This is a genomic window from Psychrobacillus sp. BL-248-WT-3 (genome assembly GCF_012843435.1).
In the GTDB taxonomy this organism is placed as follows: Bacteria; Bacillota; Bacilli; order Bacillales_A; family Planococcaceae; genus Psychrobacillus.
Window position 1 is genome coordinate 1 of the sequence record NZ_JABAFC010000005.1, and the last position, 57671, is coordinate 57671.

The 57671-nt window shown below is 35.3% G+C and carries 57 protein-coding genes (1 of these 57 running past the window's edge); 42 read left to right on the plus strand and 15 right to left on the minus strand.

What is annotated here, in order from left to right:
- Window positions 1–762: 762 nt before the first annotated feature.
- The 4 genes from HF876_RS04420 to HF876_RS04435 all read right to left on the minus strand — a co-directional run bounded on the left by HF876_RS04420 (window position 763) and on the right by HF876_RS04435 (window position 3313).
- Window positions 763–1581 (minus strand): ClpXP adapter SpxH family protein, encoded by an 819-nt coding sequence (locus tag HF876_RS04420; RefSeq protein WP_251556055.1) that lies wholly within the window; start codon window positions 1579–1581, stop codon window positions 763–765.
- Complete coding sequence (locus tag HF876_RS04425) at window positions 1578–1976, minus strand: globin domain-containing protein (protein ID WP_169358857.1); 399 nt, start codon at window positions 1974–1976, stop codon at window positions 1578–1580. The genes HF876_RS04420 and HF876_RS04425 overlap by 4 nt, the downstream gene beginning before the upstream one ends.
- A 125-nt stretch (window positions 1977–2101) precedes the next feature.
- Window positions 2102–2689, minus strand: coding sequence for a lytic transglycosylase domain-containing protein (locus tag HF876_RS04430; protein ID WP_240949626.1), 588 nt, complete (start codon window positions 2687–2689; stop codon window positions 2102–2104).
- Between the two features lie 48 nt (window positions 2690–2737).
- Window positions 2738–3313, minus strand: a complete 576-nt coding sequence (locus tag HF876_RS04435) for a CYTH domain-containing protein (RefSeq protein ID WP_169358859.1) — start codon at window positions 3311–3313, stop codon at window positions 2738–2740.
- 97 nt (window positions 3314–3410) lie between these two features.
- Between HF876_RS04435 and HF876_RS04440 the strand changes: the two genes are divergently transcribed.
- From HF876_RS04440 to HF876_RS04465, 6 genes are all read left to right on the plus strand, one after another.
- The gene (locus HF876_RS04440; protein ID WP_169358860.1) at window positions 3411–3794 is read left to right on the plus strand and encodes a UPF0738 family protein; all 384 of its coding nucleotides are present in this window, start codon (window positions 3411–3413) and stop codon (window positions 3792–3794) included.
- A 28-nt stretch (window positions 3795–3822) separates the two neighbouring features.
- Window positions 3823–4482 carry a GTP diphosphokinase gene (gene yjbM, locus HF876_RS04445; protein ID WP_169358861.1) on the plus strand — a complete coding sequence of 220 codons (660 nt, stop codon included), beginning with the start codon at window positions 3823–3825 and terminating at the stop codon, window positions 4480–4482.
- An 18-nt stretch (window positions 4483–4500) separates the two neighbouring features.
- Complete coding sequence (locus HF876_RS04450) at window positions 4501–5304, plus strand: NAD kinase (protein WP_169358862.1); 804 nt, start codon at window positions 4501–4503, stop codon at window positions 5302–5304.
- Window positions 5304–6218: an RluA family pseudouridine synthase gene (locus HF876_RS04455; protein ID WP_346764029.1), complete on the plus strand. Its 915-nt coding sequence runs from the start codon at window positions 5304–5306 to the stop codon at window positions 6216–6218. The genes HF876_RS04450 and HF876_RS04455 overlap by 1 nt, the downstream gene beginning before the upstream one ends.
- A gap of 220 nt (window positions 6219–6438) precedes the next feature.
- Window positions 6439–7806, plus strand: a complete 1368-nt coding sequence (mgtE, locus tag HF876_RS04460; protein ID WP_169358863.1) for a magnesium transporter — start codon at window positions 6439–6441, stop codon at window positions 7804–7806.
- Between the two features lie 52 nt (window positions 7807–7858).
- A complete protein-coding gene (locus HF876_RS04465) occupies window positions 7859–8245 on the plus strand; it encodes a hypothetical protein (RefSeq protein ID WP_169358864.1) in 387 nt (128 codons plus the stop codon).
- Between the two features lie 247 nt (window positions 8246–8492).
- On the opposite strand, the gene HF876_RS04470 is transcribed toward HF876_RS04465, so the two are convergent.
- The gene (locus HF876_RS04470) at window positions 8493–9014 is read right to left on the minus strand and encodes a CotY/CotZ family spore coat protein (protein ID WP_169358865.1); all 522 of its coding nucleotides are present in this window, start codon (window positions 9012–9014) and stop codon (window positions 8493–8495) included.
- Window positions 9015–9155: 141 nt separating this feature from the next.
- On the opposite strand from HF876_RS04470, the gene HF876_RS04475 reads away from it, so the two are divergent.
- The 7 genes from HF876_RS04475 to HF876_RS04505 all read left to right on the plus strand — a co-directional run bounded on the left by HF876_RS04475 (window position 9156) and on the right by HF876_RS04505 (window position 12273).
- Window positions 9156–9545: a YhcN/YlaJ family sporulation lipoprotein gene (locus HF876_RS04475; RefSeq protein WP_169358866.1), complete on the plus strand. Its 390-nt coding sequence runs from the start codon at window positions 9156–9158 to the stop codon at window positions 9543–9545.
- On the plus strand, window positions 9545–10000 hold the full coding sequence (gene spoVAC, locus HF876_RS04480; RefSeq protein WP_169358867.1) for a stage V sporulation protein AC: 456 nt from the start codon (window positions 9545–9547) through the stop codon (window positions 9998–10000). Before HF876_RS04475 ends, spoVAC begins: the two co-directional genes overlap by 1 nt.
- Window positions 9994–11001, plus strand: coding sequence for a stage V sporulation protein AD (locus tag HF876_RS04485; protein ID WP_346764030.1), 1008 nt, complete (start codon window positions 9994–9996; stop codon window positions 10999–11001). The genes spoVAC and HF876_RS04485 overlap by 7 nt, the downstream gene beginning before the upstream one ends.
- Window position 11002: 1 nt before the next feature.
- Window positions 11003–11368 carry a stage V sporulation protein AE gene (gene spoVAE / locus HF876_RS04490; RefSeq protein WP_169358868.1) on the plus strand — a complete coding sequence of 122 codons (366 nt, stop codon included), beginning with the start codon at window positions 11003–11005 and terminating at the stop codon, window positions 11366–11368.
- Between the two features lie 64 nt (window positions 11369–11432).
- Window positions 11433–11606 carry a YjcZ family sporulation protein gene (locus HF876_RS04495; protein ID WP_169358869.1) on the plus strand — a complete coding sequence of 58 codons (174 nt, stop codon included), beginning with the start codon at window positions 11433–11435 and terminating at the stop codon, window positions 11604–11606.
- Window positions 11607–11640: 34 nt separating this feature from the next.
- Complete coding sequence (locus tag HF876_RS04500) at window positions 11641–11886, plus strand: stage VI sporulation protein F (protein ID WP_169358870.1); 246 nt, start codon at window positions 11641–11643, stop codon at window positions 11884–11886.
- Window positions 11887–11961: 75 nt separating this feature from the next.
- A complete protein-coding gene (locus tag HF876_RS04505) occupies window positions 11962–12273 on the plus strand; it encodes a hypothetical protein (RefSeq protein ID WP_169358871.1) in 312 nt (103 codons plus the stop codon).
- A 52-nt stretch (window positions 12274–12325) separates the two neighbouring features.
- Here the strand turns inward: HF876_RS04505 and HF876_RS04510 are convergent, their stop codons facing one another.
- The 3 genes from HF876_RS04510 to HF876_RS04520 are packed head-to-tail and all read right to left on the minus strand — an operon-like array spanning window position 12326 to window position 14051.
- Entirely contained in the window at window positions 12326–12754 is a 429-nt protein-coding gene (locus HF876_RS04510) for a GNAT family N-acetyltransferase (protein WP_169358872.1), read from the minus strand.
- Between the two features lie 2 nt (window positions 12755–12756).
- The gene (locus HF876_RS04515) at window positions 12757–13272 is read right to left on the minus strand and encodes a YjcG family protein (RefSeq protein ID WP_169358873.1); all 516 of its coding nucleotides are present in this window, start codon (window positions 13270–13272) and stop codon (window positions 12757–12759) included.
- A gap of 56 nt (window positions 13273–13328) precedes the next feature.
- Complete coding sequence (locus HF876_RS04520; protein WP_169358874.1) at window positions 13329–14051, minus strand: alpha/beta hydrolase; 723 nt, start codon at window positions 14049–14051, stop codon at window positions 13329–13331.
- 116 nt (window positions 14052–14167) lie between these two features.
- On the opposite strand from HF876_RS04520, the gene HF876_RS04525 reads away from it, so the two are divergent.
- Window positions 14168–14752: a phosphatidylglycerophosphatase A family protein gene (locus HF876_RS04525; protein ID WP_169358875.1), complete on the plus strand. Its 585-nt coding sequence runs from the start codon at window positions 14168–14170 to the stop codon at window positions 14750–14752.
- A 353-nt stretch (window positions 14753–15105) separates the two neighbouring features.
- Here the strand turns inward: HF876_RS04525 and HF876_RS04530 are convergent, their stop codons facing one another.
- Window positions 15106–15261: a hypothetical protein gene (locus HF876_RS04530; protein WP_169358876.1), complete on the minus strand. Its 156-nt coding sequence runs from the start codon at window positions 15259–15261 to the stop codon at window positions 15106–15108.
- Between the two features lie 313 nt (window positions 15262–15574).
- On the opposite strand from HF876_RS04530, the gene HF876_RS04535 reads away from it, so the two are divergent.
- Together HF876_RS04535 and HF876_RS04540 are read left to right on the plus strand one after the other, a co-directional pair.
- Window positions 15575–16963: an aldehyde dehydrogenase family protein gene (locus HF876_RS04535; RefSeq protein WP_169358877.1), complete on the plus strand. Its 1389-nt coding sequence runs from the start codon at window positions 15575–15577 to the stop codon at window positions 16961–16963.
- Window positions 16964–17153: 190 nt separating this feature from the next.
- The gene (locus HF876_RS04540) at window positions 17154–19331 is read left to right on the plus strand and encodes a sensor domain-containing protein (RefSeq protein WP_169358878.1); all 2178 of its coding nucleotides are present in this window, start codon (window positions 17154–17156) and stop codon (window positions 19329–19331) included.
- Window positions 19332–19501: 170 nt separating this feature from the next.
- On the opposite strand, the gene HF876_RS04545 is transcribed toward HF876_RS04540, so the two are convergent.
- Window positions 19502–21091 carry a two-component system sensor histidine kinase NtrB gene (locus HF876_RS04545; protein WP_169358879.1) on the minus strand — a complete coding sequence of 530 codons (1590 nt, stop codon included), beginning with the start codon at window positions 21089–21091 and terminating at the stop codon, window positions 19502–19504.
- Window positions 21092–21198: 107 nt separating this feature from the next.
- Here HF876_RS04545 and HF876_RS04550 point away from each other — a divergent pair, with 107 nt between their 5' ends.
- The 6 genes from HF876_RS04550 (at window position 21199) to HF876_RS04575 (ending at window position 31534) form a co-directional block, all read left to right on the plus strand.
- Window positions 21199–22248 (plus strand): M42 family metallopeptidase, encoded by a 1050-nt coding sequence (locus HF876_RS04550; protein WP_169358880.1) that lies wholly within the window; start codon window positions 21199–21201, stop codon window positions 22246–22248.
- Between the two features lie 121 nt (window positions 22249–22369).
- Window positions 22370–23944: a peptide chain release factor 3 gene (locus HF876_RS04555; protein WP_169358881.1), complete on the plus strand. Its 1575-nt coding sequence runs from the start codon at window positions 22370–22372 to the stop codon at window positions 23942–23944.
- A 786-nt stretch (window positions 23945–24730) separates the two neighbouring features.
- Window positions 24731–27790, plus strand: a complete 3060-nt coding sequence (locus tag HF876_RS04560; protein ID WP_169358882.1) for an efflux RND transporter permease subunit — start codon at window positions 24731–24733, stop codon at window positions 27788–27790.
- A 180-nt stretch (window positions 27791–27970) separates the two neighbouring features.
- Window positions 27971–29059, plus strand: a complete 1089-nt coding sequence (locus HF876_RS04565; RefSeq protein ID WP_169358883.1) for an SDR family oxidoreductase — start codon at window positions 27971–27973, stop codon at window positions 29057–29059.
- Between the two features lie 225 nt (window positions 29060–29284).
- Window positions 29285–30055 carry a TerC family protein gene (locus tag HF876_RS04570; protein WP_169358884.1) on the plus strand — a complete coding sequence of 257 codons (771 nt, stop codon included), beginning with the start codon at window positions 29285–29287 and terminating at the stop codon, window positions 30053–30055.
- Between the two features lie 126 nt (window positions 30056–30181).
- The gene (locus tag HF876_RS04575) at window positions 30182–31534 is read left to right on the plus strand and encodes a TrkH family potassium uptake protein (protein ID WP_169358885.1); all 1353 of its coding nucleotides are present in this window, start codon (window positions 30182–30184) and stop codon (window positions 31532–31534) included.
- A 231-nt stretch (window positions 31535–31765) separates the two neighbouring features.
- On the opposite strand, the gene HF876_RS04580 is transcribed toward HF876_RS04575, so the two are convergent.
- Window positions 31766–33526 carry a B12-binding domain-containing radical SAM protein gene (locus HF876_RS04580; RefSeq protein WP_169358886.1) on the minus strand — a complete coding sequence of 587 codons (1761 nt, stop codon included), beginning with the start codon at window positions 33524–33526 and terminating at the stop codon, window positions 31766–31768.
- Window positions 33527–33700: 174 nt separating this feature from the next.
- Here HF876_RS04580 and HF876_RS04585 point away from each other — a divergent pair, with 174 nt between their 5' ends.
- Together HF876_RS04585 and HF876_RS04590 are read left to right on the plus strand one after the other, a co-directional pair.
- On the plus strand, window positions 33701–34756 hold the full coding sequence (locus HF876_RS04585) for an ATP-binding protein (protein ID WP_169358887.1): 1056 nt from the start codon (window positions 33701–33703) through the stop codon (window positions 34754–34756).
- Between the two features lie 75 nt (window positions 34757–34831).
- Complete coding sequence (locus HF876_RS04590) at window positions 34832–35275, plus strand: MarR family winged helix-turn-helix transcriptional regulator (RefSeq protein ID WP_169358888.1); 444 nt, start codon at window positions 34832–34834, stop codon at window positions 35273–35275.
- Window positions 35276–35311: 36 nt separating this feature from the next.
- Here HF876_RS04590 and HF876_RS04595 read toward each other — a convergent pair whose 3' ends face one another.
- The 3 genes from HF876_RS04595 to HF876_RS04605 all read right to left on the minus strand — a co-directional run bounded on the left by HF876_RS04595 (window position 35312) and on the right by HF876_RS04605 (window position 36875).
- Window positions 35312–35905 (minus strand): hypothetical protein, encoded by a 594-nt coding sequence (locus HF876_RS04595; RefSeq protein ID WP_169358889.1) that lies wholly within the window; start codon window positions 35903–35905, stop codon window positions 35312–35314.
- A 43-nt stretch (window positions 35906–35948) separates the two neighbouring features.
- A complete protein-coding gene (locus HF876_RS04600; protein ID WP_169358890.1) occupies window positions 35949–36560 on the minus strand; it encodes a CPBP family intramembrane glutamic endopeptidase in 612 nt (203 codons plus the stop codon).
- A 126-nt stretch (window positions 36561–36686) separates the two neighbouring features.
- The gene (locus HF876_RS04605; protein WP_144537802.1) at window positions 36687–36875 is read right to left on the minus strand and encodes a YkvS family protein; all 189 of its coding nucleotides are present in this window, start codon (window positions 36873–36875) and stop codon (window positions 36687–36689) included.
- Window positions 36876–37101: 226 nt separating this feature from the next.
- On the opposite strand from HF876_RS04605, the gene HF876_RS04610 reads away from it, so the two are divergent.
- From HF876_RS04610 to HF876_RS04640, 7 genes are all read left to right on the plus strand, one after another.
- Complete coding sequence (locus HF876_RS04610) at window positions 37102–37290, plus strand: hypothetical protein (RefSeq protein ID WP_169358891.1); 189 nt, start codon at window positions 37102–37104, stop codon at window positions 37288–37290.
- A 113-nt stretch (window positions 37291–37403) separates the two neighbouring features.
- Complete coding sequence (locus HF876_RS04615) at window positions 37404–37580, plus strand: aspartyl-phosphate phosphatase Spo0E family protein (RefSeq protein WP_169358892.1); 177 nt, start codon at window positions 37404–37406, stop codon at window positions 37578–37580.
- A 19-nt stretch (window positions 37581–37599) separates the two neighbouring features.
- Window positions 37600–38538 carry an AAA family ATPase gene (locus tag HF876_RS04620; protein WP_169358893.1) on the plus strand — a complete coding sequence of 313 codons (939 nt, stop codon included), beginning with the start codon at window positions 37600–37602 and terminating at the stop codon, window positions 38536–38538.
- On the plus strand, window positions 38538–39695 hold the full coding sequence (locus HF876_RS04625; RefSeq protein WP_169358894.1) for a DUF58 domain-containing protein: 1158 nt from the start codon (window positions 38538–38540) through the stop codon (window positions 39693–39695). Before HF876_RS04620 ends, HF876_RS04625 begins: the two co-directional genes overlap by 1 nt.
- Window positions 39696–39765: 70 nt before the next feature.
- Window positions 39766–40926 carry a DUF4129 domain-containing protein gene (locus HF876_RS04630; RefSeq protein ID WP_205964007.1) on the plus strand — a complete coding sequence of 387 codons (1161 nt, stop codon included), beginning with the start codon at window positions 39766–39768 and terminating at the stop codon, window positions 40924–40926.
- Window positions 40927–41331: 405 nt separating this feature from the next.
- Window positions 41332–42201 carry an NAD(P)-dependent oxidoreductase gene (locus HF876_RS04635; protein WP_169358896.1) on the plus strand — a complete coding sequence of 290 codons (870 nt, stop codon included), beginning with the start codon at window positions 41332–41334 and terminating at the stop codon, window positions 42199–42201.
- 67 nt (window positions 42202–42268) lie between these two features.
- Window positions 42269–43174, plus strand: a complete 906-nt coding sequence (locus tag HF876_RS04640) for a chemotaxis protein CheW (protein WP_169358897.1) — start codon at window positions 42269–42271, stop codon at window positions 43172–43174.
- Between the two features lie 180 nt (window positions 43175–43354).
- Here HF876_RS04640 and HF876_RS04645 read toward each other — a convergent pair whose 3' ends face one another.
- Window positions 43355–43822, minus strand: coding sequence for a YkyB family protein (locus HF876_RS04645; protein WP_169358898.1), 468 nt, complete (start codon window positions 43820–43822; stop codon window positions 43355–43357).
- Between the two features lie 203 nt (window positions 43823–44025).
- Between HF876_RS04645 and HF876_RS04650 the strand changes: the two genes are divergently transcribed.
- From HF876_RS04650 to HF876_RS04700, 11 genes are all read left to right on the plus strand, one after another.
- Window positions 44026–46059 carry a putative bifunctional diguanylate cyclase/phosphodiesterase gene (locus HF876_RS04650; protein ID WP_169358899.1) on the plus strand — a complete coding sequence of 678 codons (2034 nt, stop codon included), beginning with the start codon at window positions 44026–44028 and terminating at the stop codon, window positions 46057–46059.
- A 149-nt stretch (window positions 46060–46208) separates the two neighbouring features.
- Complete coding sequence (gene fadH / locus HF876_RS04655) at window positions 46209–46979, plus strand: 2,4-dienoyl-CoA reductase (RefSeq protein WP_169358900.1); 771 nt, start codon at window positions 46209–46211, stop codon at window positions 46977–46979.
- Window positions 46980–47228: 249 nt separating this feature from the next.
- Window positions 47229–47681 (plus strand): cyclic-di-AMP-binding protein CbpB, encoded by a 453-nt coding sequence (cbpB, locus tag HF876_RS04660; RefSeq protein WP_169358901.1) that lies wholly within the window; start codon window positions 47229–47231, stop codon window positions 47679–47681.
- Between the two features lie 445 nt (window positions 47682–48126).
- On the plus strand, window positions 48127–49002 hold the full coding sequence (locus HF876_RS04665; protein ID WP_169358902.1) for a LysR family transcriptional regulator: 876 nt from the start codon (window positions 48127–48129) through the stop codon (window positions 49000–49002).
- Window positions 49003–49060: 58 nt separating this feature from the next.
- On the plus strand, window positions 49061–51457 hold the full coding sequence (locus HF876_RS04670) for a hypothetical protein (protein WP_169358903.1): 2397 nt from the start codon (window positions 49061–49063) through the stop codon (window positions 51455–51457).
- Window positions 51457–52386, plus strand: a complete 930-nt coding sequence (locus tag HF876_RS04675; RefSeq protein WP_169358904.1) for an ABC transporter ATP-binding protein — start codon at window positions 51457–51459, stop codon at window positions 52384–52386. Before HF876_RS04670 ends, HF876_RS04675 begins: the two co-directional genes overlap by 1 nt.
- A 1-nt stretch (window position 52387) precedes the next feature.
- Window positions 52388–53236, plus strand: coding sequence for an ABC transporter permease (locus HF876_RS04680; protein WP_240949629.1), 849 nt, complete (start codon window positions 52388–52390; stop codon window positions 53234–53236).
- Window positions 53237–53248: 12 nt separating this feature from the next.
- Window positions 53249–54649: a PCRF domain-containing protein gene (locus tag HF876_RS04685; protein ID WP_169358906.1), complete on the plus strand. Its 1401-nt coding sequence runs from the start codon at window positions 53249–53251 to the stop codon at window positions 54647–54649.
- 11 nt (window positions 54650–54660) lie between these two features.
- Window positions 54661–55653 (plus strand): AAA family ATPase, encoded by a 993-nt coding sequence (locus HF876_RS04690; RefSeq protein ID WP_169358907.1) that lies wholly within the window; start codon window positions 54661–54663, stop codon window positions 55651–55653.
- On the plus strand, window positions 55650–56525 hold the full coding sequence (locus HF876_RS04695; RefSeq protein ID WP_169358908.1) for a DUF58 domain-containing protein: 876 nt from the start codon (window positions 55650–55652) through the stop codon (window positions 56523–56525). Before HF876_RS04690 ends, HF876_RS04695 begins: the two co-directional genes overlap by 4 nt.
- Before the next feature lie 11 nt (window positions 56526–56536).
- Window positions 56537–57671, plus strand: partial view of a vWA domain-containing protein gene (locus HF876_RS04700; protein WP_169358909.1) — the 5' portion only. It continues 626 nt past the right edge of the window; only the first 1135 of its 1761 coding nucleotides appear in the window; it begins with the start codon at window positions 56537–56539; its stop codon lies beyond the right edge, outside the window.

Genomic DNA, 57671 nt, shown 5'->3' on the forward strand with positions numbered 1-57671 from the left:
AAAATAAGGAAAAAGAGAAATTGAGTGAGCTCAATTTCTCTTTTTCCAATATTAGAAGCTAGTTTTGTCCCAGCCTCTTTTACTTTAGAATAGAAATTATAAATTCTGGGATAATGTTTGACGAATTTGTGAAAGTGAAGTACAAGGAGTTGTTTTTATTACTGGAGCATGCTAAAGTAAGAGTGTGAAATAAATCACAAGATAACATACACCCCTTTGTTTGAACGTGAACATTTCTCCCATCCCCTTTGTAAAAAACCCTTTCCTAATTGAGGAAAGGGTTTTTTCTTTTGGCTATGGTAAAGTTATCGGTCAATTTTGACTAAACTTTTCTTTTTTATACCGACTGTAAATTAAACGACTATTAAAAATATAAATTGATTATGAAGTGTGGCTGGAGTGATTTTTTCGGCTTTATTTATGCAAGTAATTTATTAAATAGGGCTTTTTTAACTGGAGTGCCAGATGCCGACTCCTACGTGTTGGGTGATGGCTTATCGCTCACCCTGAGGAAAGCGTCCGGCTGGGGCGGAAATCAATTCTATCTCTTATTTAAGATTTCTTAGCATCATAAATCTCCCTTACCCTTTAACATAGCCTTTTATAGAATCTAAAAAGTAGATAACACAGCAAAGTTGTTATGGTAGTAGCTATCACTCATTTCAACGGGAACTCAGCCCTAATGCAGAAAACGAGGGGAAAAGCCCTTTCTTACATAATAAAAGGCTGTAAACAAGTGTTTACAGCCGATGAATAATCTATTTATCTATTTTTTAAACGCCAAACTACTAGATTTGGAAGTACAACTCTTTCAACCTCTTGACGCAATAAAAGCTTTTTTAATTCATAATCAGCTTGTTGCATCGTTAAACCGTAGTAATCAGCTATTTCCTTAGTAGTCAATGAATGAAATCGATTTAATAATTTATCAAGTCCGGGTGGATCTTGTCTTTTGGGAGAAGTATTTAACATCTCCTGTAAAATTTGTACATATATATCATAAGGATAAGTGCCAGAAATTTTGATGCCTTCATCTTCAATATTTTCATTAAAAAATACAACCGTTGGGAACGTATCAACTTCCATTTCACAAGTGATGGATAAATCACTTTGGAAGGAGCGTAAACATTCCTGAGACTGGAAGTCACGTGTAAATTCCTCTACATCAATTTTCGCTTCATATGCAAGCTCTTGTAATACCGAAAAAGAAGTTACATTTTTTGTTTGAAGGAATAGATATTCCTGTATTTTATTAAAAAAACGAAGTCCAGCTTTTTTTCCTTGAAATTCAGCTGCTTTTACTGCAATAGAAGGCAATACAGAATGCTGAATATATGGATAGTTGATATCATCTTCAACTGTTCCTTTGGATAAAACGCAGGCAGTATTTAAATTGTTTAGTCTTGTACTAAGCACTGTTCGAATAGTAAAGTACTGCCCATACTCCACTTGTAATTTTCTAATAATCGGTTGCAAATCCCAACAAGCAGAACAAAGCGGATCTAAAAACATATACATTTCAAGTGGCTTGTTTGTAATAGGAGCATTGATCGGCTCAACAGGAATTTGTATTCTTGTCACATCTTTTCCTCCTCATGACTCATTTGATTGACCATGTGGTTGGCAGTAAGTACAAGTCTTCTATATAAATCATGACGCACCTTTCCATCAAGTTCGACTTCGTCCATTGCATCTGACATACAGCTGAGCCAAGCTTCTGCACGTTCTGGTGTGATAGAGAAAGGGTTATGGCGCATCTTTAGCATGGGATGGCCATGTTCTTCCGAATATATGTTTGGTCCCCCAAGGTATTGGGTTAAAAATTGTTTTTGTTTACGCGCTGTTTCCGTTAAATCTTCAGGAAATATTGGCTTTAGCTTTGGATGTTTTGCTACTTTGCTATAAAACGTATCAACAAGGAGTGATAATTTATCTGCACCTATCTCGTCATATGGTAAAATCGGCTTCTGGGTCATAGTTGTTTACTCCTTTGCTTTAGCACTAAATACATTTTAGCAATCAAATACGAATATCTCAAACAATTAGACTGTAATCAGAAACAATATAGAAAAAACGACCAATTTTGGCGGTCGTTTATACGTCAAGCTAAGAAATTATTTAGAACTTTTTTCACATAATTTTCTGTTTCCTTATAGGGAGGAATTCCGTCGAATTTTTTAACTGATCCTGGTCCGGCATTATAAGCGGCCAGCGCTTTTTCTATATTACCATCAAATTGCTCTAACATCTGTTTCAGGTATTTTGTTCCACCCATGATGTTTTGCTCTGGATCCAGAATGTTTTGTACACCTAAATACTTAGCTGTGCCTGGCATAAGTTGCATTAAGCCAGATGCCCCAGCAGAGCTAATTGCACTAGGATTAAAATTCGACTCTTGTTTGATGACAGAAGAAATTAATTTTGCTGGCACATTATATGCGTCAGAAGCTTTGTTTATGATTTCTTCTATTGATGAGGGGTTACCCACAGAAACTTTCATAGACTGGTAGGAATTATTTATACCGTTTTCGGGTATATAAACAGGTGAGTCACCACTATAGAAAAGGGAATCGAAAGTAGTTGTGGGACCCCCAATAGATGTTTCTTGTAGAACCTGTCCAAGCATTTCTGAAAAAAGGGAAGAAGCGTTGTTAGTTTGAGAACTTTGGACACTTCCCAATGTTTGCATGGCATTAATATCCATTAACGTTTTTAGTGACTTTATATCTATAAAGCATCAACCTTTCAAAGAATTCATAGCCTTTACAAGACGTGCAATCTTTTTATCGGTCGAACGAAGGGGGATTTGATGTTTTTTCAATAATTCATAAAAGAATTTTTGCCCTTTTTCGACATCTTTACTTTCATATTCTACCTCATAATCTTCAGTATGACTATATGAGGAGTGGTCTAAGAAAAGTATGCCTTCCTCCAGCTTCAATTGAGCACGATTAGTCTCTATACTACCAAAGCAAGAAAGGGATTTAGAAGCAATCAGCTCATCAATGAAAGCGATAGAAGGAAAAATTGCTTGGTTAATGATTAAATCTCTTTGCTCATCCGTTACTAAAATTGTTTGCTCATTCATCACGTGCTTTTTTACTGGTGATTTTAGGGTAAGTTCATTTCGATCTTCCAACACTCTTAAGCGAAAGCCCATATGATTATTTTTAAAATATTGGTCAGGTGTATCAAAATAATAGTTTATTTGACTTTGAAAATGCTTAGGCTCGATATGGAAAAAGTCTGTCAAACTCATGAATTCTTCTTTCGTTAATAAGTTTTTAAATTCAATCTCTTGTTCAGATAACATAGTCTCACACCTTTCATATTATTTCATTATAGACGGTTTCCAATGAGTTTCAATATGTTAAAATAGTTACAGAATAGACAGAAGGGAACGATGTGTTTTGCCTATTACATTTCAAGTACAAAGTGGCGTGCAACTAGAAAATGATATTCGGTTTACTTTAGAGGATGTGCCTAAAGGGTTAAATATAAAAGCTGGCGGACAAATGATCACAGATTCTGATTCTTTAGCTTTCGTATATTTATTAGAAGGAGATAGCGAATATCACTATCTTAAATTTGGTCAGGATGTATGGCCATTACTAGTTAATACTTTAAAAGCTACCGAGGATCCTACTTTACAAATTGGCGACCAAAGAATCGTTTTAGTGAAGTTTAAAGAAGAGTTAGAAATGCTAATTTTCAATATAGAAGGAAATGATAACTACGGACTAGAGTTTGCTCAAGCCGTTGAAAATGCTTTTAAAGAAATTTTAAACGTATAATAAGTGTTCAAAGTGGAGGTTTAGTAGTATGGGCCAATGGGAACGTTTTTTAGAGCCGTATAAGCAGGCAGTTGATGAGTTAAAAGTTAAAATGAAAGGTATGCGGACTCAATTTGATATTGAGAATACTAACTCTCCTATTGAATTTGTAACTGGTCGGGTTAAACCACTGGCTAGTATATATGATAAGTCATTAGAAAAGGGAATCGTTTTTGAACCTTCTGCAACACTTGCAAGAGAAATTCCGGACATTGCTGGACTTCGCATGATGTGTCAATTCGTAGATGATATAGAAACCGTCATACAATTACTTCGTAGTAGAAAAGATATGACTATTATTGAAGAAAGAGATTATGTTAGTCATAAAAAGCAAAGTGGCTATCGATCCTTTCATGTCATCATTGAATACCCTGTACAGACAATTCACGGTGAGGTTAATATATTAGCGGAAATTCAAATTCGTACATTAGCAATGAATTTTTGGGCCTCCATAGAGCATTCGTTAAATTATAAATATAAAGGCGTGTTTCCAGAAGAAATTAAAACCAGGCTGCAGTACGCTGCAGAAGCAGCATTTCGTTTAGATGAAGAAATGTCACTAATTCGAGGTGAAATTCAGGAAGCACAAAAATATTTTAGCGAGAACAAAGAACAATCCTCACCTCACATAAAAGAAGAAAAAATATAAAAGAGAGGCCGTGGTACAATGAATTTCTTTATACAGTCTCGAAATGATGAACTATCCAATGAATTAATGGAAACTGCTAAAATGTATCTTACAGATTTCGGATTAAAGTTGAACGAAGAAAATCCTGACATAGTTCTTTCCATCGGTGGTGACGGAACATTATTGCATGCTTTTCATAAGTACAAGCATATGACTGATTCTGTTGCATTTGTTGGTATTCACACAGGGCATCTTGGTTTTTATGCGGATTGGAAACCGTCAGAAATAGAAAAACTAGTTATTAGTATTGCCAAGAAAGAATTTAAAGTTATCGAATATCCATTACTTGAAGTAACGATTAACTATAAGCATGGAGAGGATAGCTCTGTTTATTTGGCGTTAAACGAATCTACTGTGAAATCTCCAGACGTTACCCTTGTGATGGATGTGGAGCTAAATGGGAGCTTGTTTGAGAGGTTTAGAGGAGATGGTTTATGTATGTCGACCCCATCCGGAAGTACTGCGTACAATAAAGCGCTAGGGGGAGCAATAGTACATCCTTCTTTAGAGGCTATGCAGCTAGCTGAAATTGCTTCGATTAATAATCGTGTGTTCCGTACGGTTGGTTCTTCTTTAGTGTTGCCTAAGCATCATACTTGTTTGCTGAGACCAGTTAACGGTCCAGATTTTATGGTTACTGTCGATCATCTACACTTGCTACATAAGGATGTTGCATCCATTGAATATAAGGTTGCAGAAGAAAAAGTTCGTTTTGCTAGATTCCGTGCCTTTCCTTTTTGGACTAGAGTGCATGACAGCTTTATAGATAGTGACTTAAAATAATGATGGAAAATAGAATACAGCTTTCTTTCACTGTGGATAAATCACTTCTATTAAGAGAAGCGATTAGCCAATATGGCATATCCAAAAAAGCCCTTACTAGTATTAAGTTTGAAGGCGGTCAAATTATAGTAAATGGGGAAGAAAAAACGGTGAGACATATACTTGAAAAGGGTGACATTGTTACGATTGTGTTTCCTAAGGAGAAGAAAAGTGAAGGATTAATAGCCGAGGAAATGTGCTTTCCTATTTTATTTGAAGATGAACACTTACTTGTTATCTCAAAAAAATCTGGAATGAGTACAATTCCTTCCCGTGAGCATCCGAATGGTACATTAGCAAACGGAATAGCTGGTTATCTTGAAAAAAACTCATCTGTCTCTACCGTACATATTGTTACTAGGCTAGACAAGGATACGTCGGGCATAGTCTGTATTGCAAAGCATCGTCATGCTCATCACTTAATGAGTGAAATGCAAAAGGCCGGATCTATTTTTAGAACCTATGAGGCAATTGTTCATGGCAGTGTAGAACAAGATTCTTTCCTTATCGATGCTCCCATAGGTCGAAAGGATACCAGTATAATTGAGAGAAGAATTGACCCAGAAGGTAAGCAAGCTAAAACGTCTGTAGAAGTAATCAAGAGATTTACTGTTAATGGTGAAAATTTAACGCATGTTAGGTTAAAGCTTTTCACCGGTAGAACTCACCAAATAAGAGTACATATGATGTCAGTGGGGCATCCGCTAATTGGTGATGATCTTTATGGAGGAAGTTTGGCTATAATGCCTCGCCAGGCGTTACATGCTAAGCAACTAAAATTGGTGCATCCATTTACAAAGCAAGCTTTAACGATAGAAGATGAATATCCAATGGATATAGCAGCGGTTTTAGAAAAAGCTACGATAGATAAATGAATGAAATAATCTAAAATGAATAACTAACGAAAACAAGGGAGTGGATTAAATCGCTGCCCTTGTTTCATTTTGATAAGAATTCTTTTACATTTAGTTTTAGTATGATTTCCCGGGGAATAATATATTGATGTAACTTTTTTACCAAATAAAGAAAGCAGTTGCTTAATAAAAATAGTGGTCTTACAATAGTAAAGGATAAATGCCGAGGGGAGGGAAAGATATGAGAGAAGAAAAGATGGATTTATTAGAATTAGAGGAATCAAATTTAATTCATTTTTTACTTGCAGATTCTATGGATGAATTTAGAGAAATTTTTATGGAGCTACATCCATATGATCAATCATTATTTTTTGAGAAGGTAGAGCCAGAGCTGCGACAGAAAATCTTTCATTATCTTTCTCCAAAAGAGATGGCAGAGCTTTTTGAAGCAAACAAGTTTGATGAAGAGCTTTATGAATTTTACTTAAAAGAAATGGATACGACATACGCAGCTGATATGCTTTCCTATATGTTTGCTGATAACGCAGTAGACGTCTTAAACGAACTTGAGGATGCCCAGGTTGCTAGCTACTTAAATATTATGGATAAGGAATCTGCTCAGGAAATAAAAGATTTGCTACATTACGAGGAATATACTGCTGGGTCTATCATGACTACAGAATATGTAGCAATTCCAGAAAACTCAACCTGTCGTTCTGCAATGACCATTTTAAGAAATGCAGCTCCTGATGCAGAGACCATTTATTATTTATTTGTAGTAGACGAAGCTCATCGACTTTCTGGAGTAATATCCTTAAGGGATTTAATAGTAGCGGATGAAGATACCCTGATAAAAGATATTATGAATGAACGTGTTGTTAGTGTACTAGTAAATGAGGACCAAGAAGAGGTTGCTCGAATGATCAAAGATTACAATTTTTTAGCGGTTCCTGTTCTAGACTTTGAGAACCATTTACTCGGAATTGTAACAGTAGATGATATTATCGATGTATTGGATGAAGAAGCTTCTGATGATTATTCTAAGCTTGCTGCGGTTTCTGACATGGATACTTTCGATAAAGGGCCATTTTCTGCTGCAAGAAAAAGATTGCCATGGCTAGTTATACTTCTTTTCTTAGGTATGATGACAGCAAATCTTATGAGTATTTTCGAACAAACACTAGATAAGGTAGCTCTGCTTGCTGTGTTTATTCCTTTAATTGCGGGGATGGCTGGTAACAGTGGAACTCAGGCTCTCGCTGTAGCAGTTCGAGGAATTGCAACAGGTGATATTGAGGAACAAAGTAAAACGAAGCTATTATTTCGTGAAGCAGGAACAGGTCTAATAACAGGGTTAATATGTGGCTTACTAGTTATAGGGGTCATTTACTTCTGGAAACAGGATCTGTTAATTGGAATGCTTGTAGGAGCAGCAATTTTTGGCTCTATCTTTTTTGCAACGCTTGGCGGATCTTTTATACCCTTACTTATTCATCGGTTGAAAATCGATCCTGCGGTAGCTTCAGGGCCATTTATAACGACTATTAATGACCTAGTTAGTATTTTAATTTATTTGGGCTTAGCAACACTGTTTATATCTTCTTTATAGATTCACCAATCCAAACTTTTTGGCATAAAGTAAAGGAAAAAAGGATGTGCCCATGAGCTCTTTAAATGATCCTATACTTTATATATCCGGTCCCCCTGTTTTCCATCTTCCTCCACAGATACGCTCCAAGGAGGAAGTAGAAATAGTAGTAGATGAGACAATTATAGAAGAGGAAAGTACTTCTATTTATGAGATAAAAAATACAATGTCAGCAAAAAATAATGCTATTTTTGAAAAACTGAAATTTTTATCTAAGCCATTTCAACGGAAAGTTTATCGTCCATTAAGCTTTCATATGGCCGATGGGAGTATTATTCAAGGTGAAGTGCAAGAAGTGACCGATGAACAGGTAATATTTAGTATCAATGGCGAGAGCATAGAGACGTATCCCGTGCATCAAGTAAAGAAAATATTTTGGCGTGGAAGTATATTGAAATAGTTTAAGGCTACCTTATATAGGTAGCTTTTTTTTGTAGCCTACCGTAAAAGTAAACGATAAATGTTGTATTTCTGTTTTTCTTTGGGAGCAATTCGCTGACGAGTGCGTTTGCTGCCGCTTTCTCAGAGGGGTGTTTCGAATAACCTTTTAGTATTTGCTTATGTAGTAAAAGTAAGATTTTCTAAACATAAAAAAACCGTTCGGTGAGTTAGCCGAACGGAAAAGACACTACAATATTGAAAGACGATCAGTCACAAATATCTAAGAATACATCCGCTACACATTGAATCGCACAGAAGCAGCTTAAGTCCACAGTCACACAGTTTGTTGTTGCATCCCAATCATTAACAGCACAGAAGCTTCCTATATCAAGTGTAGTACCATCTAAGAAATCAACGATAGTAGTTCCACCAACTGTAGATAATGGTGCTAAAACACGTAAAGTGGCACAGCAATTATCAAATACTTCTTCAACTCTGAAGAATATTGAAACGCCACATTGCGGTGTAGTAGTTCCAGGAGCTGTATATCTAAATAAAGAAGAGAATGGCGTGCCATCCTTATTCAAAAGCATAAATACACGAGTATCTGCACGGTTATTTACTGGACTAACTAGACCTCCTAGTGGCTCTAAAAAACAGCTAGTCGGGCAAGATCCACAATCAGTTACAGCTTGTGCTTGAATATCTGCTATTGCTTGCACAACATCACATACACAGTTTCCAGTCGAAGGACTTGGAGCAGGGTGATTATTTTTTCCACAACCCATTTTGTTTCACCTCCTTTGCTTCTTTCTTTAGTAATTTATGTAAAGGGTTCTAATTGAACAAGGGCAAATAGCTCAGTTCCATTTGTATATTTAAAAAGTCTGCGTACATACTAACCTAAAAAAAGAGGAGCAAAAAGCCTAATGCGCAAAATAGTGTATATTCTACTGTTGTCTTTATTATTGACGGCTTGTTCTAGCCCTAAAGATCAGGTGTATTCGGACAGAGATACCTCAAAACTTGAGCAAGTCCTTAAGGTGCAGGATAAGATTGCCGGATATCAAAGTGTAATTGATAACAATGATGTTGTTGTTGCAATAGATATTCCGAGGTTCAAACGTTTCCAAAAAGTTAAAATAGAAGATGAAGTAAAAAAAGCAATTGAAAAAGAGTTTCCAGATAAAGAAGTAATCGTTACAGGAGATATAAAAATTAAATGGGAAATAGAAAAAATAGTAGAAAAGAAGAAGAAAAATGACGAATTAAAAAAGTCAATTAATGACATTAAATCCCTATCGAAGGAAGAGACATGATGGATCAAAAACAATTTCAAAAAATCGTCGATAAGCAAACCCCTAAGGCCCCATTATTTATGAGCTGTCTTAAAGCATTTCTAGTTGGAGGAATATTTTGTACGGTTGGACAGCTAATTACTTTTTTTTATATACGTTTTTTTCCTTTTACTGAAAAGACTGCTGGTAATCCGACCGTAGCAACGATGATCTTTATCGCCATGATCTTAACAGGGACAGGTTTATATAAAAAAATCTCTCAGTTTGGAGGAGCGGGATCAGCGGTCCCTGTTACTGGATTTGGTAATGCTGTAATTTCAGCGTCAATCGAGCATAAGACAGAGGGGTATGTATTAGGTGTAGGTGGTAATATGTTTAAGCTTGCAGGATCTGTTATTGTATTTGGTGTACTTTCCGCCTTTTTAGTAGCGTTAGTTAAAACTATTTTAGTTAAATTAGGAGTGGTTTCGTGGTAAATACCGGTGGAACGATTTCATTTACACAACGACCTAGTATTGCAAGTGCCGGAATAATAGCTGGTCCGGTCGAAAAATCAAGTCCATTTGCCGAGGGTTTTGATGAAATACTGGAAACTGAAAAAGAAACAAATGAAACATATGAGCAGGCAGCAAGTCGGTTTATTGAAAAGGCCTGTTCTACGGCAGTAAAAAAAGCACATGAAAAAATGGATAATATTGACTTGCTAATCGGAGGGGACTTAGTAAATCAAATGTCGCCTTCTAACTTTGCTGCAAGAAAGCTTGCTATTCCTTATTTTGGTGTTTTTTCTGCATGTGCGAGTTCAATGGAGGCAGTTATCATTGGATCTCTTATGCTAGAGTCTGGAAATGCTAAGAATGTTCTTGCCGGCGCCTCCAGTCATCACCCTTCAGTAGAAAGACAGTTTAGATATCCATTAGAATACGGAGCACAGAAACCAAAAACAGCTCAATGGACAGTAACCGCAGCTGCTTATGCATTATTACAAAGTAAGGCTAAAAATGCTCCTTATATTACTCATGCTACTATGGGCAGAGTTGTGGATGGCCAGCAATCGAACCCGCTTCATATGGGAGCTGCAATGGCTCCTGCTGCGAGAGATACAATTGAAAGGCATCTGAAAAATACGAATAGCAAAATGACTGACTATGATCTAATTATGACGGGCGATCTTGGAAAAATAGGTCTTTCTATATTAAAAGAAATGTTCCAAGACGAGAATAGTGGAGTTATTTTACAGGATGCCGGTGCCCAATTTTATGGAGACAATCAATTCTTTAATGCAGGTGCGAGCGGTCCAGGTTGCTCCGCCTCCGTATTCTTTAGCCATATTTATAGTCAACTTAAAAAAGGAACGTTTAACCGAGTATTGTTAGTAGCTACAGGGGCTCTATTGTCCCCTTTAACTTATCAACAAGGGGAAACAATCCCTTGTATAGCACATGCCATAGAATGTCGAATGGAGAAGAAGGGATAATATGATATCATCATTAATTACAGCTTTTGTAGTAGGTGGATTAATATGTGTAGTTGGGCAAATCTTAATGGATGCATTTAAGCTTACGCCGGCCCATACGTTAAGTGGATTAGTTGTTTCAGGATCGATTCTAGATGGATTTGGTTTATATGAGCCTCTAATCGATTTTGCAGGAGCTGGTGCAACTATACCAATTACCTCTTTTGGAAACTCATTAACTCATGGAGCGTTGGCCGAAGCCGAGAAGCACGGATTAGTTGGAGTAATAACAGGAATGTTTGAAGTCACTAGTTCAGGTATTAGCGCAGCAATCTTATTTGGTATCATTGGAGCCTTTATATTTCAGAAACGGAAAACCACGTACTAATTAAAATGCCCTACTTCCTCTTACCCCTTTGCATACTATAAGTTGAAAGGAAGGGGGGAAAGATATGTACGGCTATTGTGGTGGCGAAAGTTTTTGCTATGGTGGTGGTTACGGCTATGGCTATGGCGGAGGTTATGATGGTGGAGGATACGGTGGTTTTCAAGGTTCTAACGCATTTGTTCTGCTTGTAGTGTTATTCATTCTTTTAATAATAGTAGGAAGCACCTTTCTCCCTTAACACCTGGATATAAATAATGCGAGGGGGAAAATACATGCAAAATTCTTTTTTTAGAGCGATTGAGAATAAAACTGGCGTATCAATGGATCAGCTTTTTACATTAGCTAACGCTATTTCAAATGCGGATTTTACTGATGAACATCAAGTTAGAAAAATCGTAAGAAAAGTAGGCAGGGTAGCTAACAAACCTGTTTCTAAAGAATTAGAAGATCAGCTGACGAACTCTATCCTCCAAAAAGGAAGTTCCATCAGTTTAACTGATATTGAAAAAATGTTGTAATTTTTTTAAAAAAGAGGTTTAAGGTAATTTCAAATGGGGTAAAGAGCATAGAGTTTATAATGGAGGTGGATAAGAATGGGGTATATTATTCCAGTTCAACCTTTGCAGTCACAAATTTATGCTAATCGAATGCAAATGGAAGAATATAATTTTGCTCAAATCAGCAATGTTCAATCAGTTAAAATGAAATCACTTTTTGATAATCACTTAACAAACCTTCAACAAAATGAAGACGTAGAACAAAAAGAAGAGAAGCAATTATCGGGTAATAAGGAACTTTCTAGCTTGCCATTATACAAAGGCTTTATCCAACCTAACCCCGTCAATTTATCACCTATTATTGCAGAAATATCAGGTAAAGGTCATTTTGTAAATACCTATATTTAAGCAAAAAGTAAAACCCGCTAACGGTATGTTAGCGGGTTTTGCTTATGTAGGATTATAATTCTTTTTCCATAGCTCGGTGAGGAATATTAGCCTCCAGAAATTCTGGGGACGTAATAGTATACCCTCTTTTTTCATAAAAAGGTAGTGCCTGACTTTGAGCATTAAGCTTTAGCTTTTTAAATTGATGATCCAATGCATATTTCTCCATACAATCCATCATCAAGTTACCTAAATGCTTCCCTCTGTACTCTGGTAAGATACATACTCTCTCTACTTTACCGACATGGGGCTCTGCAATACGGATGCGGCCAGCTCCAAAAGGAGTGTCTCCATCATAGGCTACAAAATGCGTCGATTTCATATCATATTCGTCTAACTCTAAATGTAGAGGAACATCTTGTTCCTCTACGAATACTTTTCTTCTTATATGAATAGCATCCTCATATTCTTTCTCTGTTTCAACAATTTTTGCAAATACCAAGTTTACTCAGCTCCAGACAATCTAAATGTTTCATATACGGTCCATGAACCGTCTTCTAATTGGTACAACAGGTGAATTCGGTCAATTTCTTCCTCAAACTGTGCACCAATCATTTTTAATTGAGGTAAAATATCGTCGTGTTCACTTCCACTAAGTTTTTGTGCAATAGTAATATGAGGAACAAATGAATACGTTTCGTCATCATGAAATTCAATAGAATTTAAATCCTCATGAAGCTTCTCTAGCTCTGGAGTAGATTGAACATTAAAATAGATGGCATTTGTTACAGGTGCAAAAGAACTTACCTTTGTAGTTTTCATAGTAAAAGGCTTATGTTTTTTAGCTATATCATTAATATGGTCAGCTATTGTTTTAATTTGGGCTTCATCTGCCTCAAAAACTCCCTTCAATGTCATATGAGGAGTAATTAGGGCATAATGGGGATCATAACGCTTTCTATAAGAGTTTGCAAAATCTTGTACCTTTTTTGATGGAAAAGCAACAATACCGTATTTCATAATCATGACCTCCTTATAATTATCTTACAATATATTTCTATTATATCAAAAATACCCTACAGACTGAAATTGTTTAGCAGAGATCTTTTAATATCTGGCTGCCAAAGCTTCCATGTATGGTCTCCATTTAATTCGTCGTAAAAGGTAGAAACTCCTTTATTTTTTAGCATATCATGCAGTTGTCGATTAGGTGTAAGGAAATCGGTGAGTAGTCCGTCTCCCGTTTTAACTGCTGTTTCTTCATTTCCTATTACTTGATAAATGGAAAAAGCACTTACTTCTTTATGATTTTCCACTTTTTCTAATATTTCTTCATTAACCAAAGGGGAGTGAAGGATGACCTTGCCAAAGGTGTTTGGATATCTTAGAGCAGTAAGTAAAGAAATTGTTCCTGCCAGTGAATCACCTATTAGAGCTCTCCCCATTCCAATTTGATAAGTGGGATAATTTTCATCAATATAAGGAACTAGCTCTTGTGCTATAAACCGTGAATACGCAAGCTGCTGCTCTCCCTCTGGATGATATTTACTTCGGCGATCTTTTACATTTTTATAAGGCACGCCCACAATTATTAAGTTTTCTATTTCCCGGTTTTCGTATAACTCATCTGCAATCCGGGATATTCTGCCAAGCTGAAAGTAGTCTTTTCCGTCTGATGCGATTAAAACACTATATTTGTATAATGGTGAATAATTGGGAGGTAAATAAATTAATAACTGGATCTCTTCATCTAACGCTTTACTGTAAATTGTTGTATCTTGTAATGTGCCTCGATTCATATTTACACCTCGTTGTCATGTTATATAGAAATTGTATCATATACTGGTAAAGAGGTATAATAAGAGGAGTTCACAAGGATTGTTTTACATTGTTAGATTATAAGGAGGTTATTTTTTTGGAAAATGAATCATTAAGAGTGCATTCGAGAACAGTAGAGCAAGCCACGTTAGATGCCTTAAAACGTAGAGGGGTTACCATCGAAGAGGTTGCTAAAATCGTGTATGAAATGCAGTTTCCTTATAATAAAGGATTAACAATTGAACATTGTATTGAGTCGATCAAGAGTGTCATGAAAAAAAGAGAAATGCAGCATGCCATCTTAGTTGGTATTGAATTAGATGAGCTTGCTGAGAAGAAAATGCTTTCTGCTCCTCTTCAGCAAATTGTAGAAGCAGATGAAGGTTTGTTCGGAGTAGATGAAACAATCGCATTAGGCGCTGTATTTACATACGGAAGTATAGCCGTCACCACGTTTGGGCATCTAGACAAGAATAAAATAGGTATTATATCTAAACTAGATACAAAGAAGGGTGGAAGTATTCATACCTTTTTAGATGATTTAGTTGCAAGTATCGCTGCTAGCGCAGCATCTCGTCTCGCTCACCGAACAAGAGACTTAGAAGAAGCAAATGAAACCTTTGAAGATATAGCACCAGAAGAAACAGCTCCAGAGACTAAAATTAAAGGTACAACAACATAATATAGTCGTATGAAAGTCTGTGGACAAACTGAAATTGAAGTTTGTCCACAGACTTTTTAGTTAAATAATTATTAGTACAATTTATTTCTCCTATTAACTGGTAAATTTACTTGATTGTAAGCGAAGTTATTATCCCTCTTTTCCATTCATATAAATAGAATGATTTTGAGTTTATATGTTATCAATTAAATGATTAAATACATTATTTCTAAAGTATTGTAAAGAATATAATTTATAAGAGCGTTGATCTGCATATAAAAAGGAGGAGAATCATTGGACTCTCCTCCTACATGTTCTAAGTAACTACGATATATTACTATTTCAAAATAAAAAATTGACTTTTAGAAAATAATCTATTCGATTGTAGTTGTCTCGGTTATAGTAGAGTCACTTTGTTGGAAATATAAAAAAGTTTCCTCTTCTAGTTCATTTTGTAAACGTTCCTTGTTTAAGCCTATGGACATTGGTCCTTGAAAAATAGGTTCCCACCATGTTTGAGTTTCAGTCATTATATTTCCTCTCCTTTTTAAAAGCTTTTAAATAATTCATTTGATTTTTATATACCCCAATTTGTTGCACCATCAAACACTAATTACGAAATTAAAACTTTTCATAAGACAGGATTGGTTAAAGAACGGTTAAAAAGATTACTTTATAACTCATCCTTTAAAAGTAGTATGCCATTTTTGCATCATTTAATGTACTAGGTAGAAAATCCAATTTCTTTCGTCTACTTGAAAAAAATAGTATGCTTTAGCAAGAAGGTCTTTTAGCACTAAAGAAGTTTTACTACAAAACAAAGTCGATGAGGAGATGATTTATGTGAAATTTACTTCACAGCAGTTGGATATTATGTTAGAGGAGCACCACGCTTTTTACTACTCAGGCATAACAAAATCCGCGAAGTTTCGAATCGAACAATTAGAAGTATTGAAAAAAACGATTAAGAAGTATGAAGCTGAAGTAATTGAAGCTCTTTATAAGGACTTAAGAAAAAGTGAGTTTGAGTCATATACGACAGAAATAGGCTTAATATATGAAAGTATTTCAAATATGAATAAAAACCTGGAGCACTGGATGCAGCCTAAACAGGTGAAGACTCCAATGGCCTTAATGCCATCTAAAAGTCAGATTATTAGTGAACCCTATGGAACTGTATTAATTATTGCCCCATTTAACTATCCTTTTCAATTAGTAATGGAACCGTTGATTGGTGCAATTGCTGGCGGTAATTGTGCCATGATTAAACCTTCGGAAACTACTCCTCACACTACTAATATAGTGAAAAAGATTGTTGCAGAGGCATTTCATCCGCATTATATAAGAGTCGTGGAAGGAGAAAAAGAAGAAACTTCCCTTTTAATCCATGCTCCATTTGATTTTATTTTCTTTACAGGTAGTGTAAATGTAGGGAAGGTAGTAATGGAAGCAGCTTCTAAAAGACTCACTCCTATTGCTTTAGAATTAGGTGGGAAAAGCCCGGCTATTGTCGATCATACAGCTAACTTAGATTTAGCCGCTAAACGTATTATTTGGGGTAAATTAGTGAACGCCGGACAAACTTGTATTGCACCTGATTATTTATTAGTAGAGGAGCCTGTAAAAGACAAGCTAATTGAAAAATTACAGGAAGCCATTCATCATTTTTATGGAGAAAATGTACAAGAAAGTACAGACTACGGCAGGATAGTTAATACCAACCACTTTAAACGACTACAAAAAATGATTGTACAAGAAAAGGACCAGATTATTTTTGGTGGAAAATCAGACAAGGAAGATTTATATATAGAGCCTACAATTCTAGATGGTGTACAATTTTCTAGTCCATCTATGCAGGAGGAAATTTTCGGACCAATTTTACCTGTAATAACTTACAAAGAGTTACCTGATATTATTCGTCAGATTAGAAAATTCCCTAAACCTTTAGCTGCCTATATGTTTAGTGAGCATGAGGGAGCTCAAAACTATTTCCTAGAAGAGCTTTCATTTGGTGGCGGTTGTATAAATGATACTATCATGCATGCAGGTAGTGCACATTTACCTTTTGGTGGGGTTGGAAACTCTGGAATGGGTGCATATCATGGACTAGCGAGCTTTGAATTATTTACTCATCAGAAATCTATTGTGAAGAAGAGCACGACTATACCTCTTAATGTAGCATTCCCGCCTTATAAGAACAAAATAAAGCTAGTAAGAAGTTTATTAAAATAATAGTATTTTTTGGAGGTGCGATGATATAAAATTGTCGCACCTTTAGTGCGTTATAATTATTTTATGGACAAATCGTGACATTACATAATCCAATTATATCAATGCTATATTGACAATTTATATCTTTTTTACTACTATTTGAATTGAGGGAGTTGTGTTTTTACGATAAATTTAAAATGGAGGACAAGTAATGGAGTCCATATTTGGAACAGGGTCCAAAGATTTATTGCTCACAGTAAAAGATGCTTTACATAAAGAATCGTTGTCAAATATTAACCTACTGGAAGAAAAACTTGAAGATACATTTTATAAAATGAATCTGATGAGCTATGCAGTAAATGAAACCATGATAATTGCTTTAACTGATCATGCTGGAAAAATATTATATGTAAATGACAAATTTACGGAGATCTCTGGTTACTCTCGTGAAGAATTAATCGGAAAAACTCATCGAGTTATTAATTCCTTCACTCACCCGTCTGAATTTTTTGAAGAATTGTGGGAAACGATTCTTAATGGACAAACTTGGGAAGGTGAAATATGTAACAAACGTAAAAATGGACAATTGTATTGGGTGAAGACTTATATTTTACCTATTAATACAATTGAACAAGGTACATACTTTTTAAGTATTCGGACAGATATAACACATGAAAAAGAAAATGAGCTACGTTTAAAGAATAATATCATTAATTCATTTGATACTGTAGTGAGACATGTAAACAACTTAATTTTTAGATTAGATAAAGAGTTGAATTTTACCCTACTAACCGGAAAGATAGCAACAGAGTACTTTTTGGAAAGAGGAATTCCGATGATTCATCCTTCCAATGAACTGTTTGCGGAACAAACATCTCTATCCTTTAATCGGACGATGGATTATTTTCCTAAGGAAATATCTGATAGACTTAAGCAGAATATTTCAAAGGTCTTTTTAGGAAAGGAAGTTTCTTATAAAGAGTGGTTTGGGCCTAAATGTATTCATATCACGATCTCACCTATTGAAAAAGAAGGTGAGATAATGGGCGCTATAGGAATAGGAAATGATATTACGGAAATAGAAAAGACTAGAAGGAAGTTATCAGAGCTAGCGTACGAGGATCACTTAACAAATACATACAATACTGCAGCATTAAATAGGGATATCCAGCTTAAGATAAAATTAAAGGAAAAGTTTAGCTTTCTATATATTGATTTAGACCGATTTAAAAATATTAATGACTCATTAGGTCATGTTACAGGAGACCTGCTATTACAAAAGGTTTCTAAAAGAATGAAAAAATTCTATAACGAAGGCGCCAAGATTTATAGGATGGGTGGGGATGAGTTTGTTATTCTTTTGGAGGATAACTATTTTTCTTGTAGGGACTCATTAAGTAATGCCCAACTGTTATTAAAAGAAATTGAAAAGCCTTTTAGCATTCATGAAATGGAGCTATACATTTCATGCTCTATTGGAATTTCCTGCTTTCCGGAACACGGAGATAGTTATAATGCTTTACATAGAGCTGCAGACTTAGCGTTAAATGAATCGAAAGATAAAGGGAAGAGAACAGCAGTCTTGTACACATCTGAATATGAAAAAGGATATATAGATAAGTTGTCTTTAGAGAGTGATATTCGGATGGGACTTAAAAAGAACGAATTCTTTCTAGTCTACCAACCGAAATTAAACCTAATTACCAACAAGGTTCAAGGCTATGAAGCGCTTATTAGATGGAATAGAAAGGGAAAAAATATTATTCCGCCGAATGAGTATATTCCATTTGCAGAAGAGACAGGGCTAATTATTCCGATTGGTAGGTATGTTCTTAAGGAAGCATGTAAGCAAGCTACACAATGGTTAAAAGAGGGATTGTCTTTTAGTACAATATCTGTGAATATAAGTCCAGTTGAGTTAGATCAAAATGACTTTACAGCCAATGTAAAATATATTCTTCATGAGACTGGGCTTCCAGCACATTATCTAGAACTGGAAATTACGGAAAACATTCTAATGAAAAATCTAAGCAAGCTGTCTAGTATATTGGAGGATTTAAAACAACACGGTGTTCGAATTGCAATGGATGATTTTGGTTCCGGCTTTTCAAATTTCCGTTATTTAAAGGAACTCCCTATTCACACTTTAAAAATAGATCAAGTCTTTATGAATCAGATCATAGAAAAAAGAGACGAAGTAATAGTGTCCTCTATTATAAAAATAGGCAAAAGTCTTGGTTTAGAAGTAGTAGCGGAAGGGGTGGAAACAGAGGAAGTCATCCAGTTTTTAAAGCTACATAATTGTGAAATTGTCCAAGGTTTCTATTATTCCAAGCCTCTTCGTGTGGAGGATGTTCCTGGCTTTAAGCTTGTGGCCTCACAAACATAGATGACATGAGAATCTTTTAACCTTATAAATTGGATGATAACCCTTTCAATTTTGAGGATTAGCGAGTTCCAACTAAAGCAAAAATACCTTGAGATCCCATTCTCAAGGTATTTTTACTTTAGTAAATGTGGGATGTAAGTCTTTGATGCAACGGATATAAAAAGAAGAGACTAATCCGTTGCCTCTATGTTTGAAGTGTAAGGTAACTGAATAGTTACCGTAGTTCCTTGTCCTTTTTGGCTTTCAATGGCAATCGTTCCACCATGTTCAGCAATAATTTTTTCGGAAATCATCATTCCAAGGCCTGTCCCGTTAATCTTAGTAGAAAAAAATGGATCGAAGATTTTCTCAACAACCTGTTTGTCCATCCCTACTCCATTGTCTCTAATTTTAATAAGGATGATATCCTGGGGCTCGATGGAACAGCTAATATGGATTTTACCATTGTCAGACATTGCCTCTATCGCATTTTTAACCAGGTTAATAAGTACTTGCTTCATCTGACCTTCCTCACCGTAAAGGTGTATCGGACCTTTTATAATATCAGTAGTCAAAAATATCCCATTCAAGTTAATTTCGGGTTGAAATAAAACGAGAAGATCATCTAATGTTTGAGTTAAATCATACTTCTTTGGCAATTTTGCGTGTGGCTTTGCTAAAACTAGGAATTCACTAATAATGTAATTGATTCTTTCAATTTCGTTTTCAATTACTTTAGTGTAACGGTAATAGGGCTGGGTAGGGTCCCCATTCATAATCTGCATAAAGCCAGATATAACTGTTATAGGATTTCGAATCTCATGAGCTACTCCAGCTGCCATTTCCCCAGCAACCTTTAGCTTTTCTGATTGTAGTAATAAATTCTCTGTTTCTTTTTTAAAGCTAACGTCCCTACTAATTATAGAAAGGGCAATCAGCTCGTTTTGGTAATCATAAATTGGAGAAACAGTAATTTGGGCATCAAAATAAGTTCCATCTTTTTTTCGATCAGTAGTTTCGAGAAAATGATAGCTGGCCCCTTTTAATACCTCTTGTTTTCTTGTTTCATCTAGCTGATATTGTGGAGACAAAATAGAAACACTTTTTCCTATTACTTCTTCCCTTTTCCAACCATATAAATCTTCAAAAGCAGGATTTACCTCTATTATTTTATTGTCTTTATCAAATACAGTAATACTATCCTTCGCATTATCAAAAAAAAGCTGTAAATAACTTTCTCTCGAATATTGCTCTTTTCTCATAGAAGTATTTAGTTCAAAAATCTTATTCCAATATTTACGGTCAAAGTATGTATTTAAGATGGAAGTGAAAATAAGTATAGCTAAAAGTAGTATAAAAGCAATTAAATCTTCTGAGGACAAAATATATGTATAGTCATCATTTTTATAATAGATGAGTCCAAGAATTTCAATGATAGTTATAAAGAATAATAATATTCTAGGACCTATATTGGAATAGATGACTGCGATGTATATTGGGTAAATAAAAAATACAATCATAACTACGCTGTCACTGTATATATTCAAGATTAAAAGATAAAGATTGAGTGTTATAAACAAAATGTATTGGATAATTGGGTTCTCTGAGTTTACCCAGCATAACAACGTTAAGATGAGTAGGTATACAATCCCAGCGTATAGATAAATTAATAGGTCCTTGTTATGTAAAAATATTGCCAGAATAATATGACAAACAGTAAAACAGGAAAAAATAATGAAAAACAATTTATTTTTATCTTTCGTAGTATTAATATATTCCATTTTTCCCACCTCCTATCAGATTAGATACTTCTTATATTAGCCTATTTAAAGGTATCTGAAAATACAAGATTTTGATAAGATGGAGTAAGAACAAAGGAGGAGTCATTATGTCATACAAATTTCAAGAGCAAGAGACTGTCTCTTTGCTAAAACAATTAGTGGAAATTCCTAGTCCTTCCGGTTATACAAAGGACATCATGGATTTTATGGAGCAGTTTTTAAAGGATATTGATGTTAATTATATTAGAACTAACAAGGGAGCGCTTATTGCCACCATTCTAGGAGAAAATGATACTAAACATCGTTTACTGACAGCACACACCGATACTTTGGGAGCTATGGTAAAGGAAGTGAAGTCTTCTGGCAGATTGAAGCTTGCAATGGTAGGTGGCTTTAATTGGAACGCTGTAGAAGGTGAGTATTGTACAATCCATACAGCAGATGGAAGAAAAATACGGGGCACCATTCTCATGCATCAAACAACAGTTCACGTCTATAAAAATGCGACTGCGCTCGCTCGTGATGAGCAAAACATTGAGGTACGTGTGGATGAGAAAGTAGTAAGTGCTAGTGAAACAAGAGAGTTAGGTATAGAGGTTGGGGATTTTGTTTCATTTGATCCTCGATTTGAGCAAACGGAATCTGGCTTTATCAAGTCACGTCATTTAGATGACAAAGCAAGTACTGCCCTTTTACTCCAATTAATGAAAGCTATTAAAGAAAATAAATGGACGATTCCTTATACAACACACTTTTATATTTCTAATAATGAGGAAATTGGATTTGGAGGCAATTCTAACATTCCAGAACAAACAGTGGAATATATAGCAGTCGATATGGGTGCGATAGGCGATGGACAAACCTCGGATGAGTATACTGTTTCCATTTGCGCAAAAGATTCCTCTGGGCCGTATCATTATGAATTAACCCGAAACCTCGTAGAACTAGCCAAGGCAGAAGGAATTGATTATAAGTTAGACATCTATCCATACTATGGTTCTGATGCTTCTGCTGCAATAAGAGCAGGTTTTGATGTCAAGCATGCATTGTTTGGACCAGGAATTGAAGCATCGCATGCATATGAAAGAACTCATATTCAATCATTAGAAAATACAGCGAAACTATTGTATTCTTATATACAATCTGAAATTCTGTAATGGATACTAGTAGACATTTTTACGATTAATTTGTAAAATTGTCTGCTAGTTCTTTTTTTACTTGTATTTTTGCTAGTAAATCCATATGATAAAAAAGTGAATAAGAAGGAGATATACAAATATGGACAAACAATTACAAGAAGAAATACTTAAGAGAAGAACCTTTGCAATAATTTCCCACCCGGATGCTGGTAAAACGACTATAACGGAAAAGCTTTTATATTTTGGAGGAGCTATTCGTGATGCAGGTACAGTAAAGGGGAAAAAATCGGGGAAATTTGCAACTTCAGACTGGATGGAAATCGAAAAGCAACGTGGGATTTCTGTAACATCCTCTGTTATGCAATTTGACTTTAATAATTGTCGTATAAATATATTAGATACACCTGGACATCAGGATTTTAGTGAAGACACTTATCGAACATTGATGGCTGTGGATAGTGCAGTGATGATTGTAGATGCTGCCAAAGGGATAGAGGCTCAAACATTAAAACTATTTAAGGTTTGTCGCATGCGCGGTATTCCTATCTTTACTTTCATTAACAAACTAGACCGACAAGGTAAAGAACCTCTTGAATTAATGGAGGAGCTAGAAGAAGTACTTGGAATTCAATCTTATGCAATGAATTGGCCGATTGGTATGGGTAAAGAATTTTTAGGGATTTATGATCGCTACAATCATCGAATTGAGCAATTCCGCACAGAGGAATCTGAAAAATATCTTCCGTTAGATGATGAGGGAGAATTAGCTGTCGATCATTCTATGAAAGAAACATCTTATTATACGCAAGCTATGGAAGATATTATGTTGTTAAATGAAGCAGGGAATGATTTTGATAAAGAAAAAGTACTTTCTGGTGATTTAACACCTGTATTTTTTGGTAGTGCATTAACTAACTTTGGTGTGCAAACCTTCTTAGAAACATACCTTCAGTTTGCTCCAACTCCACAGCCGAGAATGACTGATGTTGAAGAAGAAGTAAATCCTTTGAACGAAGATTTCTCCGGTTTTATATTTAAGATTCAAGCGAATATGAATCCTGCTCACCGAGATCGAATTGCATTTGTACGTATCGTTTCGGGGAAATTTGAACGCGGAATGACTGTTACTTTGGCACGTACTGGAAAAACGTTTAAAGTCACTCAGTCTACTCAATTTTTAGCTGATGATCGTGAGACAGTAGAAACCGCTGTAGCTGGAGATATTATTGGTCTTTATGATGTTGGAAATTATCAGATTGGGGATACGGTTGTTGGAGGAAAAAAAGCATTTAATTATGAAAAACTTCCTCAATTTACTCCAGAAATGTTTGTAAAGGTTACTGCTAAAAATGTATTAAAATCTAAGCATTTCCATAAAGGTATTATGCAGCTTGTACAAGAAGGTGCAATTCAATTTTACAAAACACTTCATACAGAAGAAGTAATTCTTGGTGCAGTTGGACAGCTTCAATTTGAAGTATTCGAGCATCGTATGAAAAACGAGTATAATGTAGAAGTTCGTATGGAGCCAATTGGATCGAAGGTAGCCCGTTGGATTGAAAACGAAGAAGATGTAAAAGAATCAATGACAGGTCCAAGAAGCATGCTAGTAAAAGATCGTTATGATCACTATGTATTCTTATTTGAAAATGAATTTGCAACTCGCTGGTTCCAAGACAAATATGAGCATATAAAGCTATATAACCTACTATAAGGTATAGATCCCTGCTAAATAGGGAATTGTAAATAAAGGTAATCGGAAGAATGCTCGCATTCTTTTGGTTACTTTTTTTATTAGCTTTGTTAAAGTTATTGGTGGATTTTGACTAATAATTCTTATTTATAGTGACTGTAAACACTATAAAAAGGACATTCATATGACTATTAAGATTATAAAATTGGGATTGGGTACAGTTTTTTTGCCTTATTTATGCAATTTATAAGCACTTATCGAAGCATTAAAGCTGTTCCCATTTATTGATTGGAGCGCCAGACGGCGACTCCTACGGGATGAGTGAGACAGATAAGACATCACAACCACGCGCGTAAGCGATGGGTGAGGGCTTATCGCTCACCCCGAGGAAAGCGTCCGGCTGGTGTGAACAATCAATTCTACTCACTGATCTAAGATTTCTTTGCATCATAAATCAACCCTACCCTTTAACATAACTTTCTTATTAAAAACGAGAGAATTTGATTTCGATATGGAGCAGAAATGATAAATTAAAGAATTACATTCTCATTGGGGTGAGTGAAATCGTGGTATTTTTAACTTATATAACTGAAGAGCTACCCGTTCTAACTCATCGGCTGTGTTGAAAGGGGAAGTAGTTCGTAATTAATGCTATTAGTTGTTTCTGCACATTTCTTATGCATAGAAAAAAGTTATACAATTGTTATATTCTCTTTATTTATCTATCCCTAAGCAATAATAAAATTTGAACTCTTACGTCATAGAGCATATGATATAAATAGCGAAAGTAAAGGTGGTTCCCCGTATATGAAAATTAGTGGTTTCTCTATAAAAAGACCTGTATTTACTACTGTAATTATGTTTTTAGTAGTTATATTAGGAGCTGTTTCTTTTTTAAAAATTCCAATCACATTGATCCCAGAGTTAAATCCTCCAATCGGCGTTGTTGTAACTAACTATCCCGGTGCTGGGCCAATAGAGGTAGATGAAAAAATAACCAAACCATTAGAAACTTCTTTAAGTACCTTACCTGGTATTAAGTCAATCAGTAGTACATCTCAAGAAAGCGCTAATTTTATTTTATTAGAATTTGATTGGTCTACCGATATGGATGATGCCCAATTGGACATTATGCAACGAATAGATTTAGTGCCCGTACCTACTGGAGCAGATAAGCCAAGATTTTTAAAATTTGATCCTGCACAGTTTCCAGTCATTCAGTTATCACTAAGAGCTGCTGATGAAGGACAAGATATTCGATTGATAGCAAAAGAACTAGAGAAGGAATTAATCAGCACAGAGGGTGTAGCAAGTGTTAATATATCGGGTTCACTTGTCGAAGAAGTGCAGATATTATTAGATCAAAACAAATTAATTCAAAATGGACTAACTCAAAGTGATATTGTCCAGCTAATTCAAGCGAATAATATTTCTCTTCCTGGAGATCCAATAGAAACAGAGGAAAAGATGTCCTTAACTACTCGAATTATGAGCTCATTAACCTCTGTTGAAGAAATACAAAATTTGGTTATTACTGTTAACCCAATTGATGGTTCGCAAATAACTATTTCCGATGTGGCAACAGTTCAGTTAGCAGAACAAGAGACAGATAGTGAAACAAGAGCCAATGAAGAGCCGGCTGTTCTCTTGTCTGTGCTCCAAGAATCAAGTGCAAATACTGCACAAGTATCTACCGCCTTTCAAGAGGCATTGGACAAGCAACTTGAGAAAGAGGAATATAAGGGAGTTACAGCGGATATTCTTTTTGATCAAGGGGATTACGTCAAACTGGCCATCAACAATATTGGAACCACGTTAGTAACAGGTGGTTTATTGGCAATGGTAGTTTTGTTCGTGTTCTTAAAAGGCATTAGAAGTCCAATTATTATTGGTGTTGCAATTCCATATTCCGTTATTGTGACATTTTTACTGATGTACTTTGCTGGTTTTTCTTTAAACATAATGACGCTCGGAGCACTTGCATTGGGAATTGGGATGCTAGTTGATAATTCTATTGTTGTTATCGAGAATATCGAAAGGCATCTCGGTTTAGGAAAAGACCCTAAAGCTGCAGCTTTAACAGGCACAAAAGAAGTAAGTGGAGCAATTACAGCCTCTACTTTAACGACTATAGCAGTATTTATACCTGTAATTTTCCTTTCAGGACTTATTGGCCAGATATTTACCGAATTTGCATTAACTATTTCGTTTAGTCTTATTGCTTCACTTTTTGTTGCACTCACTGTCATACCTATGATGGCTAGTAGAATGTTAAAAAAACCAAAAGGAGATTTAGAAGCTAGAAGACGGAGATCGAAGGCTTACAACAATTTGGAGAAGTCGATTAAGTGGTCTTTAGGTCACCGAGCTTTAGTTCTGTCTCTGACCTTAGCTTTACTAATTATTTCTGTATTTGGTATTTTCCGTGTAGGTACTGAATTTTTACCTCCTACGGATGAAGGCTTTGCTTCTATTAGTGTAAGGCTACCAAATGGTTCATCGTTTACATCTACAAATGAAGTAGTAGACGAGATAGAGAATATATTGCAAGAACAGAAGGATGTAGATGTCTATGTAAGCTTTGTAGGTGGAAGTCAAGAGGGCATGTCTCGAGGCACTTCTAGATCTAACATCGCAGAAATCTCTGTGAAACTAAAACCGCTTGATGAACGAAGTCAATCTACATTTGAATTTGTAGATAAAGTACAGCCTAAAATAGCACAAGCAATAGGAGAAAGAGCAGAGATAAACTTTAATGTTCAAACAGCATCTGGCTCCTCACCTAATGTGGTGTCTTTCAATATTTCCTCCGCTGATAAGGATATATTAAACCAAGCCGTTGCTGATTTGCAGGCTGATTTAGAAAAAATAAAAGGCGTAACTAAGGTCAACAATGACATTATTTCTACCGTAGAGGAAGTACAAATGATTGTTAAGCGAGATGCAGCAACAGAACTAGGTCTCGCTCCTGCTCAAATAGCTCAAATGGTTAACAATGTAACGAGAGGCGTGTTAGCTTCCCAAATAATCTCGGAAGACAATGAAGTTTACGGAGTTTACGTTAAATATAACGAATCAGACCGGGAAAATATTGAAACCTTAAAGCAACTAAAACTACGTACTCCATCAGGTCTTTTTGTAAACCTTGAGGATGTTGCAAGTATAGAGGTTGCTGAGGGACCAGTAGCTATACGAAGCTTAAACCAGGCTAGCGCGGTTGCATTTTCTGTTAAGTATGAGTCAGAAAATACACTAGGAGACATGTCCGAACAAATTGATCAAGTAATAGAGAAGCAAAACTTTAGTGATAAAGTGCAAGTCAATTTTGGTGGCGACAGAGAGTTGATGGATAATGCCAAAAATGATATGATTTTGGCTGTTTTATTGGCGGTTGTCTTAGTGTTTATCGTAATGGCAGCTCAGTTTGAATCTTATAAATATCCGTTTGTAATCATGTTTACTGTACCGTTAATCGTGATAGGAATTGGGATTGTCTTATTCATTACAAATACTCCTATTAGCGTTTCCGCTGTCATAGGGATACTAATACTTGTTGGAATTGTTGTGAATAATGGAATTGTATTAGTAGATTACATTAACCAGCGTAAAGCAGATGGCTATTCATCCTTCGAGGCAATTACGACTTCCGTTCGAGATAGAGTACGTCCGATCCTAATGACAGCTCTAACGACAATATTAGGTTTAATTCCACTGGCCCTTGGAATTGGAGAGGGAACAGAAATAAATCAACCAATGGCTTTAACTGTAATTGGTGGTTTAGTTGCTTCGACTTTACTAACATTATTTGTAGTGCCAATCATCTATAGTTTAGTGGACAAAGAGACAAGAAAAATAAAATCATCTTAAATAAGAAAAGCTCCGAAAATTTACGTACTGTAAAATTTCGGAGCTTTATTTTTGTATACATTGGTTTGGTTTAAGACACTAGACCAAATAGAATATCGTGTAACACCTTTTCCGATTAAAGTTTATGTATGCGCATTTAGAGGTCTTTAGTATAATCAAAAAAAGGGGATGATTACCAATATGTCTAATGCATTGATTACAGGATTTCCAGGGTTTTTGTCGAAAAATATCATAAAGGAACTACGTCATCAAAATCGATATTCCGCTATTTATGTTCTAGTTCTTCCTAACCTAGTACAAAAAGCTGAACAGGTAATAAGTGAAATTTACGAGGACGGAATAACTAACCAATCGATTATTGTGGTGAAAGGGGATATTACACTATCAAATGCAGGGCTTGATAATGAAACAATTAACAACTTAAAGCAAGAAATAAATGATGTATGGCATTTAGCAGCTATTTATGACTTAGCTGTTCCAAAGGAAATTGCCTGGAAGGTTAATGTGGAAGGAACTAAATTATTTAATGAGTTAGTTCTTAAACTTCCAAATATAAAAAGGTATATGTATTTTAGCACGGCTTATGTGGCGGGGAAAAGAGAAGGTAAGCTACTGGAGACGGAACTTATTAAACCCCCTGGATTTAAAAATCATTATGAGGAAACAAAATACGAGGCGGAGGTACTTGTAAACAACTTAAAAAGCCAACTGCCACTTACCATTATTAGACCAGGGATTGTAAGGGGACATTCCATCACAGGAGAAACGATTAAGTTTGATGGGCCATACTTTTTTATAAACATGATTAACAGACTGAAACGATTACCTATAATACCTTATCTCGGTAAGTCCACGTCTTTTATTAATGTAGTACCATCTGATTACATAACAAAAGCCTCCATATATTGCTGTTTTGATGAAGAAGCAGAAGGGAAGACTATTCATTTAACCGATCCAAAGCCTTATCCAGTTGAAGAGGTATATAGAGCTTTTGTTAGAGAAGTTACAGGGAAATATCCTAAGGGGAGAATACCATTAGCATTAGCAAAGGTATCTGTTAGCTTATTACCTATAAGAAAGTTCCTGCAGGTGGAAAAAGAAACATTAGATTATCTCACTTGGAATTCTTCTTTTGATACAACAAATGCTGAAAAAATTCTGCGTAAAGGGGAGATAAATTGTCCTGATTTTATAGAGTCGATACCTTCCATGGTTCGTTTTTACAACAAACACAAAGACGATCCAACCTATCATATATCCATTAAATAATTATGCTTTACTAATTACTTAAATGTTGTTATTATAGACATATAAATAAATAGACTCTTGACGTTCGTCAAAGGGGAGTAGCTATAGGGAAACCTATTTCATAGTCGTCATTACATGGCTTTTGCCATCGGTTATGATAGCACATTAATTTTTAATTTGCTTAGCAAGACCTTTGCCTTTTTTTAGGCAGGGGTCTTTTTATATTTCAAAGGAGGATATATTTTTATGGATTATGGAATTTTGTTAGAGTATGGATGGGTTTTACTTGTCCTAGTAGGACTGGAAGGCTTGCTAGCTGCTGATAACGCAGTAGTAATGGCAGTAATGGTTAAGCACTTACCGAAGGCCCAACAAAAAAAGGCTCTGTTTTACGGTCTATTAGGAGCTTTTGTTTTTAGATTTGCAGCTTTATTTATGATTACGTTTTTAGTTAACATTTGGCAAGTGCAGGCACTAGGTGCTGCTTATCTGTTATTTATCTCGATTAAACATATTTACGATCAACGTAAAAAACCAGGTCCGCATATTGAAACGGATGGCTTAGAAGAAAATGCAAAAGGTTCAGGATTCTGGATGACTGTATTAAAAGTTGAATTAGCTGATATCGCGTTTGCAATCGACTCTATGTTAGCAGCAGTTGCAATTGCAGTAACGTTGCCATATTGGGGAGACTTTGAAATTGGTGGAATTAACGGTGGACAGTTTGCAGTAATGTTCATTGGTGGAGTTATTGGGCTAGTTATTATGCGTTTTGCTGCTCATAAATTTGTTCAATTACTTGAAAAATATCCTTCATTAGAAACAGCAGCATTTTTAATAGTAGGCTGGGTAGGGGTTAAGTTAACTGTATTAACACTATCTCATCCAAGCGTAGCTATACTTGATGAGCATTTCCCACATTCAACTGGATGGAAATTGACTTTCTGGGTTGTTTTACTAGTAATCGCTATTGGTGGGTATTTACTTGGTGTAGCCAAAAACAAAAAGACTGCTTAATTTTAGTAAATGTATAATGATTTAGTTAAAAGTATGAAAAGATAGTATGGTTACTGCTATCTTTTTATACTTTTTTTTTTTACAATGATTTAATAGGCTCTCTTTAACTTGAAAGGAACATATTAAATGAAAAACTATACATTTAAAGCGAAATATAAAATGACACCGGCTCAAATAATTGTTTCTTATTATTTTATTGCCATTGCTATTTCAGTTATTCTACTTCGCTTACCGGGAGTTCATAGGCCAGGTGTGAAAGTAGACTTTATTGATAGCTTGTTTACAGCAGTTAGCGCCGTTAGTGTAACAGGGCTAACAACTATAAGCATTGTAGATACATATACTATTTTTGGATATATCATGCTTATTCTAATTCTCCAGCTTGGAGGAATTGGAATAATGTCTTTAGGAACATTTATTTGGCTTGTGGTTGGAAGAAGAATTGGTTTAAGGGAAAGGCAGTTAATCATGGTTGACCACAACCAGTCTAAAATGTCGGGTGCTGTAATGCTTATAAAGGAAATTATTAAAATTCTCTTATTCATTCAATTGCTTGGTTCAATAATACTGACAGTTTATTTTACGCAATACTACGATACGTTTAAACAAGCATTGTTACATGGAGTGTTTACTTCAGTTTCTGCTACTACTAATGCCGGTTTTGATATAACAGGTGAATCCTTAGTTCCTTATCATCATGATTACTTTGTTCTAATCATCACGAGTATAATGATTGTATTTGGTGCAATTGGCTTTCCTGTTTTAATTGAGGTAAAAGAATTTCTTTCCAATAAAAATAAAAATTTTAGATTTTCATTATTTACGAAGCTCACTACTTTAACTTATGGGGCCCTATTAATTATAGGAACAGTGATGATTTTTTTACTTGAATTATTTAATACTCTTAAGGATCTACCTTGGCATGAGAAATTCTTCACTGCTTTTTTTCATTCAGTATCAACTCGGTCTGCAGGGCTAACTACTGTGGACATCAATATGTTTAACGAAGGAACTAATCTTTTTATGAGTGCACTCATGTTTATTGGCGCTTCTCCTAGCTCAGTAGGAGGAGGAATACGGACAACTACTTTTGCACTTGCAATCTTGTTTCTAATAAACTTTTCTAGAGGCAAAGAAAATATACAAATATTTAATCGTGAAATTCATCTACTCGATATTTATAGGGCCTTTGCAGTATTTGTTTTAGCTATCCTGATGGTCTTTGCTGCAACAATTATATTATCGGTTTCGGAACCGGGTGTTCCAGTAGCATCCCTACTATTTGAAATAACCTCTGCGTTTGGTACATGTGGTATGTCGCTTGGGGTGACAGAGAACCTATCTTCCTTCGGAAAGCTAGTCATCATGCTCCTCATGTTTATAGGAAGAGTTGGTTTAATATCCTTCCTATTTACACTAGGAGGTAAGCGAAAAATTACCAAATACCATTATCCAAAGGAACGTGTAATTATTGGGTAATTAAAACTGCTTTTGAATAACTGCTAATCATTCTTACACAACACGGTGACTAAGCTTGTGGAAAGAGATAACCGATCAAGTAACCCTCTTGTAAAACAAAGTAGAAACAAAAGCTATGAGGAAACAATAGAAGCCCCAGAATTTACCGAATGGTAAAATTTCTGGGGCTTCTGAAATTATAAAGTGGGCTAATCAGCCTTCTACTAATTTCTGGGATGAAATTTGGTATTATTAATTCGTTACTATTATATTTTCTTTTGGTTGCAAAAAGAAGAATTGTGGAGCTTCTCCGTTTTGGAATGCAGTCAGTAAGAACCCATTATCTTCTTTGATGATTCCTTGCTTAAACATATCCACATTAACAGTAATCGGTGTGATAAATGTCTGCTTGTACAATTCTCGTTCTGACAAATTTAAGTGTGAAAAGTCTACTCCAGCAATCGAGGGATCCTCTATTAGTAGCTTATAGATTGCAGACTGAGTTTCTTTGTTTAAATCATTATTCCACCAAGGCTTCCTTGGTTGGAATTTTTGTTTTGATAAATAATCTAGTTTCATAACAGACTTAATAGTTGCTAAAGGAATATTTTCTAATTGTTCTAGGAAAGCAAAAAGACGAGTATATAGGTCCTCTAGCTGATGACCAATTCTAGACCAATTTCTTTCTTCCCAATAGGTACCGAATTGTTGGAAAAAGTCGAAAGGTGTTTCAAATATATGCTCAAATAGAAATTCTAATGTTTGGTCCATTCTATGTGCATTCCAATACTTTTCAAGAACGTCTTCCACTTGCTTAATACGTAAAATATCATGAAAGCTTAATACATTATTAGAGAAAATTTCATATGGCGCCTGGTCTACATACACATAACCATACTTTTTTGCTTCGACTCGTAATCCTGTACCTCTTAAAAGCTTCAAAAAGCCTAGTTGTAACTCTTCGGGACGCATTTCAAAAACTTCATTGAAAGTATTTCGGAAGGAATGATAATCCTCTTCTGGTAGCCCCGCGATTAAATCTAAATGCTGATCGATTTTTCCACCGCTTTTAACCATAGTAACTGTCCTTTTCAACTTTTCAAAGTTCTGTCTGCGTTTAACTAACTCATTCGTCAAATCGTTGGTAGATTGAACACCAATTTCGAAACGGAAAAGACCAGCTGGAGCATTTTCATTTAAAAATTGAATAACTTCTGGTCGCATAATATCAGCTGTTATTTCAAATTGAAAAACAACTCCTGGTAAATGTTCGTCGATTAGGAATTGAAACATTTCCATTGCATAACTTCTACTAATATTGAATGTACGATCGACGAATTTTATCGTTTTTGCACCATTTTGCATTAAGAATCGGATATCCTCTTTAACTTTTTCTCGATTAAAATATCGAACACCAACTTCAATAGAAGAGAGGCAGAATTGACAAGAAAAAGGACACCCTCTACTAGTCTCGACGTAGACAATACGTTTAGAAAGATTGGGTAAATCTTCTTCAAAACGATATGGAGAAGGAGATTCACGTAAATCTAATTTTGGAGGTAGCGGATTTAGAATAAATTTGTCGTTTTGTACATATGCTAGTCCAGGTACTTCTTTTAACTCTTTCTTTTTGGAAAGGAAGTCTAATGTTTCCTTGAAAGTCTGTTCACCTTCACCAACTACGATATAGTCAATTTCTGTCACATTACGGAGCCAAACATTCGTGTCATAGGAAACTTCGGGACCGCCTAAAATAATAGTTATGGAAGGATCTACTGTTTTTAACATCTTGATTACTTTAATTGTTTCTTCAATGTTCCAAATGTAACAGCTAAAACCTACTACATTCGGTTTTTTTTGGTACAAATCAGCTACTATATTAAAAGTTGGATCTTTTATAGTATATTCAACAATAAGGGGGGAATAGTCAGGTGCTGCTGCAGCCTTTAAACAGCGCAATGCCAAATTCGTATGGATAAACTTTGCATTTAATGTGGTTAATATAATATTCATTTTCTTAACTCCTTTAGTTTTGCATAACTATTGTAACAGTGAATATTCATGTCGACAATATGGTCAAAAATAACCATATCCAGAATAATAAAAGTGTGGAATAATCAGAATTAATCAATAATTTAAAAATTTGAATTGTTTATTCTCAGATTCTTATGAGAGGTTGGGTGCAAAATGTTAGCAGAATACGAGTACAAACAAAGGTTTGAACAGGTTTTCCAACTCTTTTCAAGTGGATTAATATTTATAAGTGATGAAGGAGAAGTATTAGACGCTAATCCATATATAGAAAAAGTGTTAGAGATAGAACGAGAAGAATTGCTTAAAATGAACTCTAATACACTTTTAAATATGTTCTCTCTCACAGGAGCTTCTAGAAAGACATTTCTACAGAATTTAGCTTCAAAAGGACAAGCAGAATTTTTTAGTGAATTTCAAACATATATGGGTGACAATAGGTATCTGCATTTGATTGTATCTAAACAGAGTGAATCTAATCTATTTCTCATGGAAATTCATGACGAATCAGAAAAAATGTTTATGAGGAAGCGCCTGAATCATAACGAATCGTTAAGTACTCTAGGACAACTTGCGGCAAGTATCGCTCATGAAATACGTAATCCCATGACATCTTTAAAGGGATTCACACAGTTGTTACTGAAAACTGCTAATGAAGACGGAAAAAGATACTTGGATGTTATTGATCATGAGATACAAAGAATGGAAGAAATATTGACAGAATTTCTTCAAGTTTCAAAGCCGAGCAACAAAGAGTACACCTACTTCGAAATTGACCAGCTCATAACAGAGGTAGCTAGTTTCATGACTCCTCAATCGCTTATGAAAGCAATTGAAATTAATATTACTAATGAATTATATACAAACATTAGAGTATTGGGAAATAGAAACCTTTTAAAACAGGTTTTTATAAATGTCATAAAAAATGCTATTGAATCTATGGTAAAAAGTGGTAAAATAGATATTAGATTATCTTTGTCTTGTGATGGATTTGTAAGTATTAAAGTAAAAGATGAGGGGAATGGAATTGGAGAAGAAGAATTAGCTAATATTTTTAAGCCATTCTTCACAACTAAATCGACAGGAACTGGGCTTGGATTATCTCATGCCTATGAAGTTATGGAGGCTCATGGCGGTAAAATAGAGGTTGAGAGTATGGTTGGAAATGGAACGATCTTTAATTTCCTACTCCCCTTACAAGTAGCTTCCTAAGCTATTTTGACAATCTATTAGTCTGACCTATATAATGATTGTTAATGTAATTTAATATAGGTGAGGATGACGACAATGACCAATGACTTATCGAGTAGTGCTTTGAAATTATTTATAGTACTTTCCCGTGCTCATAAAGTAATACATGAATGTACAAATCATTTCTTTCAAGAAAATGGGTTAAATCCAACTGAATTTGCGGTATTAGAGCTTTTATTCCATAAAGGAAAGCAACCCTTGCAACAAATAGGAAATAAGATATTACTCGCTAGTGGATCTATTACTTATGTAGTAGATAAGCTTGAGGGTCGTGGCTTTATAAAGCGGGTATCCAGCGATACAGATCGAAGAGTTACCTATGCGGAAATAACAGAAGAAGGCTCAGAGTTTATGAAAGAATTATTCCCACGTCATGAGCAGCAGTTAGTACAATTAATGAGCATCTTGACAGAAGATGAAAAAAAAGATGCTATAGAGTTAATAAAGAAGCTTGGTCTGTCCATTAAAAAATTATCTTAAGAACTTCGAGCCATAGTACGGCCCGAAGTTTTTATTTTAATTGATTTTAATAGTATTTGCCATTTTTATGAAATCTTCAATAGCAGGCGATTCTGCTGTATCAAAAACTGTTAATTTTACTCCTAAGCCATCTTGAAGGAATGTGTAGCCATAGACATTATTGCCATCTGGAATTTCTGCTTTGTACGACTTAACATCTTCTATTTGTTTCCCAGAAGGGACAATTGAGTTATCAGTGATTTCTGTTACGTTGCCTTCTGAATTAGATGCTTTTACTGTCTCTACTAGCTCGTTTGTTACATCTGCCATATTAACCTCAGAGGCATTATAGACTTCTATACGCATAGATTGCTCTTCATTTTCTTTATTGAATAGCAAGTCTTTATTTGGTTCTTCTGCAGTTAATTCATAGCCATCAAGTACGGATATGGAATATTCCTGATTATCACTATCAACAGAAGTTCCGGTTGCTTCAGAACTATTTTCTTTTTCCTCTGAACCGTTAGCTTCGCTGTTGTTTGTAGAATCTGTTACTTGATCATCGTTAGATGTCTCTTTCTCTGAAGAACCACAAGCGGCAATCAAAAGTGTTAACAATAGGACAGATAGAATTGAAATTACTTTTTTCATTTAATCAGCTTCCTTTCTAGTATAGTTATGGTTTACATAACTTTCATATTAGTGGTAGCACCAGGAATAGCAGTAAAAGAAATACAATATGGGCTACAATATTAAGTGGCATACTTTTTTTCTTTTCGTAAAGCCATCCAAAAATGATTCCTACAATAATAGCAAAAAAAACACCAATGTAGAAACCACTCACTATAAATGATGCTCCATATAAAACGGAACTAGTTAGTATAGCGAGAGTAGGAGAGAACCAATTTTTCACTGCATTTTGGATGAAGCCACGCCAGAAAAATTCTTCTCCAGGAATAATGATGAAGAACAGTAAAATGTAATGCCATAAAGCAGAAGGTGCAAATACACCAAAGAAATGAGAAACTTCTTTCGTCGCTTTAGATGGTAATAGCTCCAGTAGCTGTAAGCCTAAAAAGCACAATAAGTAAGTTCCTATACCATATACTATACCCCAAAATAAATAGTTAAACGTTTTCAGCTGATCTTCTAATTTTGAAAAATAAAAAGAAGAAGCCGTTAAAAAAAGTGTTGTAAACGAATAGAAATACCAAAATACGTTTTCATTATTAAACGTAACCCAAGTAAAAACAAAAGCTAATACTAGTGATATTACTAGTCCTATAAAAAGTTTTCGATTAATCATATATGCACATCCTTACCATAGTCACAAAAAAAGAGAAGTATAGAGTTTTATGACGGTCTAGGAAAAAGAATTGCCTGTTACTTAGAAATAAAACCGTTCATCTCATGGAGAGGAACGGCATGACGTTTAATCTTCATTGCTATATAATATCTTATAACGCTTATGGTTGATTACCGTTTTTTCTTCTAGTTCAAGCTCGTTAAAGTTTTCCATATAAGTTAAATCAACTATGACAGAATTCTCGTTAACTTTTTCTACTATACCTTGAAGACCATCTTTAAACTCAATAATGTTACCGACTTCAGCGATTTTCATAGATTGTCCCATCCCCTTAAGAACATAATATAATACAGTTTGCCCTAAAAAAAGATGTACGTAAAGTATTTTTATCAAAAGTTTTAAAACTATACATTTTGTCTAATTTTAAAATAGTACTTTTTAATAATACATGAGGAATTCAGTTTAGGAGACATTCTATGATTGTTATGTTTTTTGAGAGGAATAAACACCATTTATTTAAAATATAAGGAGATTTAAAAATATGCAATCGATAGATGAACAACTTAACGCGCTAAAAAGTGGGATGATAGATCAAATTCACGTCACTAAGGAAGAGTTTTTAGCATTTAGAGAAGTACTTGTAAAAAGAGAAGATTTTAAACACTTTAGTGGTAATGCAATGCAAGGTGGAGATATAATATATACTTATCTAACGCATCCAAGAAGTTAATGTGCTAATGTACATTACTTTACTTTAAATTGTCGGTATATTCTGATTAGTATAAGGGGTTTATGTATAGATAGTAGAGGGAAATATACAATTTTCAAAAGGAGAGTTTTCTAATGATGGAATCTATTCTAAAAAGGCTAGAATATACAAGAGAAAAGATGATTCAATCTGCGATAGAAAATGGTGTAACTAATAGGGAAACTATTCGATTAAGCGAAGAGCTAGATCATTTACTTAACGAGTTTCATTCCCAAGTTAAGCAGCTAAGCACATCTAAACAAATCGACTAGTAAATTGGAGAAGATATGAATGGATTCAGCTTTAATCAAACTAAAAAAAGAATTGAACCAATCTATTATAGGTAGACAAAAAGAAATCGATTTTATGCTAATGGGTTTGTTAGTTCAAGGCCATGTGCTATTAGAAAGTGTACCTGGATCTGGAAAAACAATGATGGCTAAATCTTTTGCAGAAGCCATTCAAGGAGAATTTAAACGAATACAATTTACTCCCGATGTTCTTCCTTCAGATGTAACAGGAATTAGTTACTTTCATCCTCAGAAGCAGGAGTTTATTCTGCGGATGGGTCCAGTAATGAGTAATATTTTGCTTGCAGATGAAATTAATCGTGCCACTCCAAGAACTCAGTCCAGTCTTTTAGAGGCGATGGAAGAGAAACAAGTGTCAATTGATGGTGAAACTATTAAGCTACCTTATCCTTTTATGGTAATTGCTACACAAAACCCAATAGAATCACAGCAAGGTACCTTCCAGTTACCTGCTGCTCAGCTAGACCGCTTTTTATTTAAGCTTAATATTGGTTATCCAACCATGAAGGAAGAGAATTACATTTTAAAACATTTTGGTCAAGCTCCTGGAAAAGTTAAAACTAAGCAAGTGGTTACTCTTGAGAAAATTGAAGAATGGTCTAAGCAAGTAAATAATATTCAAGTTCATGAAGATATTTTTACTTACATCATACAAATTGTACAAGGCACGAGAAAACACCAGTACATAGAACTAGGGTTAAGTAGTCGAGCTTCTTTAGCTATGCTACAGGCTTCTAAAGCCCACGCCTTCATTAATGGTAGGGAGTATGTGACACCAGACGACGTAAAGAACATCATAGATCCTGTTTGTTTGCATCGCCTTAGATTGTCCTCGCAAGGAATGTTAATCCATGAAATATCTAATATTATGGCAGAATTGATTAAAGAAATTGAAGCACCTGTTGAGGCAAGTATATAATGACGTGGAAACGTAACGATGTAAACTATAAGTATATAAAAATATATAGGGATATATTGCTGATCAGTGGGGTATTTCTTTTTATCTTTGATCAGCATGTACTTTTCGTTATTATTTTCTTTTTGTTATGTTTCGTGTTGATTCAACTGCTTTACTTTCAAAAAGTTGGTAGTGGACTTACTTTTGTAAATGAGAAAAAAAGAGTTAGATTAATGAAAGGGACTACCTCACATTTTGAGCTGACTTTTAAAAATAAAGGTATGCCGATTTGGAATGGCACCATTACAATAGCATTCCACGATTCAGTTGCTCCAGTTAGAGCCAATAATATTTTATCTTCAGGATTTTTTGAGGTGAATGTTCCTTTTTCTATTGGATACAATAAAACAGTTACGATACAAGTACCTATAGTTGGTAGTCGAAGAGGTCTTTCGAGGTTTAGAGGCATAGATATTAATATCCCTCATCCTTTAACGGAAGGTTCTATTATATTGAATTACCAACCATACATATTGATGGATGCAATGGTTTATCCAACTATCTATCCAATCAAAGAAGAATTTCTTCCTACTCGACTTAAGCCTGGAGAGCTGGAGTTAAATTCTTCTTTGTTTGTTGACCCGTTCTTCCCTATTGGTACTAGAGAATATGAACAAGGTGATCAGTTTAACCATATTCATTGGAAAGCAAGTGCAAGGACACAGCAGCTTCAAACCAAAATTTTTACAAAAGTTACTAATGTATCGGTATTATTTTTAGTTAATCTTGCAGATGGGTATAGGATGGTTCATGATTTTGAGGAGAAGATAGAGTGGCTAGCATCTAATGTGGAAGCTTGTTATAAGGCAAATGTTCCCTTTGGATTTGGCTTAAATATTCGAGCATCAGGAAAGAGACCATTTGTATTTGTTCCTTTAGGCTCTGGTGATGTACATAGACTAAATGCTTTAGAGTTACTTTCTATTCTATCGGTTAGCAATATCACTATACCATTTGAAAATATGATTAAATATATTGATAGTCATGAGGAAATACCGGTGTCTGTTCGAGTTTTTTCTCATAATATGGAGAAGTATCATTCCATATTAACCCCATGGGAGCAGAAGGCCATTGTCACATATCTGACTGAGCAAGAGGAGGGAGATTATGTTAAATAACTCCACTCAAACTTTCCATATACAAAAATTGTCCTATGAAAAGTACCTGAAGGATATGTGGATAGTTAGCTTGTTCTTTGTTTTATTGTTAAATGAGACTTTGGTAAGTTTGCCGTTTCTATGGATTGGTATCCAAATTTTTACCGTGCTGGTTGCCCAGTATACTTTTTCGAAATTTGGACCTAGTTTAATCATCGCTTTTATTATTCCTACGGTGTCATTACTTTTCCTCTTTTTATTTGGAGGTCCCTTTTGGCTATATTGTATTGGGGTTCTAATATCTGTGTGTTGCTTACATTATAGATATAATGTAATTCAGTTGGATGAGGACAGTGATAATCCTTTTGCCTTACTGTCATTAATGGTATTTTTCTCTATCCACTTAATTTGTATTATGCTTGTGATCGAAAATTATAAAATCACTTTATATAGTGTCTTTATAGGAGGAGTTATTTTCTTTGTAGGGTTAAGGCTATTTAGTGTTTGGAGAAAAAGTTACAGTCATACAAAAGAATCGTTAAACCAATTTGCACTTTATTATTTAGTTGGTTTGTCCGTTATCTTTCTTTTAACTTTCTTAAGCTTTTTGATTTTTAGCCCAGTGAGACAACTTTTAGGTGTGATCCTCCAAGGGTTGTTTACTATTGTGATGTTGCCTTTGACACCTTTGCTCATTTTAATTGAAAAATATTTGAGTAATTTGTTCAGCGAACCAGCAGAGGAAAGAGAACAGGATATTGTAGCAAATGACGGTATAATGGATGGTTTACGTCAAGATGAATCTGAAGCAATTACTTCGTCATTTCCAATAGAGTGGATCCTATTTGGGGCCTTAGGTATAGTAATACTTTTAATTGTTACTTATATTATCAAAAAGAAAATAGAATTTCCTGTGGAACAACAACGAAATAATTTCATTTATAAAAATGATAATTTGGCTATTCAGGATGAAGAATTATTAAAGCAAAGTACCATTTATAAAGTTGAAGCTTCATTCCTTAGAGAGCTTTACTTTGAATTTGAAAAAGAGGCAACATCATTAGGATACAATAGAGAAATGAGTGAAACTGTTAGGGAATGGTTTAAAAGAATGTCATGGGAGGTAAAAGGTGAATTTTTTTCTACTTATGAAGAAGTAAGATATGGTGGTCACATGGTAGGAGAAGAACAGGCAGATATTTTTATAGAAGAATTGGATAAAATAAAAAAAATTTTAAAAAAAGAGGTTTAAATAAATGTGAGCAGGGCATATTAATAAAGAACACAGCAACATTCTCATTTCCCCCTTTTTAAGGATCATCCACTGGATGGTCCTCTTTTTTTGTCTAAATTTATCATTTGCGTATTAGTTATTGAAATAAATTGCACTTCCCTTTATGAATGGACAGGTTGCTGATCCATTAGAATGATGCAAGGGACAGTTAAGAGACAAAACAGTTGATGATAGTTTATCGTTCGCCCGGATCATCTGCACTTCCGAAAAGTGATATAAAATTTCTCTCTTTTCAATCGTCCCTGCCTTACATCAAAACCAAAATTATGAAATGGATTAATCATTAAAGTGAAATTTTAAATAAATTTGTTTTACTTTTCTGATAAACTGTATTTAATACAAATTATATTGGAGGAGTTATTTATGACGGAGCAACTCAAAATAGGTTTTATTGGCACAGGTGTAATGGGTAAAAGTATAGTTAAGCATTTACTAAAAGCAGGTCATGAGGTTAGTGTATACACAAGAACTAAGGAGAAAGCAGAGGAGTTACTTACTTTAGGAGCAAGGTGGGTATCAAAGCCTAGTGAAGCTGCTAGCAGTGTACAATACCTCTTTACCATGGTTGGCTATCCACACGATGTAGAAGAAGTTTATTTTGGAGAAGAAGGAATATTCTCAATAGAAAACAAAGGGTTAACTGTCATCGATTTAACAACATCCACACCTACTTTAGCAAAAAAAATTGACAATCGCGCTAAGGAGCTAGATATGCAATCCCTAGATGCTCCAGTGTCGGGTGGAGATATAGGTGCTCAATTAGGAAAGCTATCCATTATGTGTGGTGGAGAGAGGGAAACCTTTGACAGATCTTTATCAGTACTGAAGCTATTTGGTGAGACCATTCTACATGAGGGAACTGCGGGCGCTGGACAACATACTAAAATGTGTAACCAAATAACGATTGCATCTAATATGATAGGAGTCTGTGAGGCACTTACATACGGAAAGAAAGCTGGGTTGGAATTAGAACAAGTATTAAGAGCAATTTCTACTGGTGCTGCTGGTTCTTGGTCATTGAGCAATTTAGCACCTCGAATGATTAAAGGTGATTTAGAGCCGGGATTCTTTATCAAGCATTTTGTTAAAGACATGAAAATTGCTTTGGAGGAATCAGAAAGAATGAATTTGACATTACCTGGGTTAGAGTTAGCGAAGTCATTATATGATCAATTAATAAGTGACGGATATGAGGATAAAGGTACTCAAGCACTAATAAAATTATACGAATAATATAGTAATATTTTACCTCTGTATGATACAATTGGTATAATCGTGAGTGTGGAAAGGAAGATTTTTTGTGAATGACCACAAAGGAATATTACTAGAAAGCGGAACCAATGAATTAGAAATTGTAGAGTTTCAAGTAGGTTCAAATAGATTTGGCATTAATGTGATAAAAGTAAAGGAAATTATTCAACCTATTCCGGTTACTTTTATTCCTCTTGCACATCCGCATGTGGAAGGCATTATTCAATTACGAGGTGATGTTCTACCCGTGATAAATATGAGTAAAGTTTTAGGTTTGCCCATGCAATCTACAAGTGAGCAACAAAAATATGTTGTTGCAGAATTTAATAAACAAAAGGCTGTATTTCACGTAGACAATGTAACTCAAATACATCGTATATCATGGGATCAAATAGAAAAGCCTGGTTCCCTATATCAAGGAGGATCTTCCCACGTAATAGGAGTTATTAAAAGAGACGAAGACATGCTCTTATTATTAGACTTTGAAAGAATTATTGTGGATATAAATCCTGAATCAGGAATGAGTATAGATTCGGTGAAGAAATTAGGCCCAAGAGAAAGATCTAACAAAAAAATTGTAATTGCAGAAGATTCACCTTTGTTAAGGAAATTATTGCATGATACTATGCATGAGGCGGGTTATGTAAACCTCGAGTTCTTTGAGAATGGGAAGGATACTTTAGCATACCTAGAGGAATTAGAGAAAGTCTCTCCAGATGTATCGGAACATGTTCAAATGATTGTAACCGATATTGAGATGCCACAGATGGATGGGCATGCTTTGACAAAATCCATTAAAACCAATAGTAATTTAGCCAAACTGCCAGTAGTCATTTTTTCAAGTCTGATTACAGACGACCTTAGACACAAAGGTGACTTAGTAGGAGCAGAAGATCAAGTTAGTAAACCAGAAATTACTGAACTAGTTTTAAAAATTGATAAATATATACTGTAACAATATATAGAAATTAAAAGAGGGATTCTCAAAGCTAATGCTAGCTATGAGAATCCCTCTCCATAATATTAAATCAAATATACACTACTCAGCGTTAAAATAGGGTTAGGTAACTAGAACATTATAAGGAAGAAGAAATACACTTTTTTGACTGATAAAAGTGTTTGCTTCTACGAAATTTTATCGATCTAGGTAAGATTTCATCTTACTTGGGCGTCTATTGGAAACACGAGCAAACTTCGCAGTACAAGATGTAGAGTGATTAGTGGACTTGCTTTTAGTAGCTTTGGGAGGTCCTATATAATCGGTTAATAATTGTTTAGCCATTCTTATACTCATTTTCCTGATAGGGTTTCTATAAGTATCATCTAAATGACCGAGATGTGGTAATGTTTTAAAATCTTCTTTAACCGGAAGAAGGTGGAAATAATAGTCAGCACACTGAACTAAAACGGAGGATTGCTGTTGGCTATTTCTAGGATTACGCACAAAATGAAGACCAATTTTACTAGCTTTTTTTTCTGTAATCATTTTTTGAATAGCTAATTTTTTCAGCTCATAAAGGGGCTTGTTGTCTATAGCAGTTTTTGCATGTCTATTAACTGTATATATTGCAGTCGCTAACTGCTTGTCTGATTCAGTAGTCATAATAAGTACACTCCTTTCTTTTACTCTTACTATACATACTATCATACCAACTAATGACCTAATTGTGTACACAAATCAAAAAAATATTATATAAAAATATTTATTAGTATTTTTATTAAAAATTACCATTATTTGACGATACAAAAGAGAGTACAGTGTGTTGATTTTTGCAATATGTCTTATACGAGGCTATGGAGGCTAACATGAACAATTACGAACAGCTTAAGATGGATGATTACTTAGCAGATATGATTCATGAACAACCCAACCTGATCACTTGCCTATTGCAAAAAAAGGAAGATGGTTCTCATGTAATTATTTATACAAATAAAAGTGCCAACAAATTTTTAAAAAGTGCGATAAATTTAAATAATTTCACGCAAGAATTATGGATTCAATTAGAACCACTTTTTGTAGAAGAGGCCAAGCAGAAAGTCTACCATAACTTTGACATTATATTAAATGACCAAGTTTATACATTTGATATTACAATAGCGCCAATGGGAGAAAAAACAAGAGGGATATATGGTTTGTTGATGGTTGATCAAACGGCTAAACCCCATTTTGATCCCTTGCTAGAGGTTCAAGAAAAATATCATTCGTTAATAGAACACAATCTAGACACCATATTAGTTATTGACCAAGAAGGTAAAATTCAATACGCAAATAAAATAATAAATACAGTTTATGGATATAAGTCGAATGAGTTATTAAATATACCATTTGAAACATTTGTAGGAGAAGAATCTCTGTGGAACTTCCGCAATATCATGAGCCATGTAAAGACGGGCAAAGCTACCGAAATGCAGAATTGCTTGATACAACATGAAAAAGGCCATTTTATAAGTACAGATCTAAAAGCAATTCCTATAGTAATTGGTGGAAGTGTAAGTGGACTTCATATAGTTCTGCGAAATACGGTAAGTGATACAGAGGAGCAGGAGCAACTATTCTATCTTGTTTACCATGATCATTTGACGGGCTTATGGAATAGAAGAGCATTAAAAGAACACTTACATGAAAATATTAAAGACGCTCAAAAAACAAATAGTGAAATATCTATTATACGAATTGACCTTGATCGATTTAAATTAATAAATGAATCATTGGGTTATACATATGGTGATGAGTTACTAAAAAAAATTGCAGATCGTTTAAGTTTATATATTGATAAGGCGAGTAATTTATATAGGCAAAGTGGAGATGAATTTGTTTTTTTATTAAAGGGAAAAACAAAGGAAGATACTAGTGCATTTGCGGAAAGTATATTAACGGAACTTGCCAAACCGATTTATTTAGATCATCAAGAGTATTTTGGTACAGCCTCTATAGGAATATCGATGTTCCCTTATGATGGAGAAAAAAGAGATGAGTTATTGTTAAAGGCTGATCAGGCTTTATATGTGGCAAAAGATAGAGGAAGAGCTCATTATCGATATTTTCAGGAACAGATGAATTTATCTTTTCCAAATGCAGCATTGATGGAATCACATTTAAGAAGAGCAATTGAAAAAGACGAGTTGTCTATACATTATCAGCCACAGGTCAATCTATTGACTGGTGAGATAAATTCATTCGAGGCTTTGCTACGTTGGAATAATCGCAAGTTTGGATATGTCTCTCCTATGCAATTTATCCCTCTAGCAGAAAAGTCAGGAATCATATTCAAGCTCGGAGATTGGGTTTTAGATGAGGTTTGTAGACAGTTAAAGCAATGGCAAGATAAGGGCTTCCGAATGGCGAGAGTTGCAGTCAACATTTCACCTCAACAATTTAAACAAGATAATTTTGCTTTTAAGATTAGAGATAAAATTAAAAAATTCAATATACTTGCCTCTTCTTTAGAGGTAGAAATTACAGAAAGTGCGATGACCGACTTGCAGAATACTTTCACTATTCTAAAAGAATTGAAGGATATTGGAGTCGTTATTTCAATTGATGATTTTGGAACCGGTTATTCCTCACTGAGTTATTTAAGAAAGTATCCAATCGACATTATAAAGATAGATCAGTCCTTTATAAAAGACATGGAAACCGACGAAAAAAGCGCTGCTATTGCAACGACGATTATTCGTTTAGCTCATAGCTTAGGCATGGAAGTAATCGCTGAAGGAGTAGAAAAAGATACCCAGGTGGAAATCTTAAAAGCAGCGAACTGTCAAAAAGCTCAAGGATTCTTTTTTAGTCGCCCTATCCCAATAGAGGATATTAACAAATCATATATGAATTATCAATAATCATTGTAGACCCATGAGAGAGCACAAAGGCTTTTCTACGGGTCTTTTTTTATTAGTATAGACTCTATCAAGCCATAGTGCTTTTCTTATAAGGGTATGATAAAATATTGAGTGAATGTTCATTCAATTTTAAAAGGGGTGTGTTTTCATTGTTATTAAAGGGGAAAACGATTATTGTCACTGGTGGTTCTAATGGGATGGGTAAATATATGGCGATGGCTTTCGTAGCCGAAGGGGCAAATGTCGTCATTACTGGTAGGGATAAGGAAAAGCTAGATAATGCAAAATTAGAGATCGCTCAGAATGGGGAACAAGTGGAAGTATTTCAAATGGATGTACGAGATCCTGAGCATGTTGCAGCAATGGTTGAGTTTACGGATAAGGCATTTGGTAGCATCGATGGCCTAGTCAATAACGCAGCAGGCAACTTTATTGTCGAGACTTCGAAGCTTTCGCCAAATGGTTGGAAGGCTGTAATCGATATTGTACTAAACGGTACCTTCTATTGTTCAAATGCTGTAGGTAACTATTGGATAAATAAAGGAACGAAAGGTTCTATTATTAATATGCTTGCAACCTATGCTTGGGGAGCAGGGGCTGGGGTAGCTCATTCTGCTGCCGCGAAAGCAGGCGTGATGTCCTTAACAAGAACACTAGCTGTGGAGTGGGGAAGTAAATACGGTATACGAGTTAATGGAATTGCCCCAGGTCCAATTGAACGCACGGGTGGAGCAGGGAAGCTTTGGGAATCAGAAGAAGCTGCTAAAAGAACAATTCAAGCGGTTCCTCTAAAGCGTTTAGGTAAACCAGAAGAAATAGGCGATCTTGCAACATTCATGATGTCAGACAAAGCTGCTTATATGAATGGAGAAATAGTAACGCTAGACGGTGGACAATGGTTAAATCAATTTCCATTTTAAAATAAATGTTAACTTCATCTGAAAATGATGAATTCCATAAAAAATAATAGCGGGCATGTAAAGTATTGCGCTAAATTCCTCGTATACCGAAACATCTTTAGAGATGTTTGATTAGCGATGTCCTCATTTGAATTTAAAAATAATGAGATGTTGTAAGCGATTTCATAGTTTTTTATTCCTTTCATATGCTATCATAGTTTTATAGGTTGTGTTTTCCAATTAGGAAAACAGACAAAGGAGTAGGATTCAATGATATTTGTAAGTAGTAAGGACTTTTTGCAAATTCCTATTAAGGATTACATTATTTCAGCAGATAAGGTTGCTCATGTGCAATTAGGAAATAATGCAGAACATGCATTGCTTGTGTTAACAAAGACGGGTTATTCTTCAATCCCAGTCCTAGACGTAAAGTATCGTCTGCAAGGACTTGTTAGTACTCAACAAATTACAGATGAAATACTTGGACTTGAACATATTGAATATGAACGATTACCTGATTTAAAGGTTGATCAAATTATGAAAAAGGATATTGCTTCTATTCACGTGAATGAAAAATTTCAAAAAGGTTTAGATCTCTTAGTCAATAACCCATATGTATGTGTTGTAGATGATGAGGGTACTTTTATCGGTATTTTAACAAGAAGAGTTATTTTAAAGCAGATGAAAAAGTATTTATACCAATCCCAGGAACCTCAAGAATGATCTAATATAAATAGCTGTAGCTAAGCATAATAATAAGACACTTACTGGTTGGGTTGAACAGTAAGTGTCTTATTTTGTGGGCAAAATAATTGGAGGTATTTAGATTTCATTCAAATTTCTTAAGTCGCACCCTGTAGCTACGATAAAAAAGAATAAAATACTCGTGTTTGGTTGAAAAAAATTCCCTATTTCTCTTTCCGTACGATTGTTATGACTTTAGAATTAAATTAGATTACTTAATAAAAGAAATAAAGTATACAATTAAGATGACTAAGTACTATACCGATAAAGTAATCTCAATTGTAAGGAGTAAAATGGAATAATTATGACGAGATGAATGAGAGAGATAAGTCCTGCAGTAAGTATAGATACATGCTTGTAAATTCTCCTGTGGAACATGAACCCATTGAAATAGTAACCAAACTTAAAGAAAGAGGGTCAATAAATGAATTCAGATTATCTTATTATCAAAACATTAGCTGAAGAACAAAATATGCGTAAGGCTGCAGAGCGACTTTTTCTTTCTCAACCAGCTTTATCCTTACGTCTGCAAACCATTGAAAAGGAATGGCAAACAAAGTTATTCTTAAGATCTCAAAAGGGTCTAACAGCTACTCCTGAGGGAGAACTTGTTATTGAATTTGCTAACAGTATACTCCAGCAAAGAGAAGAACTTTTTGAGACTTTACAATCTTTAAGCTCTAAGGTGCATGGAACATTAAAAATTGCGTGTGCCTCTATAGTAGGTCAAAATTGGCTCCCAAAGGTGTTAAAGGATTTTGTCCAAACGTATCCAGAGGCTAAGGTTTCTTTGTTAACCGGTTGGAGTTCAGAAATTGTGAAAGCCATTTATGATGGAGAAGCTCAAATAGGCATTGTTCGAGGCCAAACGGATTGGAAAGGGAGCAAAATGCACTTATTTAGAGATACTCTGTATTTAGTAGACAAAGAAATGACCAGCATAGATGATGTGCTAACAACAGAAAAGCCTTTTATCCAATTTAAAAGTGATTCGAACTATTATCAAGAAATTCAGCAGTGGTGGCAGAAACACTTTTCTGTAAACCCGAAGCGTCAAATAATTGTAGATCAAATTGAAACGTGCAAGCAAATGGCTTTAAACGGTATTGGATATGCTATTTTACCTTCCATTACACTGACAGGCCATGAGGATGTAAATAAGATCCCGTTAACTAATAATGAAGAAGAGTTTGAACTTACAAGGGATACTTGGTTAATCGGGTATGACAGCTCATTTGAACTTCCACAAGTTGAGGCATTTGTAAAAATTGTGAATGAGCATGCGAAGAAATTCCACTAAAGGAACTTTTTTGGGTGAGAAACGTACTAAAAGATATAAATAATAGGAGGGAAATAATATGCAGATACGCAAGTTTGCTTTGGCAATCGCAGCACTTTTTATCATTTTTTGTATTCAGCCTTTAGATGCCTCAGCAGCTCCAAGCTTAAAGGTCAAGACTACTCTAGGTTTTGACGGTAAGGCAAAGTACGGAGAGGGACTTCCAATAACGATCACTGTAGAAAATTCAGGTGATGCTTTTTCGGGGGATATCGTGCTTGATATGTTCGAATCTTATAATTTAGGCAATGGACAGGCAATTCCATTTGAAATTGGTGCTAAAGAAACAAAGACAGTTCAAATTGCCGCTTCGGGATTAAGTGACGACTATTTATACTCCAACTCCAATACAAAGCTTGTACACTTTTATGAAGGGGGCTGGGAAAAGGGGAAATCGATTGACTATAAAGGCTCCAAGAATTTAAAAGTAAACTTTATGGACCCATCCACGACTTTTTATTTGACTATGACTAATAGTGCCGACCGTTTAACTTTTTTAAATGGTTTTAAACAATCGAATAGTCAAGTAGTCCATTTAAGTCAGTTAAGTGACTTCACTTATCCGACGGAAGGTATAGCTTGGCAGATGGCAGATTACATATTTATAGATGAGTATGTGTTGGCAGACCTTTCTAATAGTCAGCAACAGGCACTAGTTGATTATGTTAGTTCAGGGGGAAATATTATTGCTGGGGCATCCGATAATACTTCCGCAGAACTTGGATTATTAGCAGAATACTTACCTTTCCAATTGCAATCGACCACCAAAAGTCTCTCACCCCAAACAGTAAGCTCTATAACTGGAGAAAAGGTATTATCAAATGATTTAACTGTATATGAGGCTACTTTAACTGAAGGTTCACAGCCCTTAATTAATTTAGAGGGAACATTACTGGCTGGCCAAAAAAAGTTAGGAAAAGGGGCAATTATACAAACAACCTTTTCTTTAGGTGATACCCCTCTCGCAAAAGACGAAGCGTATCCAGAGTTAATGAAAAAGATACTGAATCCAATAAAAACGCAATCTAATAATTATATGTATGGAAATAACCTAAAGGATCAATTAGTTCACGATATTGGTAACACCAATTCTCTTTTTGCTTCTTTCAAAGTATCGACTCCTTTAATGATAGGAATTGTAATCATTTATATGCTTTTAGTAGGTCCTTTACTTTACCTCATATTGAAGAGAAAAGATAAAAGAGAATATGCGTGGGGCATTATTCCGTTACTTGCTATTATAACTTCCGCTGCCATATTCGGTTACGGTGCAAAGGATCGCATTGCCAAGCCACAAGTTCAACAATCCTCGTTTTTATATGTGAATGAAGATAGCAGTCTTAGTGGGTATTATGCAGAATCGATATTAAGTAACAAAGGGGGAGAGTTTGCTTTTACGTCTCCAAATAGTACGTCTATGGTTGCAAATAGAGCGTACAACTCCTTTACAGGCGAAACCGTTAACATTCATGAAAACGTAATACTTGAGAAGAGTGCTTCAAACTCAGAGCTAACATTCCGAGATCTTGGATATTGGTCTGTTTCTTCTTTTTACGGAGAAACATATATTCCTGAGGTAGGTAAAATAGATTCGAATCTTCGAGTTGAGGCAAGTAAACTATCAGGTACTATAACCAATAGCTTCCCGTTTGCACTTAAAGACGTTTCTATCTGGTCTGGTTCCAAATTAATAAAGCTAGGAGACTTAGAGCCTGGGGGACAAATGGAAGTCAATAAGGACATAGGATCGATTATGCTAAGTCCAACTTCTAATCCTTATATTAATAATGGTGGTAGCTGGGGCCAGAATGCTGCGAATCAAGACGATTTAATAACACAACGTAAAAAGTCTCTGTATTCGACGAGTAAAACTATGGAACAACAAGCAGCCAAACCTGCTATTACTGCATTCGTGGAGGATAATGTACTACCAATTGAGCTGAAAGATAAAAAGGTAGAAATGTCTGCACTTCATTTGTTGATACAACCATTTGAGGCAGAAACTATTATATCAGGTGATTTTACACTTCCTTCCACGAGCTTTACGGTTAATCTGGAAGCAGATGCTATGGGTAAATACATGGAACCAATGGAAAATAGTAACTTCGAGTGGTATTTAGATGACGGAGAATACATTACGTCATGGAAGCTACCAGAAACTATAGCAGTAGAAGACGTAACTTATACCCAATTACAAATAGCTAATACGGATCGAAACTCGCAAACAATCGAGCTATGGAATAATAAATCAGAAACATATGAGCCAGTAGATGAAAGCAGATTTACTATAAAAGAAAATATTTCCAATTATATTAACAAAGATGGAGTAATTATATATAAATTGACGAAGGACTCTATTGATGGAAATTCTTATACACGACTTCCAGAGGTTCGCATGAAAGGGGAGGTTAAGTAATGATTGAGATTAAGGGATTAACTAAAAAATATGGCTCTTTTTACGCTTTGAATGATTTAAATTTAACTTTACACGAGGGCACTGTTTTTGGATTTGTAGGAGCAAATGGTGCAGGCAAATCTACAACCTTTTCTATTCTTGCTACTCTATTACAACCAACTTCGGGGGAAGCTTTTGTTAATGGTAAAAGTGTTAAGACAGACCCTCACGAGGTTAGAAAACAGATTGGCTATATGCCCGATTTTTTCGGAGTTTACGATCAACTAAAAGCGAATGAATATTTGGATTTTTATGGTGCTTCCTATGGTATTCCAGAGGCTGAAAGAGCGGTTTTAATACCTCAGCTACTTGAATTAGTGAACTTAACACATAAGCGTTATGCATATGTAGATCTTCTTTCTCGAGGGATGAAACAGCGTTTATGCCTAGCTAGGGCATTGATCCATGATCCAAAGGTATTGATATTAGACGAACCAGCATCTGGCCTAGATCCACGTGCACGTATCGAAATGAGAGATATATTAAGACAGTTGAAGGAAATGGGAAAAACCATTTTAATTTCTTCTCATATATTACCCGAGCTCGCTGAAATGTGTGATGAGATTGGAGTCATTGACGGTGGTAGGCTAATTGCTCATGGCTCGGTACAAGAAATACAAGCTCAGCTTGCTGGTGAAAGACGTATTACTGTCAAAGTAAAAGGATTGCTTGAAAATGCAGCCACTTTCTTTGAGGAGGACCCTTTTGCATCTAAGGTAGAGAGCCACCCAGAGAAAAATGCTATTACGTTTAGCTATAGAGGATCAGAAGAAGACCAGATTAATTTACTTAAAAAGGCAGTAGAACAAAGCTTGAAAATCATATCTTTTGCTGAAACAGAAACAGATTTAGAAGATGTATTTATGGAAATTACGAAGGGGGCGAAGTAAGTTGAAGCAAGCTTTAAATAATCCGGTGCTTATAAAAGAGATTAAACTACGCTTTCGCTCTCTGAAAAGCTTTACAGGTATATTATTTTATCTCATTGCTATGTCAATTTTTGTATTTGGTTTTATCCTATTAACGACCTCATTTACAGGCACAGGGTATTTTAGACCAGAAGAAAGTTTCTTTATGTTTGTGATGCTTACCTATATTCAGCTCGGTCTTATTCTTTTCATCACACCAGGTCTTACAGCTGGAGCTATTAGCTCGGAGCGTGAGAAGCAAACCTTGAATATATTGTTAACAACATCTCAAACCTCTTTTCAAATTATTATAGGAAAGCTTTCTTCATCTATTGCTTTTTTATTGTTACTTTTAGTCGCAGGCTTGCCTGTCTATAGCTTCGTATTCCTATTTGGTGGAGTTTCACCTGGACAGCTTGGCTTAATCTTTTTATTTTTCTTCATAACTATGATGGCAATTGGCAGTATAGGCATTATGTATTCCACTATTATTAGGAAAACAATTGTCTCTATGATTGCTACCTATGGGACGATGATTTTTTTTGCAGGGGTAACTGGATTTATTTATCTAGTCCTTACTGGTATGAACAGTATGGCTACGGGAGCACTAGCAACTTCTCCTCAGCCAATAGCTCATTTTTTTGCAACGATCAATCCAGTTGTCCTAATGTTAAATTTAACAATGTCCAGTTCTGAAAGCTTTATCGGTCAAACAACTAATATAAACTTTCCAATATGGGCAGGATATGCAATTTTTTATGTATTACTAACCGTACTAGCAATTTTTATAGCTGTAAGAAAATTACGTGTAAATATGAAGAAATCTAAGTGAGGAGTACTATAAATGGAGAACAATAACAGATTAATCCAGTGGATTAAAAAAGCTAAATATAGCCTAGTAATTGAACACTATTTTAGAATGCTTCAAGGAGCTCTATTTTACGGATTTCTTTCTGTTGCTATCATTTTCCTAATATCTCGCTTGTTTGTCTTACCATATTACACAATTTATGCCTGGTCTTTAGCATCTCTTGTTTTTGCCATTTTTTTAGGATGGGCATTTTGGAAAAGACCAAAGGAGGAAATAGCTCTTCGACAGTTGGATGCTTATTTCCCTGATAATGTTCTAATGACTGCCGTTTCATTTATGCATAATAAAAGCCCCCTCGCTCAAGGTATTTTGCGCAAAGCTGAAACTAGTGGGGGAGTAGCTTTTGAGGCATTTAAAAAAAGAAAAAAGAATTATTTTGAAGTAAAATGGATGGTCGGGTTAATAATGTCATGTGCGGCGATTCTTTTGTTATACACGTTTCCCGCGACTACTCAATTAGAAGCAAAAGATATTGAACAAGAAAAACAAATAATAAGTGATATAAAGAAGGAAGTAGAGAAACTAGAGAAAAAAGATTTATCTAAAGCAGTAAAAAAGGATTTAGAGGAATTAAGGGAATCATTGAAGGATACAGAACTTGCTGAAGAAGCATTGAGAGAACTTATAAAAAAACAAAAGGAGCTTGCTCTTAAGGAACAAAAACTAGAAGAAAAGAAAAATATGGCTAACTCAGATGGATCAGAGGGAGCCTCTTTAAACGAAGCGGAGTTAAAAGAGCTTGCTTCCTTAAAGGAGTCTAATAGCGCATTGGCAAAAAGTTCAGCATCTGCTCACTCTACTCTAAGTAAAATGGGGAAAAAGCTTCCATTTTCCTCGAACAATATAGCACAAGGTAATACAAATTCAAATAATAACAGTAACAATAACCAGCAAGGCCAAGGACAGCAAGGTCAAGGCCAACAAGGTCAAGGACAGCAAGGTCAAGGCCAACAAGGCCAGGGTCAAGGTCAAGGACAACAAGGCCAGGGGCAAGGTCAAGGCCAGGGGCAAGGTCAAGGTCAGGGTCAAGGTCAAGGCCAAGGCCAAGGGCAGGGGCAAGGTCAAGGCCAAGGCCAAGGTTCAGGAGGACAAGGCGCTGGTAAGGGTTCTGGAGGAAGGGACCTCCTTTCTATTCCATCTAGAATAGGTGGTACTGGAGATACGAGTGTAGACAGTGGAAGCCTTGGCGAGGGTGACTCTTCTAGTGAAGAGCCAGCAGAAGCACCAACAACTAGAGGTACGGTTAAATCATACGAGGAAGTCATCAATGAATACACGGACTCCTATTTAAAGAGTTCGGAAAGAATGCAGCTCCCTTCTGATTTACAGAGGATTGTTCAGGATTATTTCTCATCCGTAGAAAATAACGATTAATGGAGGAAACTATGGAGTTAACAACTGAAGACTATATCAATATGAGTAAACGTTTAGAAACAGTTCGCCAGGAAATAGGTCAATTTATTGTTGGACAAAAAGAGGCAGTAGAATTTTCTATTTATTGTGTTTTAGCAGATGGTCATGCACTTTTAGAGGGATTGCCAGGACTTGGGAAGACTATGCTTATCCGTACAGTTTCTGAAGTACTTGACCTTTCCTTTTCACGTATTCAGTTCACCCCTGACCTCATGCCATCTGATATTACGGGGACTAGTATGATCGAACGATTAGAGAGCGGAAAACAACAATTTAGTTTTCAAAAAGGACCTATATTCAGTCAGATGGTTTTAGCAGATGAAATAAATCGTGCAACTCCTAAAACTCAAAGTGCCCTCTTAGAGGCGATGGGAGAGAAGACTGTTACGGTCCTCGGAGACACCAAGAAGATGGATCGACCATTTTTTGTATTAGCAACACAGAATCCAATTGAAATGGAAGGGACTTATCCATTGCCAGAAGCACAAATGGATCGATTTTTATGTAAGATAATTGTTTCCTATCCAACTAAAGATGAGTTAATAGAAATTACAAAGAGAACTACGGGAAGCCAAGATATTCGTTTGAACAAAGTAATGAATGCAGAAGATCTGATTATTGCTCAACAAATGGTTAAGGAAGTATTGATTGCGGATGACATGTTAGAGTATGCAGTTGATCTTATTGCAGCTACTCACCCGGAATCTTCTGTCGTCCCAGAAGTTCAGCAATATGTTCAATATGGGAGCGGCCCTCGTGGTTTGCAAAGCCTTATTAAACTAGCAAAAGCAAGAGCCTTGGTTTCAGGACGTTATCACGTTTCGATAGCTGATATTAAAACCGTAGTAAAGCCTGTACTAAGACATCGTTTGTTGCTTAACTATGAGGGGGAAGCAGAAGGTAAAAGTACGGATGACTTAATTGAAATTATTTTACAAACAGTGAAGCAAGGACAAAGTGTATGAGTAAGGATTACTTGATCCCAAAAGATTGGACTGGAAAGCTAAGTCGATTGTCTATAGCAACCAAATCTAAACTACGTGGACAGCATAAAGGGTCTCATCGCTCCCAAAGATTCGGTGCTTCTCTAGACTTCTCAGATTTCAGGGAATACACGCCTGGAGATGATGTTCGTCAAATTGACTGGAATGTTTATGCTAGAACAGATAAGTATTTTATCAAACGTTTTTTAGATGAACAGGAAATGAGAGTACATATTCTACTTGACTCCTCAAAATCGATGGGAGAAAAAGTAAAATGGAATTTTGCTAGGCAATTAGCAGCTTCCCTAGGTATCCTTGTACTTCAAAGAGATGATCGACTTACCTTTTCCATGGTTTCAAATGAAAAAGTTCCTCCTTTCAGAAGAAAAGGGGCAACCTACCGTAAAGCGTTTGCACAAGTAATAACCGATTTGAATCCGCCGTCTATGGTAGACTCCTTTGCTAAAAATGCAATCTCCTTTCTGCCGAAAGACAGTACTGTATTATTCCTTATTACGGATTGCTTGGAGGACATAGAGCATTTAAGAACTCTTATACAAAAACTACCTCGCTTTGCGGGTGATATACGACTGTTACAAATTGTTACGAATGAGGAGTTAACCCCTTCTTTTTCTGGTGATATGCAGTTGGAGGATGTAGAAACCGCTCAACAATTAAATATATCTATGTCTTCCAGAGTAATAGATTCCTACAATGAGGAAAGAAAGCTGCATCAACTTGCTTTAGAAAAGTTATGTAGTAAATTCGGTATCAAACTAATACAGGTCAATGCAGATGAGGGCATTTCTCATGTCCTATTTCATCAACTACTAAGAGCAAATTGGGTGCAGTGAGGTGAGTACATTTGGGTTTTAGTCAATTACCATATTTATGGACAGCAATATTTCCAGTAGTTGTTCTCCTTTATTATTTCTTCCGAAAAAAATATAGGAAGCAATCTGTTTCATCTACGCTTTTTTGGGAGGAAGTAATGAAAGAAACGAGGGCCTCTCCTTATTTACAGCACCTTCAAAAAAATGCCTTATTTTATCTTCAGATGTTAGCGATGATTTTACTTGTTCTTGCACTGATTCAGCCTTATTGGAAAAAAGAAGCACTTGCAGGAGAGCAGGTTATCTTTGTCGTAGATACATCCGCTAGTATCGAAGTAAATATTAATAATACGAATTTATTTGACCTTCATAAACAAGAAATGCTTGATATGATTGAGCAGTTATCTGGTAAGCCATTCACCCTTATTACTACAGGAAATGAACCAACTGCTGTATTAAAACAAGAAACAAATATAAATCATATAAAAAATGAAATAAATAAATTAGAAGTGACATATGAGGATGAGGCATTTTCCAAAACACTAGATTTTGCTCAATCTTTTTTTCAAACGAAAGATACTTCGGTTTATGTATTCACGGACAAGCTTGATCAACAGACACTACCCCTACACTATGAAAATGTCAGTTGGAATGTTATTGGACAGCCAGCGGAAGTGGATAATATATCCATTAAACGTTTTGGGGCTACAAAGATGAAAAACGGAACTTCAGCATTGGTCCAAATTGACAATCAAACGAACGAAGAACAAAATGCCTCTTTAACCGTATCAAATGGAGAGAAGGATATTATAAAAGAGGCGGTTATTTTGCCACCTAGAGAAACGGTGACTCTTTCTTTTAATGAGTTGGAGGAGGCAAGCTTTCTTAAAGCTACTATTGATGTTTCTGATGATTATCTCCTAGATAATGAAATGGTTGTATTTATGCAAGACCAGCTTTCTAAGATTTACATAGATAGCTCGCTACATACATTGGTTCGTACGGCATTTCAATCACTAGGGATTGAAATGAGCAGTATACCATCGGAGCAGGTAAGCTTAGTAAAAGAAGAAGGTATTCTCGCTACCAATCAGTTTGGTTTGATAAATCAAATGGAAAGACCAGCCTTATTTATTGGAAGAAATGATGTGACGCCAATCGAAGTGA

Bases quoted from the DNA above. Each gene is read 5' to 3' on its own strand.
- HF876_RS04425 (WP_169358857.1), bottom strand. From the start codon at position 1,976: ATGACCCAGAAGCCGATTTTACCATATGACGAGATAGGTGCAGATAAA.
- HF876_RS04430 (WP_240949626.1), bottom strand. From the start codon at position 2,689: ATGCAAACATTGGGAAGTGTCCAAAGTTCTCAAACTAACAACGCTTCT.
- HF876_RS04435 (WP_169358859.1), bottom strand. From the start codon at position 3,313: ATGTTATCTGAACAAGAGATTGAATTTAAAAACTTATTAACGAAAGAA.
- yjbM (WP_169358861.1), top strand. From the start codon at position 3,823: ATGGGCCAATGGGAACGTTTTTTAGAGCCGTATAAGCAGGCAGTTGAT.
- HF876_RS04450 (WP_169358862.1), top strand. From the start codon at position 4,501: ATGAATTTCTTTATACAGTCTCGAAATGATGAACTATCCAATGAATTA.
- HF876_RS04455 (WP_346764029.1), top strand. From the start codon at position 5,304: ATGATGGAAAATAGAATACAGCTTTCTTTCACTGTGGATAAATCACTT.
- mgtE (WP_169358863.1), top strand. From the start codon at position 6,439: ATGAGAGAAGAAAAGATGGATTTATTAGAATTAGAGGAATCAAATTTA.
- HF876_RS04465 (WP_169358864.1), top strand. From the start codon at position 7,859: ATGAGCTCTTTAAATGATCCTATACTTTATATATCCGGTCCCCCTGTT.
- HF876_RS04470 (WP_169358865.1), bottom strand. From the start codon at position 9,014: ATGGGTTGTGGAAAAAATAATCACCCTGCTCCAAGTCCTTCGACTGGA.
- HF876_RS04475 (WP_169358866.1), top strand. From the start codon at position 9,156: ATGCGCAAAATAGTGTATATTCTACTGTTGTCTTTATTATTGACGGCT.
- spoVAC (WP_169358867.1), top strand. From the start codon at position 9,545: ATGGATCAAAAACAATTTCAAAAAATCGTCGATAAGCAAACCCCTAAG.
- spoVAE (WP_169358868.1), top strand. From the start codon at position 11,003: ATGATATCATCATTAATTACAGCTTTTGTAGTAGGTGGATTAATATGT.
- HF876_RS04495 (WP_169358869.1), top strand. From the start codon at position 11,433: ATGTACGGCTATTGTGGTGGCGAAAGTTTTTGCTATGGTGGTGGTTAC.
- HF876_RS04500 (WP_169358870.1), top strand. From the start codon at position 11,641: ATGCAAAATTCTTTTTTTAGAGCGATTGAGAATAAAACTGGCGTATCA.
- HF876_RS04505 (WP_169358871.1), top strand. From the start codon at position 11,962: ATGGGGTATATTATTCCAGTTCAACCTTTGCAGTCACAAATTTATGCT.
- HF876_RS04515 (WP_169358873.1), bottom strand. From the start codon at position 13,272: ATGAAATACGGTATTGTTGCTTTTCCATCAAAAAAGGTACAAGATTTT.
- HF876_RS04520 (WP_169358874.1), bottom strand. From the start codon at position 14,051: ATGAATCGAGGCACATTACAAGATACAACAATTTACAGTAAAGCGTTA.
- HF876_RS04530 (WP_169358876.1), bottom strand. From the start codon at position 15,261: ATGACTGAAACTCAAACATGGTGGGAACCTATTTTTCAAGGACCAATG.
- HF876_RS04540 (WP_169358878.1), top strand. From the start codon at position 17,154: ATGGAGTCCATATTTGGAACAGGGTCCAAAGATTTATTGCTCACAGTA.
- HF876_RS04545 (WP_169358879.1), bottom strand. From the start codon at position 21,091: ATGGAATATATTAATACTACGAAAGATAAAAATAAATTGTTTTTCATT.
- HF876_RS04550 (WP_169358880.1), top strand. From the start codon at position 21,199: ATGTCATACAAATTTCAAGAGCAAGAGACTGTCTCTTTGCTAAAACAA.
- HF876_RS04555 (WP_169358881.1), top strand. From the start codon at position 22,370: ATGGACAAACAATTACAAGAAGAAATACTTAAGAGAAGAACCTTTGCA.
- HF876_RS04560 (WP_169358882.1), top strand. From the start codon at position 24,731: ATGAAAATTAGTGGTTTCTCTATAAAAAGACCTGTATTTACTACTGTA.
- HF876_RS04565 (WP_169358883.1), top strand. From the start codon at position 27,971: ATGTCTAATGCATTGATTACAGGATTTCCAGGGTTTTTGTCGAAAAAT.
- HF876_RS04570 (WP_169358884.1), top strand. From the start codon at position 29,285: ATGGATTATGGAATTTTGTTAGAGTATGGATGGGTTTTACTTGTCCTA.
- HF876_RS04575 (WP_169358885.1), top strand. From the start codon at position 30,182: ATGAAAAACTATACATTTAAAGCGAAATATAAAATGACACCGGCTCAA.
- HF876_RS04580 (WP_169358886.1), bottom strand. From the start codon at position 33,526: ATGAATATTATATTAACCACATTAAATGCAAAGTTTATCCATACGAAT.
- HF876_RS04585 (WP_169358887.1), top strand. From the start codon at position 33,701: ATGTTAGCAGAATACGAGTACAAACAAAGGTTTGAACAGGTTTTCCAA.
- HF876_RS04590 (WP_169358888.1), top strand. From the start codon at position 34,832: ATGACCAATGACTTATCGAGTAGTGCTTTGAAATTATTTATAGTACTT.
- HF876_RS04595 (WP_169358889.1), bottom strand. From the start codon at position 35,905: ATGAAAAAAGTAATTTCAATTCTATCTGTCCTATTGTTAACACTTTTG.
- HF876_RS04600 (WP_169358890.1), bottom strand. From the start codon at position 36,560: ATGATTAATCGAAAACTTTTTATAGGACTAGTAATATCACTAGTATTA.
- HF876_RS04605 (WP_144537802.1), bottom strand. From the start codon at position 36,875: ATGAAAATCGCTGAAGTCGGTAACATTATTGAGTTTAAAGATGGTCTT.
- HF876_RS04610 (WP_169358891.1), top strand. From the start codon at position 37,102: ATGCAATCGATAGATGAACAACTTAACGCGCTAAAAAGTGGGATGATA.
- HF876_RS04615 (WP_169358892.1), top strand. From the start codon at position 37,404: ATGATGGAATCTATTCTAAAAAGGCTAGAATATACAAGAGAAAAGATG.
- HF876_RS04620 (WP_169358893.1), top strand. From the start codon at position 37,600: ATGGATTCAGCTTTAATCAAACTAAAAAAAGAATTGAACCAATCTATT.
- HF876_RS04625 (WP_169358894.1), top strand. From the start codon at position 38,538: ATGACGTGGAAACGTAACGATGTAAACTATAAGTATATAAAAATATAT.
- HF876_RS04635 (WP_169358896.1), top strand. From the start codon at position 41,332: ATGACGGAGCAACTCAAAATAGGTTTTATTGGCACAGGTGTAATGGGT.
- HF876_RS04645 (WP_169358898.1), bottom strand. From the start codon at position 43,822: ATGACTACTGAATCAGACAAGCAGTTAGCGACTGCAATATATACAGTT.
- HF876_RS04650 (WP_169358899.1), top strand. From the start codon at position 44,026: ATGAACAATTACGAACAGCTTAAGATGGATGATTACTTAGCAGATATG.
- cbpB (WP_169358901.1), top strand. From the start codon at position 47,229: ATGATATTTGTAAGTAGTAAGGACTTTTTGCAAATTCCTATTAAGGAT.
- HF876_RS04665 (WP_169358902.1), top strand. From the start codon at position 48,127: ATGAATTCAGATTATCTTATTATCAAAACATTAGCTGAAGAACAAAAT.
- HF876_RS04670 (WP_169358903.1), top strand. From the start codon at position 49,061: ATGCAGATACGCAAGTTTGCTTTGGCAATCGCAGCACTTTTTATCATT.
- HF876_RS04675 (WP_169358904.1), top strand. From the start codon at position 51,457: ATGATTGAGATTAAGGGATTAACTAAAAAATATGGCTCTTTTTACGCT.
- HF876_RS04685 (WP_169358906.1), top strand. From the start codon at position 53,249: ATGGAGAACAATAACAGATTAATCCAGTGGATTAAAAAAGCTAAATAT.
- HF876_RS04690 (WP_169358907.1), top strand. From the start codon at position 54,661: ATGGAGTTAACAACTGAAGACTATATCAATATGAGTAAACGTTTAGAA.
- HF876_RS04695 (WP_169358908.1), top strand. From the start codon at position 55,650: ATGAGTAAGGATTACTTGATCCCAAAAGATTGGACTGGAAAGCTAAGT.